General features: G+C 71.3%; 48 protein-coding genes, 1 tRNA gene and 3 pseudogenes (2 of these 52 running past the window's edge). 23 read left to right on the top strand and 29 right to left on the bottom strand.

The features are described from left to right. Positions 1-1,095 carry the final stretch of a tetratricopeptide repeat protein gene (locus KME66_RS02795; RefSeq protein ID WP_216318539.1) on the top strand. It extends 3,129 nt beyond the left edge of the window, so only the last 1,095 of its 4,224 coding nucleotides appear in the window; the start codon falls outside the window, past its left edge; its stop codon occupies positions 1,093-1,095. Here KME66_RS02795 and KME66_RS02790 read toward each other — a convergent pair. Then, complete coding sequence (locus KME66_RS02790) at positions 1,071-1,493, bottom strand: hypothetical protein (protein ID WP_216318537.1); 423 nt, start codon at positions 1,491-1,493, stop codon at positions 1,071-1,073. The genes KME66_RS02795 and KME66_RS02790 overlap by 25 nt on opposite strands. A 119-nt stretch (positions 1,494-1,612) precedes the next feature. After that, positions 1,613-2,764, bottom strand: coding sequence for a hypothetical protein (locus KME66_RS02785; protein ID WP_216318535.1), 1,152 nt, complete (start codon positions 2,762-2,764; stop codon positions 1,613-1,615). A gap of 265 nt (positions 2,765-3,029) precedes the next feature. Between KME66_RS02785 and KME66_RS02780 the strand changes: the two genes are divergently transcribed. From KME66_RS02780 to KME66_RS02770, 3 genes are all read left to right on the top strand, one after another. Further along, positions 3,030-3,704: an alpha/beta hydrolase gene (locus tag KME66_RS02780; protein WP_216318533.1), complete on the top strand. Its 675-nt coding sequence runs from the start codon at positions 3,030-3,032 to the stop codon at positions 3,702-3,704. A gap of 31 nt (positions 3,705-3,735) precedes the next feature. Then, on the top strand, positions 3,736-4,242 hold the full coding sequence (locus KME66_RS02775) for a GNAT family N-acetyltransferase (RefSeq protein WP_216318531.1): 507 nt from the start codon (positions 3,736-3,738) through the stop codon (positions 4,240-4,242). A 147-nt stretch (positions 4,243-4,389) separates the two neighbouring features. After that, the gene (locus KME66_RS02770) at positions 4,390-6,456 is read left to right on the top strand and encodes a phosphocholine-specific phospholipase C (RefSeq protein WP_216318528.1); all 2,067 of its coding nucleotides are present in this window, start codon (positions 4,390-4,392) and stop codon (positions 6,454-6,456) included. Positions 6,457-6,537: 81 nt separating this feature from the next. On the opposite strand, the gene KME66_RS02765 is transcribed toward KME66_RS02770, so the two are convergent. The 4 genes from KME66_RS02765 to KME66_RS02750 all read right to left on the bottom strand — a co-directional run bounded on the left by KME66_RS02765 (position 6,538) and on the right by KME66_RS02750 (position 10,952). Next, entirely contained in the window at positions 6,538-7,425 is an 888-nt protein-coding gene (locus tag KME66_RS02765) for a DUF2510 domain-containing protein (RefSeq protein ID WP_216329045.1), read from the bottom strand. Between the two features lie 257 nt (positions 7,426-7,682). Further along, positions 7,683-9,749 (bottom strand): DUF2264 domain-containing protein, encoded by a 2,067-nt coding sequence (locus KME66_RS02760; protein WP_216318524.1) that lies wholly within the window; start codon positions 9,747-9,749, stop codon positions 7,683-7,685. Positions 9,750-9,832: 83 nt separating this feature from the next. Further along, the gene (locus KME66_RS02755) at positions 9,833-10,366 is read right to left on the bottom strand and encodes a hypothetical protein (RefSeq protein WP_216318521.1); all 534 of its coding nucleotides are present in this window, start codon (positions 10,364-10,366) and stop codon (positions 9,833-9,835) included. 106 nt (positions 10,367-10,472) lie between these two features. Beyond that, positions 10,473-10,952, bottom strand: coding sequence for a DUF309 domain-containing protein (locus KME66_RS02750; RefSeq protein ID WP_216318518.1), 480 nt, complete (start codon positions 10,950-10,952; stop codon positions 10,473-10,475). Positions 10,953-11,063: 111 nt separating this feature from the next. Between KME66_RS02750 and KME66_RS02745 the strand changes: the two genes are divergently transcribed. The 8 genes and pseudogenes from KME66_RS02745 (at position 11,064) to KME66_RS02710 (ending at position 19,547) form a co-directional block, all read left to right on the top strand. Beyond that, positions 11,064-13,715 (top strand): AAA family ATPase, encoded by a 2,652-nt coding sequence (locus KME66_RS02745; RefSeq protein ID WP_073223812.1) that lies wholly within the window; start codon positions 11,064-11,066, stop codon positions 13,713-13,715. Positions 13,716-13,765: 50 nt separating this feature from the next. Next, positions 13,766-13,839: transfer RNA gene (locus KME66_RS02740), tRNA-Pro, on the top strand. Between the two features lie 177 nt (positions 13,840-14,016). Continuing rightward, positions 14,017-14,130, top strand: a pseudogene (locus KME66_RS02735) (IS5/IS1182 family transposase); the annotation flags it as partial. A gap of 254 nt (positions 14,131-14,384) precedes the next feature. Then, positions 14,385-15,455 (top strand): hypothetical protein, encoded by a 1,071-nt coding sequence (locus KME66_RS02730; protein ID WP_253208217.1) that lies wholly within the window; start codon positions 14,385-14,387, stop codon positions 15,453-15,455. A gap of 266 nt (positions 15,456-15,721) precedes the next feature. Continuing rightward, on the top strand, positions 15,722-16,810 hold the full coding sequence (locus KME66_RS02725; protein ID WP_216318512.1) for a hypothetical protein: 1,089 nt from the start codon (positions 15,722-15,724) through the stop codon (positions 16,808-16,810). Between the two features lie 18 nt (positions 16,811-16,828). Then, positions 16,829-17,557 carry a hypothetical protein gene (locus KME66_RS02720; RefSeq protein ID WP_216318509.1) on the top strand — a complete coding sequence of 243 codons (729 nt, stop codon included), beginning with the start codon at positions 16,829-16,831 and terminating at the stop codon, positions 17,555-17,557. Positions 17,558-17,616: 59 nt separating this feature from the next. Beyond that, a complete protein-coding gene (locus KME66_RS02715; protein WP_216318506.1) occupies positions 17,617-18,333 on the top strand; it encodes a hypothetical protein in 717 nt (238 codons plus the stop codon). Positions 18,334-18,443: 110 nt separating this feature from the next. Beyond that, on the top strand, positions 18,444-19,547 hold the full coding sequence (locus tag KME66_RS02710; protein WP_216318504.1) for a M14 family metallopeptidase: 1,104 nt from the start codon (positions 18,444-18,446) through the stop codon (positions 19,545-19,547). 128 nt (positions 19,548-19,675) lie between these two features. Here KME66_RS02710 and KME66_RS02705 read toward each other — a convergent pair whose 3' ends face one another. Together KME66_RS02705 and KME66_RS02700 are read right to left on the bottom strand one after the other, a co-directional pair. Continuing rightward, complete coding sequence (locus KME66_RS02705; RefSeq protein WP_216318501.1) at positions 19,676-20,920, bottom strand: ATP-grasp domain-containing protein; 1,245 nt, start codon at positions 20,918-20,920, stop codon at positions 19,676-19,678. Between the two features lie 73 nt (positions 20,921-20,993). Beyond that, positions 20,994-22,337: an MFS transporter gene (locus KME66_RS02700; protein WP_216318498.1), complete on the bottom strand. Its 1,344-nt coding sequence runs from the start codon at positions 22,335-22,337 to the stop codon at positions 20,994-20,996. A 528-nt stretch (positions 22,338-22,865) separates the two neighbouring features. Here KME66_RS02700 and KME66_RS02695 point away from each other — a divergent pair. The 6 genes from KME66_RS02695 (at position 22,866) to KME66_RS02670 (ending at position 29,752) form a co-directional block, all read left to right on the top strand. Beyond that, positions 22,866-24,158: a hydroxyacid-oxoacid transhydrogenase gene (locus KME66_RS02695; protein ID WP_253208216.1), complete on the top strand. Its 1,293-nt coding sequence runs from the start codon at positions 22,866-22,868 to the stop codon at positions 24,156-24,158. Between the two features lie 68 nt (positions 24,159-24,226). After that, entirely contained in the window at positions 24,227-25,684 is a 1,458-nt protein-coding gene (locus tag KME66_RS02690; RefSeq protein ID WP_253208215.1) for an aldehyde dehydrogenase family protein, read from the top strand. Positions 25,685-25,854: 170 nt separating this feature from the next. Next, the gene (locus KME66_RS02685; RefSeq protein ID WP_216318492.1) at positions 25,855-26,268 is read left to right on the top strand and encodes a helix-turn-helix transcriptional regulator; all 414 of its coding nucleotides are present in this window, start codon (positions 25,855-25,857) and stop codon (positions 26,266-26,268) included. Between the two features lie 104 nt (positions 26,269-26,372). Beyond that, a complete protein-coding gene (locus KME66_RS02680) occupies positions 26,373-27,347 on the top strand; it encodes a GlxA family transcriptional regulator (protein WP_216318489.1) in 975 nt (324 codons plus the stop codon). 27 nt (positions 27,348-27,374) lie between these two features. Beyond that, the gene (locus KME66_RS02675; protein ID WP_216318486.1) at positions 27,375-28,424 is read left to right on the top strand and encodes an aspartate-semialdehyde dehydrogenase; all 1,050 of its coding nucleotides are present in this window, start codon (positions 27,375-27,377) and stop codon (positions 28,422-28,424) included. 53 nt (positions 28,425-28,477) lie between these two features. Next, a complete protein-coding gene (locus KME66_RS02670) occupies positions 28,478-29,752 on the top strand; it encodes a hypothetical protein (protein ID WP_216318483.1) in 1,275 nt (424 codons plus the stop codon). A gap of 147 nt (positions 29,753-29,899) precedes the next feature. On the opposite strand, the gene KME66_RS02665 is transcribed toward KME66_RS02670, so the two are convergent. The 15 genes from KME66_RS02665 to KME66_RS02590 all read right to left on the bottom strand — a co-directional run bounded on the left by KME66_RS02665 (position 29,900) and on the right by KME66_RS02590 (position 45,577). Then, positions 29,900-30,436: a hypothetical protein gene (locus tag KME66_RS02665; protein ID WP_216318480.1), complete on the bottom strand. Its 537-nt coding sequence runs from the start codon at positions 30,434-30,436 to the stop codon at positions 29,900-29,902. A 644-nt stretch (positions 30,437-31,080) separates the two neighbouring features. Continuing rightward, positions 31,081-33,366, bottom strand: a complete 2,286-nt coding sequence (locus KME66_RS33785; RefSeq protein ID WP_253208214.1) for a M15 family metallopeptidase — start codon at positions 33,364-33,366, stop codon at positions 31,081-31,083. Beyond that, complete coding sequence (locus KME66_RS02650; RefSeq protein ID WP_216318477.1) at positions 33,363-34,835, bottom strand: NUDIX domain-containing protein; 1,473 nt, start codon at positions 34,833-34,835, stop codon at positions 33,363-33,365. Before KME66_RS02650 ends, KME66_RS33785 begins: the two co-directional genes overlap by 4 nt. 64 nt (positions 34,836-34,899) lie before the next feature. Beyond that, complete coding sequence (locus KME66_RS02645) at positions 34,900-36,036, bottom strand: NUDIX hydrolase (RefSeq protein ID WP_216318475.1); 1,137 nt, start codon at positions 36,034-36,036, stop codon at positions 34,900-34,902. A 74-nt stretch (positions 36,037-36,110) separates the two neighbouring features. Next, entirely contained in the window at positions 36,111-37,406 is a 1,296-nt protein-coding gene (gene fxlM / locus KME66_RS02640; protein ID WP_216318472.1) for a methyltransferase, FxLD system, read from the bottom strand. 103 nt (positions 37,407-37,509) lie between these two features. Beyond that, a complete protein-coding gene (locus tag KME66_RS02635) occupies positions 37,510-39,450 on the bottom strand; it encodes an ABC transporter ATP-binding protein (RefSeq protein WP_216318469.1) in 1,941 nt (646 codons plus the stop codon). 235 nt (positions 39,451-39,685) lie between these two features. Beyond that, on the bottom strand, positions 39,686-39,943 hold the full coding sequence (locus tag KME66_RS02630) for a hypothetical protein (protein WP_253208213.1): 258 nt from the start codon (positions 39,941-39,943) through the stop codon (positions 39,686-39,688). Positions 39,944-40,098: 155 nt separating this feature from the next. Continuing rightward, complete coding sequence (locus KME66_RS02625; protein ID WP_216318466.1) at positions 40,099-40,395, bottom strand: SHOCT domain-containing protein; 297 nt, start codon at positions 40,393-40,395, stop codon at positions 40,099-40,101. 27 nt (positions 40,396-40,422) lie between these two features. Further along, positions 40,423-40,827 carry a DUF6325 family protein gene (locus tag KME66_RS02620; protein WP_253208212.1) on the bottom strand — a complete coding sequence of 135 codons (405 nt, stop codon included), beginning with the start codon at positions 40,825-40,827 and terminating at the stop codon, positions 40,423-40,425. Between the two features lie 79 nt (positions 40,828-40,906). Beyond that, positions 40,907-41,311: an SHOCT domain-containing protein gene (locus tag KME66_RS02615; RefSeq protein WP_073223809.1), complete on the bottom strand. Its 405-nt coding sequence runs from the start codon at positions 41,309-41,311 to the stop codon at positions 40,907-40,909. Between the two features lie 51 nt (positions 41,312-41,362). Further along, positions 41,363-41,854, bottom strand: coding sequence for an NUDIX hydrolase (locus tag KME66_RS02610; RefSeq protein ID WP_073223808.1), 492 nt, complete (start codon positions 41,852-41,854; stop codon positions 41,363-41,365). 117 nt (positions 41,855-41,971) lie between these two features. Continuing rightward, positions 41,972-42,871 carry a hypothetical protein gene (locus KME66_RS02605; RefSeq protein WP_216318463.1) on the bottom strand — a complete coding sequence of 300 codons (900 nt, stop codon included), beginning with the start codon at positions 42,869-42,871 and terminating at the stop codon, positions 41,972-41,974. Beyond that, on the bottom strand, positions 42,868-43,881 hold the full coding sequence (locus KME66_RS02600) for an SPFH domain-containing protein (RefSeq protein WP_216329036.1): 1,014 nt from the start codon (positions 43,879-43,881) through the stop codon (positions 42,868-42,870). The genes KME66_RS02605 and KME66_RS02600 overlap by 4 nt, the downstream gene beginning before the upstream one ends. Positions 43,882-43,950: 69 nt before the next feature. After that, the gene (locus tag KME66_RS02595; RefSeq protein WP_216318459.1) at positions 43,951-44,748 is read right to left on the bottom strand and encodes an SDR family oxidoreductase; all 798 of its coding nucleotides are present in this window, start codon (positions 44,746-44,748) and stop codon (positions 43,951-43,953) included. A gap of 199 nt (positions 44,749-44,947) precedes the next feature. Further along, a complete protein-coding gene (locus KME66_RS02590; protein WP_216318456.1) occupies positions 44,948-45,577 on the bottom strand; it encodes a TetR/AcrR family transcriptional regulator in 630 nt (209 codons plus the stop codon). Positions 45,578-45,739: 162 nt separating this feature from the next. Here KME66_RS02590 and KME66_RS02585 point away from each other — a divergent pair. Together KME66_RS02585 and KME66_RS02580 are read left to right on the top strand one after the other, a co-directional pair. Then, positions 45,740-46,459: pseudogene (locus KME66_RS02585) on the top strand (phosphatase PAP2 family protein); the annotation flags it as partial. A 473-nt stretch (positions 46,460-46,932) separates the two neighbouring features. Further along, positions 46,933-47,895: a DMT family transporter gene (locus KME66_RS02580; RefSeq protein WP_216318453.1), complete on the top strand. Its 963-nt coding sequence runs from the start codon at positions 46,933-46,935 to the stop codon at positions 47,893-47,895. Between the two features lie 409 nt (positions 47,896-48,304). Here KME66_RS02580 and KME66_RS02575 read toward each other — a convergent pair whose 3' ends face one another. Together KME66_RS02575 and KME66_RS02570 are read right to left on the bottom strand one after the other, a co-directional pair. Beyond that, positions 48,305-48,838 carry a PadR family transcriptional regulator gene (locus KME66_RS02575; RefSeq protein ID WP_216318450.1) on the bottom strand — a complete coding sequence of 178 codons (534 nt, stop codon included), beginning with the start codon at positions 48,836-48,838 and terminating at the stop codon, positions 48,305-48,307. 54 nt (positions 48,839-48,892) lie between these two features. Next, positions 48,893-50,908, bottom strand: coding sequence for an NADPH-dependent 2,4-dienoyl-CoA reductase (locus tag KME66_RS02570; protein WP_216318447.1), 2,016 nt, complete (start codon positions 50,906-50,908; stop codon positions 48,893-48,895). 216 nt (positions 50,909-51,124) lie between these two features. Between KME66_RS02570 and KME66_RS02565 the strand changes: the two are divergent. Continuing rightward, positions 51,125-51,651: pseudogene (locus KME66_RS02565) on the top strand (DoxX family membrane protein). A gap of 500 nt (positions 51,652-52,151) precedes the next feature. Here KME66_RS02565 and KME66_RS02560 read toward each other — a convergent pair. The 3 genes from KME66_RS02560 to KME66_RS02550 all read right to left on the bottom strand — a co-directional run bounded on the left by KME66_RS02560 (position 52,152) and on the right by KME66_RS02550 (position 55,477). Further along, positions 52,152-54,239, bottom strand: coding sequence for an MMPL family transporter (locus tag KME66_RS02560; RefSeq protein WP_216318444.1), 2,088 nt, complete (start codon positions 54,237-54,239; stop codon positions 52,152-52,154). A gap of 114 nt (positions 54,240-54,353) precedes the next feature. Beyond that, positions 54,354-54,854 (bottom strand): MarR family winged helix-turn-helix transcriptional regulator, encoded by a 501-nt coding sequence (locus tag KME66_RS02555; RefSeq protein ID WP_216318441.1) that lies wholly within the window; start codon positions 54,852-54,854, stop codon positions 54,354-54,356. Positions 54,855-54,898: 44 nt separating this feature from the next. Next, positions 54,899-55,477 carry a fasciclin domain-containing protein gene (locus KME66_RS02550; protein WP_073223797.1) on the bottom strand — a complete coding sequence of 193 codons (579 nt, stop codon included), beginning with the start codon at positions 55,475-55,477 and terminating at the stop codon, positions 54,899-54,901. A gap of 175 nt (positions 55,478-55,652) precedes the next feature. On the opposite strand from KME66_RS02550, the gene KME66_RS02545 reads away from it, so the two are divergent. Then, positions 55,653-56,495, top strand: coding sequence for a DUF1206 domain-containing protein (locus KME66_RS02545; protein WP_216318438.1), 843 nt, complete (start codon positions 55,653-55,655; stop codon positions 56,493-56,495). On the opposite strand, the gene KME66_RS02540 is transcribed toward KME66_RS02545, so the two are convergent. Further along, positions 56,480-57,022, bottom strand: a complete 543-nt coding sequence (locus KME66_RS02540; RefSeq protein ID WP_073223882.1) for a DUF4383 domain-containing protein — start codon at positions 57,020-57,022, stop codon at positions 56,480-56,482. The two genes, KME66_RS02545 and KME66_RS02540, sit on opposite strands and share 16 nt — an antisense overlap. A 102-nt stretch (positions 57,023-57,124) precedes the next feature. Between KME66_RS02540 and KME66_RS02535 the strand changes: the two genes are divergently transcribed. After that, position 57,125, top strand: partial view of a MerR family transcriptional regulator gene (locus KME66_RS02535; RefSeq protein WP_216318436.1) — a 1-nt sliver only. It continues 1,043 nt past the right edge of the window; a 1-nt sliver of its 1,044-nt coding sequence is all that appears in the window; its start codon straddles the right edge of the window (only 1 of its three bases is visible, at position 57,125); its stop codon lies beyond the right edge, outside the window.

Genomic DNA, 57,125 nt, shown 5'->3' with positions numbered 1-57,125 from the left:
TATCGCGACGCCGTGCGCGTGCTCACGGGCGCGGCCGAGCGTTTCACGGAGATCGGAGACCACGCCGGTCTGATCCAGGTGCTCAGCAACCTCGGAAGCGCCCTGCTGGAGCAGGGAGAAGTGCGGGACGCACTGGCCTGCCTGGAACGCGCTCGGCTGGAGTCCTGGCGGGCTCGGCTTTCGACGCACGACCAGGCCGTTCTGCTCTCCACGCTCGGCGCCGCCCAGTTACGCGACGGCCGTACGGAAGAGGGACTGGCCACGCTGGACATGGCGGCCTTCCACGCCGGGCGGATGGGGGAAGTGGGCGGTCAGGGAACCGTGCTGGAACGCCTGGGGCGGGCGATGCTGGAGAACCACCGCTTCGACGAGGCCGGCGCCCTGTTCTCCCGAGCACGCGACCTCTACCGCAAACTGGGTGACCCGCGCAGCGAGGCGCGTGCGGGCAACAACCTCGGGCTGGCGCTGCTCGAAAGCCGGCAGGACGTGGAGGGACTTCACGAACTGGAGCGGGCCCGGGACATCCACCTGTCCGTCGGAGACGCGCTTTCGGCGGCCCAGTGCCTGAACAACATCGGTAACGCGCTGCGCCGCCAGGGCCGCCACGAGGAAGCCATCCGCACCCTGAACAAAGCCGTCGGTGAACTGCGCGAGGTCGGCGACGAGAGAGCCCTGGCCGAGGCACTGCTCAATCTGGGCTTGTCCAGCGTGGACGCGGGCGAGACGGAGAACGCCCATGCCGTGCTGCTCGACAGCGCCGCGGTCCATCAGTCGCTCGGCGACATCACCTCCCGCGCCCAGGCGCTGCACGCGCTGGGACGCATGGCCTACAACCGGAAGGACCCGCTGGCACTGGAATACCTGCGGGCCGCCACCGAAGCCTTCAGGCACGGCAGGGACGGTCCGGGGCTGGTCGACTCCCTGCTGCTGCTCAGCGATCTGCTGAACGCCACGGGCCGGCAGGAACAGGCACAGGCGGCTCTGACCGAAGCCCTGAGGGCCGAATCAGCCCTGGAGCGGGATGTTTCGGCCAGAACAGGTGAGCGTGGCTCCGCAGCGGCGGCCGCGGATCAGGAGGCGGCCGAAGGCGCCTGAGGGCCGTAGACGGCGAAGGTGACGGAGGCGTCGGAGCCCGACTGGACCACCGAACCGTGCAAGGAGGCGCTCCGCAGACCAGGACTGCGGTCGCGCACGGAGGAGTGCCGTCTGACGTCCTGCGCCCACGTGTTGAGATCTCTGTCGAACCGCGGGTCGCGCTGCGCGCGTCGCTCCAGAGCGCGGATCAGCGCCTCGGCGCGCGCCGGGCTGGTCGGGGAGGCCCCGAAGTCCGTGAGCTCCTGTTCGGCCGGGAGAGTGGGCCCCGTCGGCTCGCGGTCCGCCCCGGACACGAGTTCCCTCAGCCGCTCCCAGGCTTCCCGCTCCCGTTCGTCCGCCATGTCGTGCGCGACTCCCAGAGCGACTCTGACCAGCAGAGCAGCCGACAAACCCTCCATACGCGACACCCCCCTTGTAGCGGATCATGACGTCAGGACAATTATGGACGATATGGGCCAAGCGGGCCGTCTTTTCCGCTGCTGACTGGATACCCCGTCGTCCGCGAGGATAGGCGTACCTAAGTGGTCTGCCGGGCCGGAACGGGGTCGGTCGGCGGTGGATTCCCCCCGTCCGTCGCCGAGGTGGCCGCTGCTCCGGCCAGAGGGTCGACGGCCGCGGGGGCGGCCGGGCCCGCTCCTGAACGCAGGCGCTCGAAAACAAGGTCGAAGGTGAACCCCGCACTGAAGCCGAGCGGAACCGTGAAGAACAGCAGGCGACGCACATCCAGGTCGTCGAGCAGCGCCGGAACCGTCAGCAACTGCGAGGCGCAGTACAGCAGGACCGACACCAGACCGGCGCCCAGCCCGCGCACCGAGGCCCGGAGCGAGCCGGAGTCGGTCTCGAACGAGTGCCGGATCAGCGCCCCGCCGACCGCCGCGATCAGCGGGGCGAGCAGCAGCGATGACAGGCTCCGGGCGTCCGCCGGTCCGGAGGGAGGGGCGAACACGATCGCGGCGACGGACGCCGCGATGCACAGGACGGATATCACCAGGCCGGCGTTGGCTCGCCAGGCGGCCTGACGGCGCGTACTGCGCGCCGCATCCTCCGCGGCCCGCTTGTGCTCGCGCTGTTCGAGGAGGGAGGCGATCAGCCGCGGCGCCGCGTCCGGCCGCCAGTCGTCGCCCATGAGGGCTATGGCGGAGTCTTCGACGCCGTTGCGGATCTTGTCGAGATTGACCCACACCTGCCCCGCTCCGCCGCCGAACGCCGCGACCGGCAGTACCGGCACCTGCTGGGACATGGCGATGATTCCGGCGATCCGGGTCGACTGCCCGCCGCCCATCAGCAGGACGCCGTCGGCGCTGAGCAGGGTCCGGTAGTACGACAGCTCCCACTCGCCACTGGTGTCCCGCACCGTCCGTACCGTGACGCAGCTCTCCGGTGGCAGTGCGAAGTCGACGGACCTGTGACGCGGCGGGTAGGCGAAGACGGTGCCCGGCGCTCCCGCGGTGCCGGCCTCCGCGTACCCCCGCACCACGTCCGCCTCGACGTAGGTCGGCTTGCTGGAGAAGACGGCGATGTCGCAGCCCGCCCGGTACAACTCCGCACCCAGGAGCCGGGCGGCCTCAGGCGCCGACGCGGCATCGCGCAGGGGAGGGGTGAAGGTCCTGGCCGTGTCGACGCTGCCGACGACGGCGATCAGAGGGCGTGAGCGAGCTTCGGCAGGCATGGCACATGTCTAGCGTTCTTGCCCGCCGGATGGAGGCAAGTTCAGCATTCAGGCACGGCTTGTCGAGGGGCGAACGGCTCGATGCGGGGCGCGGACCGCGTGCCCCGCGCCGCCCTGACGCCCGCTCGTCGCCGGTGGCGTTCACCGTCGGGCGGCCGCGCACGCGTCGGCGAGCCGGGCGCGCGATCGTGATGCCCGTGGCGAGGGATACTGACGGTGGCCGGCCGAGAAGAGCGACCAGTCGACAACCGACCGGAGGACGCGGATGAAAGGGCCGACCGTCGTGCTCGTGCACGGCCTGTACCACCGCCCCGAGCATTTCGACGCGGTCGCGCACCGCCTCCGGGCCTCGGGGCTCGGAGCCGTCGCCCCCGAGCTCCACCGCGGTTCGCTGGCTGCCGACACCGAGGCGGTCCAGGCCGCCGTCGACTCGCTGGAGGAACCTCCCCTGCTGCTCGGACACTCCTACGGCGGGTCCGTGATCACCGGAGTACGCGGAGCGCGGCATCTGGTCCATCTGGCGTCCTTCGTCCCGGACGCCGGGGAGAGCGCGGCCGCTCTCGGCGGGGCGTCCGCGGAACTCCGGGACGCGATCAGGCCCGAGCCCGACGGATCGACCAGCCTGCGTCCCGATCGTGCCGCCGACGTCCTGCACCACGACTGCCCCGGCCCGCTCGCGGGCCGGGCGGTCGGCCTTTTGCGTCCCCAGGCCTCCGGCTGCGGGCGGGGAGTTCCGGCGCACCACAGCTGGAAGGACACCCCCTCCACCTACGTCGTCTGCGCACAGGACCGGGCCGTCGACCCCGCCCTGCAGCGGACGATGGGCTCGCGCTGCACCGAGGTGCGCGAGTGGGCGACGGGCCACTCCCCGTTCGTGGGGCGGCCCGCTCTCCTCGTCTCACTCCTGCGGGAGTTGCTCGTACCGGGGCACCGGTCGTAGGCGTGACGAGCCCATCGGTCAGAGTGGACCCATGCCCGCCACGTACGCGACCATGCCGTTCCACCTCACGACCGAGCGCCTGATACTCCGGCCGTGGGCCCCGTCCGACGCCGCCGCGTTCTGCGACCTCCTCGCCGAACGCGGCAACGGAAGACCTCCGGAGGATCGCATCCGGACATCCATCGCGGAGTTCCTCACGGCGACGGAGACCACCGGGATCGCTCTGCTGCCCGTCCAGCGGCGCGCGGAAGGCGACTTCATCGGCTACTGCGGGCTGATCATCGGCCGCACCACCCTGGAGGAGCCCGAGATCGCGTACGAGCTGTTCCGACATGCGCACGGGCGCGGATACGCCACCGAGGCGGCCGGCGCCGTACTCGAAGCCGCCGCGGCCACCGGGCGCACGCGGCTCTGGTCGACCGTCGGCACAGGGAACGCGCCCTCGCTCCGGGTGCTGGAGAAGCTCGGATTCGCGAGGGATCGCGTCTCCGTGGAGGAGAACGGCGAAGTGGCCTGGCTCACACGCTCGTTGCCGTGACCCGGTCTCACGCGTGCCGGGCGTACCGCCGTCGTTCACCGATGTGTCACGAGCCCTTCCGTTCTGTTTGATTCTCCTGGAGCATCCTGTTCGCTTCTGTTCCCCACGATTCCATCCGTTCCCCACATTCCCAGAGGCCCCTCACTCATGGCAGATCTGAATCGGCGCCGCTTCTTCCAGATAGCCGGTGCGACGGCGGGATTCACCGCGCTGTCCGGCAGCATCGACCGCGCCGCGGCCATCCCCGCCCACCGAGGCTCCGGGACGATCGAGGATGTCGAGCACATCGTCGTCCTGATGCAGGAGAACCGTTCCTTCGACCACTACTTCGGCGCGCTGAACGGCGTGCGGGGGTTCGGCGACCCGCGGCCCGTGACGCTGCCCAGCGGAAAGTCCGTGTGGCATCAGGCCGACGCGGCGGGCAAGGAGACCCTGCCGTTCCACCCGACCGCCGACGACCTGGGCATGCAGTTCCTCCAGGGGCTCAACCACGACTGGGCGGGCGGCCACCAGGCGTACAACGACGGGCGCTACGACCGCTGGATCCCGGCCAAGACGCCGACGACCATGGCCTATCTGACCCGGGAGGACATCCCCTTCCACTACGCGCTGGCCGACCGCTTCACCGTCTGCGACGCCTACCACTGCTCGTTCATCGGGGCCACCGACCCCAACCGCTACTACCTCTGGTCCGGGCACACCGGCAACGACGGCACCGGCGGCGGGCCCGTCCTCGGCAACGAGGAGCGGGGATACCGCTGGACCACGTACCCCGAGCGGCTGGAGAAGGCCGGGATCTCCTGGAAGATCTACCAGGACATCGGCGACGGTCTGGACGGCCCCGGCGGCTGGGGCTGGATCGACGACGCCTACCGGGGCAACTACGGCGACAACTCGCTGCTGTACTTCGACAAGTACCGCAAGGCCAAGCCCGGTAACCCGCTCTACGACAAGGCGCGTACCGGTACGAACGTGTCCGCCGGCGACGACTACTTCGACGGGATCGCCGCCGACGTGCGCAACGGCACGCTGCCCCGGATCTCCTGGGTCGCCGCCCCGGAAGCCTTCACCGAGCACTCCAACTTCCCCTCGAACTACGGTGCCTGGTACATCGCCCGGCTCCTGGACGCGCTGACGTCCGACCCCGAGGTGTGGAGCCGCACCGCCCTGTTCATCACCTACGACGAGAACGACGGATTCTTCGACCACGTCGTGCCGCCCTACCCGCCGGTCTCCGCGAGCGAGGGCCTGTCCACGGCCGACACCTCCACCGAGGTGTATGCGGGCGGCTCCTCGTACGGCCCTGGCGTCTACGGCCTCGGGCCGCGCGTTCCGATGCTGGTCGTCTCACCCTGGAGCACCGGAGGTTACGTCTGCTCCGAGACGTTCGACCACACCTCGGTGCTCCGGTTCATGGAGGAGCGCTTCGGCGTGCGCGAGCCGAACATCTCACCGTGGCGGCGTGCCGTCTGCGGCGATCTGACCTCCGCCTTCGACTTCGCCCGGACCGAGCCGGCCCCCGGCGACCTGCCGGACACCGCCGCCTACGAGCCGCCGGACCGCGAACGGCACCCGGACTACCGGCCCACCCCGCCCGCCGTCGGCTCGATGCCGAAGCAGGAAGCGGGCAGCCGGCCCACCCGGCCGCTTCCGTACGCCCCGTACGTGGACGGAGCCGTCGACCCGGGCACCGGAAAGATCACGCTCACCTTCAGCCCCGGTACGGCGGCCGGTGCGCAGTTCTACGTCACCTCCGGCAACCGGACCGACGTCCCGTGGACGTACACCGTCGAGGCGGGCAGGACGCTCGCCGACTCCTGGAACTCGGCGTACTCCGGGGGCGCCCACGACCTCACCGTCCACGGTCCGGCCGGTTTCCTCCGTACGTATCGGAGCCCGGGTTCGACCGCCGGCCCGGAGGTCACCGTCCGGCACAACGACGGGAGCGGCAACCTCGACCTGACCCTCACCAACCCCGGCGACACCGAGGTCCGGCTCACGCTCGCCAACGCGGCCGCCTACGGGGGAGCGGAGCAGACGGTGACGCTCCGGCCCGGCGCCACGGTGTCGCGCACGATCGACCTGCGGGAGGGCAAGCGCTGGTACGACGTGTCCGTCACCTCCGAGGGTGATTCCGGATTCCTGCGCCGGTTCGCCGGCCACGTCGAAACGGGGGCCGCCGGGGTGAGCGACCCCGCCACGATCACCGGCTGAGGCCAAGGCCGGCGGGCAGCGCGCACAGGGGCGGGGCCCGGACCACTGGCCCGGGCCCCGCCCCTGTGCGCAGCGCGCGGGTCAGACCTCGCCGCCGTTGCCTCCTTCGCCGACGGACGCGGCCTTGATCCCGCCCGTGATCTCGTCCAGAACGGACAGTTTCGGCGCGTCCTCATTGATGTCGAACCCGGACCGGACCACGACGAGCATGTTCTTGGAGACGGGGGAGGGGAACACCAGGGACTCCACGTAGCCGTCGTCGCCCTTCTGCGTCACCACCTTCCAGCGCACGACGTACCCTTTGCCGCCCGCCACCGTGACGGCCTCGGACCTCAGCTCCTCGTGCGAGGTGATCTTCCCGTAGCTCTTGCCGCCGTAGGACTCCTTCGCGTTGGCGCTGATGTCCTTCTTCGCCGCCTCCTCGGGGGTCCCCGCGGTCAGCTTCACGGCGGCCGCCGGGGCCGAGAACACGCCGCCGCGCACACAGGTCTCGGAGGTGTCGCCGGGGCACGCGTGCTCACCCGTCGTCAGGCCGGCGCCGACCGCTCCGGACGTTCCCTTCCACCCCTCGGGCACCGGCATGCTGATCCCGGCGGCCAGGTCCGTGGCGAAACCCGGCTCGGTCGGCGGGAGCTTCTGCCCCGGCCCCTGGCCCTCGCCGTTCTCCCCGTCGCTCCCCTTACCGCCGTCGGGTGCGCCCGGCAGGTCGGGGGCGGCCGACGGCGAGGAGGCCGCGGTGTCCGGCCGGGCGCTGCCACGGTCCTCGCCCAGCAGGTACATGCCGCCCCCGATGGCGGCGAGCACCACCGCGCCGACCGTCACGCCGACGCCGATGCGGATGCCGCGACGGCGTACCGCTTCGGGCGACGCGCGGACATGGCCGGTCCACTGCGCTCCGTCCCACCAGCGTTCCTGAGCGGGGCCTTTGCCTGAGTGCCCGGGGTCTGGATGCCAGCCGGGCGGGGTCATCTGGGTCACGGGGGCACCTTATGCGGGTCGGGTGAGAATCTGATGAACCGACCGGGTGCGCCGGCTCGGGGCGCATCGGGGGCGAGGGTGTCGACGGTACGGGACCGGGTGCTCGCGTGGGTGTCGTCGGTCCGGCACCAAGTGGTGGCCGAGGAGGACGTCCACGGCCCGCGACTGCTGGTCGCGCGGGCGTCCGCGGCCCGGAACCCCGTGGCGGCGGTGCACCGCGCGGAGGCACGAGGAGGGCGGGAAGGGGCCTAGCCGTGCTCGACCGTCACCGTGTCCCCGCCGAAGGCGATACGCGTCCACGCCCCGTCCTGCGACCACCGCACGCTGACCGTGTCACCGTCCACCGCCACCCGGTCCACCGCGCTGCCGGACGCGCTGTCCCTGTCCACCGAGCCGCTGGACGCGCTGTCCCTGTCCACCGAGCCGCTGGACGCGCTGCCCCTGTCCACCGAGCCGCCGGACGTCCCGGCACCGTCCACCGCGCCGCTGGACGCGCCACCCGGGTCCGCCGAGCCGCCCACGGCCTCGTCCGGCGGGGCGGCCTCCGGGCCGGCGGTCAGCGAGGCGAGGGCAACCAGAACCGCCGTTCCGGTCACCTCGGCGCCGAGCCGGGGCACGGTCGCCCAGCGCGCGAACGCCGTGCCCTGCGGGGCCCGTACCTCCTCGGGTGCCTCCCATCCGTGCAGTTCCCGCAGCACTGAACGCACCGGGCCGTCCGGGGCGGTCGCCCAGCCCGTCAGTTCGGCCCGCGCCCCGTCCGGCGCACCCAGCACCCGGTGCGCCCGCAGTTCGTGGCGGCCCCGCACCACGGTCACACTCTCCACCCGCAGCCCCGGGACGGTGGACGGGCCCGCCGGGAACACCGGCAGATGCCAGGAGGCCGCCCAGCCCCAGCCGTCGCCGTGTCCGCACCCCAGCGGACGGATACGCCGCCGGGCACTGCGCGCCCCGCCCACCGTCACCGACAGATGGTTGTCCGCCGTGTTCCCCGCCGAGGTCGGCCCGGTCACGGTGGAGTACGCGAGGCGCGCGTAGTGCGGGTCCTCGTCGGCAGCCGACTCGCCCTCGTCCGGGCGGACATGGTCGCTGCCGTGGTTGTGCAGCCGCACCACGCCGTCCGCCCCCGTCGACTGCACCAGAAGGCCCGTCGCCGGAACGGACAGCACCCGGTCGGGACCCTCACTGGGAGCCGCCTCCTCCGGCGACGTCCACAACGGGTGCCCGGCGGGGGCCAGGAGCGTCACGAAGGCCTTCGACGCCCAATAGGGGGACGCGGGGCCGGAGTAGGTCTGCAGCGTCGCCGCGTGCGGACCGTGCCAGCCGAGGCTCAGCAGCCCGTCGTGCCCGATCGCGCCCCGCTCCAGGAAGTACCGCAGCGACCCGCTGACCAGGCGCCGGGAGACCCCCGGGGCGAGCGGCGTGTGCCCCGTCACCGCGCCCAGACCCACCGCCGCACCCGCCGCGAACCGGTAGGTCAGCGAGCGCCCGAAGTACAGCGGGGCCCCGTCGCCCCCGAACATCAGCGAGAAGCTGTCCAGATGCTCGCGCAGCCGCGCCCCGTGGCGCCCCGACTCCTCCTCGTCTCCCGAGAGATGGGCGTCCAGCAGCGGATACAGGTGCAACGCCCAGCCGTTGTAGTGGTCGAAGGCGCGCCCGTCCCCGTCGGCGTACCAGCCGTCGCCCCGGTACCAGTGGTCCAGCAGCTCCGACGCACGCTCCCGGGCCCGCGCTGTCTCCGCGTCGCCCCGGCCCACCGACTCCAGGAACCCGGCGACGGTGTACGGGAAGAGGTACCAGTTGTTGCCCGACGGAACATGCCGCAGGGCGCCCCGCAGCCACCGCTCCGCACGGTCCTGTACGCCGGATGCCAGCCGGTCCCACAGCCAGGGCCGGGTGAGGCGCAGGCCGAGTGCCACGGACGCGGACTCCACCATCGGCTGTCCCTGCACATGGTGGTCGAGGATCAGCGGCCAGGACTCCGCGTCGTCCCGGCCCGGCGTCCGCGTACCGGCGTCGAGCCCGGCCGCGTACCGCTCCAGCAGACCGTTCGGATCCTTTCCGCCCGCCCCCGCGACCCGGAACCCGGCCGCCAGGAACGTGCGCGCGTACCCCTCCAGGCCGTCGGACCGGACCCCCGCGTGCGACGGGGGCCCGGGGAGGTCGAGCCGTGCGCCGTGCGGCGTGGCCCACTTCCAGGCGGCGTCCAGCATGCCGTCGGCGGCCGCCTCCCAGTGCGCGCGGGTGTATCCGGTGTACGGGCTCGACGCGCGGTCCTCCGGAGGCAGTCCGAAGAGGTCACCAGCTGAGGCGTTCATGCGTGCATCCTGATCGACCGGTCAAGGAGGGTCAATGAACCGATCATGAGCGTGCACGAGCGATCACATGATCAGGGTCGAGATCAGGGAAGCAGGAGCCAGTCCGCTCCCACCGCGGCCAGCAGTCCCGCTCCCAGCAGCCAGCTGGCCAGCCGGGTGCGGCCCATCCTGCTCAGCTCGATCATCACGCCGCACAGGATGAGCGCGAGCCCGTAGACACCCACGACGAGCACCGACGACCGGCTCGCGATGCGCAGCGCGAGGACGACCGCCATCGCGGCCATGCCCAGCGCGGAGAGCACGATCCGCAGACGCCGGGCCTGGCGCGGCGTGAGTCTCTTTCCGTCCTGGCCGTCCGGTGCTTCGGGTCCGTCGTCGTCCTTCCCACCCTGGCCGTCCGGTGCGTCGAGTGCGTCGCCCTCCCCGTCCTGGCCGTCCGGTGCGTCGAGACCGACGCCCTCCCCGTCCGGTGCGTCGAGTCTGTCGCCCTCCCCGTCCGCATCCACGGTCCCCGCCTCACCCTGGGCTCCGGACTCCACGGCGGTGTCGGTGCCGGCTATGGGAACGGGGGCGTCCCGGCGCTGGTCCTGGTCCTGACCCTGATCGGAAGTGCTCATGGAGCCGGATCGTAGTTGCTGTCCGGACCCCCGGTTCGCGGACCCGGATCTTCCGGCCGCCCGGCCGGCGCCGGAGCTGCTCCCGGCCCCCGCGCCGGCCGTCGGACTACCCCCGCAGGCGGGGCGCCTCGGCCGCCGCGTCCACCGTCGTGCCCGACTCCACCCGGACCGCCAACTCCCGCGCCCAGCCGGACAGCGCCGCCACCGTGATCCCGTACGGGCCGGCCCCGGCGAACGGGGCGAGCGCCCCCGCGCCCCGGCGCAGCAGCCGCGCCCCGCCCGCGGTGTTGCCCCGCGCGGAATGGGTCAGCCCCACCGCGAGCTGGGCCAGTCCCCGCCACAGCTCGCGTTCGTCCTCCGGCCCCGACTTCCAGGCGTCCTCGAAGACCTCGTGCGCGTGGAACGGCATCCCCGCGTCCAGCAGCCGCTGCGCCTCCCTCAGCGTCTCCGCTGGCGTGCGGACGACCCCCTCCGGCTGCCGCTCGACGCCGGGCGCCCCGTACGGCAGGGGGCGGCCCAGTCCGTCGCGGGGGCGCGCGTTGCGCGCCCGTCCCTCGGCATCACGGTCCCTGCGCATCTCGTTCACTACTCGATTGTGCCCCGCACCTGCGGGGAATCGCGTGAACTCTGTCGACGAGCACCCGCGCACGACTAGGCTCGACCATCGAGAAGACTGCCTCTGTGGGGAAGGGTGGGCATGAAGCCGTCCCGGCCGTTGTACGAGCGTGAACCGGAACTCGCCGCCGCTGCCGAGGCGGTGGACGCCCTGTGCGGGGCGCAGGCCGTCGGCGGGCTCCTGGTGTTCAGCGGAGAGGCGGGACTCGGCAAGACCGCGCTGCTCGCCGAGATCCAGGCGATGGCCGCCGACCGCTGCACCGTGTGGTCCGCCCGGGGAGGCGAGACCGTCACCTCCGTACCGTTCCATGTCGTACGGCAGTTGCTGCAGCCCGCCCTCGACCGGTTCCCGCCCGACGAGACCCGGGCCCTGTTCGGCGACTGGTTCGAGATCACCGCCCCGGCCCTGGGTCTCGCCGAGCCGAGCGGCCCGCAGCCCGATCCGCAGGGTGTGCGCGACGGCCTGGACTTCGTCGTCGGCCGTCTCGCCTCCCGGCTCAGCCACCGCCCCTTGCTCCTCATCGTGGACGACGCCCACTGGGCGGACGGCGAATCCCTCGCCTGGCTGGCCTCGTTCACCGCCCGCCTCGGTGAACTGCCCGTCCTGGTGGTGCAGGCCCACCGCCCGCAGGAGCTGGCCGAACGCGACGCCAACTACATCGCCGACCGCGAGGCCGAACGCGGCGGCAGCCAGGGCACGGTGACCCGGGTCGCCCTGCGGGCCCTGACCCCGGACGCCACCGCCGTACTGGTCCGCGCGGGCCTCGGCGAGCACGCCGACGACCCGTTCTGCCGCGAGGTGTGGGCCGTCACCGGAGGCAATCCGTACGAGGCGGTCGAGCTGGTCGCCAAGGTCCAGGACCGCGAACTGCCGCCCGTGGAGGAATCCGCCGGCGAACTGCGCGAACTCGGCGCGTCCGCGCGGGGCAGCGGGCTCGTCGCCCGGCTGGAGCGGCTCGGCACGAACGCGAACCGGTTCGCCTGGGCCGCAGCCGTCCTCGGCACCGACATCTCCCAGGAACTGGCCGCCACCCTCGCCGGAATGAGCTCGGCGGAGGCCGCCGACTGCACGGCCCGGCTGCGCGACGCCCGTATCGTCAGCGGCTTCGACCCGCTGGAGTTCGTCCACCCGCTGATCGCGAGCGCCGTCTACCGCTCGATCCCGCCGGCCACCCGCACCGCCATGCACGGGCGCGCCGCCTGGGCGATCACCCGTGCCGGCCTCGGCGCCGCCGCGGCCTCCCGGCACCTGCTGGAAGTCCACCCGGACGACGACCAGGAACTGGTCGCGCAGCTACGGGAAGCCGCCGGCCAGCATCTCGCCGTCGGTGCGCCCGAAGCGGCCCGACGCTGCCTGGAACGGGCCCTGGAGGAGCCGCCCCGCCCCAAGGACCGGGCTGTCCTCCTCTACGAGCTGGGGTGCGCCACGCTGCTGAGCTCCCCGCCCACCACGGTCCAGCACCTGCGGGCCGCCCTCGACATGCCGGGGCTCGACGACGGGCTGCGCGTCGACGCCACCTTCCGGCTGGCCGCCGCGCTCGCCCACAACAACCAGCTCAAGGACGCGGCGCTGTCGTTGGCCGCCGAAGCCGCGCGTACCGCGCCCGGCCCCGGACTGATGCGTCTGCAGGCGGCGCACTTCATGTGGGAGGGCATGCAGGCCGCCGAGGACGACGGACCGGCCCGCTCCCGGCGGCTCACCCGCAACGCCGACCACCTCAAGGGCCGCGACAACGCGGAGCGGGCGCTGCTCACCCTCCGGGCCTTCGACGCCATGCTGCGCGGTGAGAACGCCCAGCTCATCGTCGACCTCTGCGAGCGCGCCCTGATCGACGGCAGCCCCGCCCGGGGCCTCGGCTGGACCGATTCCGAGTGGGGCTTCGAACTGCCCACCATGGTCGGCATCACCTACACCTTCGTCGATCAGCTGGACCGCGCCGAGAGCCTCTTCGGCGAGGCGGTCCGGGCCTTCGAGATCTCCGGCTGGAGCGGCGCGCACCTGGCGTTCGCCCACACCCTGCTCGGCATGGTCCACCGGCGTCGCGGCCGCCTCGCCGAGGCCGAGGGCTTCCTGCGCGAAGGACTCCGCCTCGCCGACCGTGTCGGCTCCGGACTGCCCGTCCACTGGGACGCTGCCTGCCTGCTCATCGACACCCTGCTGGCCCGCGGCCGCACCGACGAGGCCCGCAGGATCGCCGACCGCTACCACTTCGGCCCGCCCTACCCCAGCGCCATGGTGCTGCCCGACGGGCCGTGCGTGCGGGGCCGCCTGCTGCTGGCCGAGGGCCGCAAGAAGGAGGCGATCGCCGAGCTCGAAGCGGCGGGCGCCGCACTGGAGCCGCGCGAACGCTTCAACGGCATCTGGGCTCCCTGGGCCGGCGACCTGGCACGCGCCCTGGCCGAGGACGACCCGGCCCGCGCGGCACACCTCGCCGCCCGGAACCGGGTCCACGCCGAACGCTTCGGCACACCCACCGCTCTCGGCGAAGCCCTGCGCTGCGTCGCCCTCTTCGCACCTCCGGAGCGCTCCGCTCAGCTGCTCGCCGAGGCCGTGGGACACCTGGAGAAGTCCTCCTCCGCCTACGAGCACGCCCTCGCCCGGGTCGAGTACGGCATCGCCATCGGATCGCACCGGGAGCTGGCCCGAGCCCAGAAGCAGGCCATGGCCTGTGGGGCCGAAGGGCTGGCCGCCCGCGCCCAGCAGGCACGCGCGTCGATACGGTCCTCGGAGTGAGGTAATGTTTGTCCTGCGCGGCCACCCGGAGCGACCGGGAGGAAACGCAGCGGGACGTGGCGCAGCTTGGTAGCGCACTTGACTGGGGGTCAAGGGGTCGCAGGTTCAAATCCTGTCGTCCCGACTGGAGACAGTCGCAGATCAGGGGCCGGTGTCGGAGAAATCCGAGACCGGCCCCTCATCCTTTGGGGGACCGGTCGGGGACCAACCGGAGATCCGACGTCCTTGCCTGTGTCAACGGGTCGCGACGACGGTGCCCGGCCGCGCGCGTGGTGTGCGCAGCGCGCCGAAGCGGGCCGGGAGCGCCGCCCGCACCCACCGGATCATCCGGATCTGCGAGCGCCAGGGCGTTCCCCTCATGGCCGATCCCGCCCGCCAGGGCGCCGGCCCGTGGCTGACCACCGGATTGAGGCCGGCATCGCCTCGCCGTCCGTGCGCGGCGCCCACGGCCCCTACCCCGGCCTCCGCAAGAGGGCCTCGAAATCTGGATGGTCCATCGCGCCGACGGCAATGCCGAAGCCGTCCATGCGGTGCCCGCCCGTCTCAGTTTCCCGCAAGAGGGCTGCGACCATCGGCCCAGGGACCATCGTCCTATAGCGCTGCCTGGCCCGTTCGGACAGAGTACTTCCCACGGAGAGGGAAATCGTAGAGGCCATGGCAGGAGTGATCATGTCCGAACTCATATCCGTTGATCCCGGCAGATTCAGCCAGTTCGGCGAAGCCACGGGAAGTAGCTTCTGCCTGATCACGAATTCCGAGCTGGTCGACAGGATCGAAGTCGTGGAGACGGCCTCCTACCGCGAGTTCATCACCATGACGATGGACAGCGGGGACGATTTCACAGAAATCCTGGAGAAGCGAATTCCGGAACCGGCCCATGTGCTGGTCGTCTCACCCCACAGGTTTTTCGAATCACCGGATCCCGACATCGTCGGCCAGCGGAAGATCATGGGGATGGCGTGCAACTCGACGCCCACCACCCTCGCTGACATCCGGCACTTCCTCAAGGTGATGGAGCGCACCTCCGCCGCCGAGCAAGCGGCTTTCTGCGACACGTTCTTCGAGCTTGCCGAGGACTCCGAGCACCTCATCTACGCGGACCCGAAGCACGGCACCCGCGCCACCCTCGACCACCTGCGGGACGGGCTCGTCTGGAACCAGCAGGCAGGCCCCCTGGACTGGGGAGACCAGCAGATCGTGCCTTCCGGCGAGATCAGCGTGCTGCCGGTCGAGATCAGGGAGTTCGACGAGGCGCTGAAGCTGCCACTGGAAGGGACGATCACGCTCCGCGGCTACCCGATCCTGCACAGCGGTACCCCGTCGTTCTCCCGTACCGACCAGGCCCGCATCCACTCCCAGCTCTGGGCGATGCGCGACAACGCGATCAAGGCCTTCGTCGAGGAGGGCAGGATCACGCGGCTGGAGGCGCTGGATCCTGGAGCAGCCCCGGCGGTGGCGATGCTGGAGCAGATGTTCGCTGTGGACTCCCGCTACCGCATCGTGTGGGAGATCGGTCACGCCCTCAATACCTCGCACGACATACTGCCCGGCAACCACGCCATGAACGAGGTGTACGGAGGAACGGAGGGCTGTTTGCACTACGGCCTCGGCCTCACTCCGTACACCCAGTACCACCTCGACATCATCGTGCCGGACACCCGTGTGCTGATCACGAGCGGCGTATCCGTGATCGGCCATCCTGACCGCCCCACTGTCGAGCGGGTCGTCTCTGCTTCCTAGCGGAGAACGGCGGCGCACGCGGGGTGAACGAAAACCCATACGGACAGGAGGTGACTCGTCATGAAGAAGATCAAGGTGCAGAAGAACCGCAACTACCTGGGCACGCTCCTGGGCTGAGTACCGACCCGCGGCGGGGCATTCATCATGCCCCGCCGCGGGGTTCTCAGCGTCCCCGGAAACTTCTGCGGACGACCTTCCCGGAATCCCCTCGGGAAAGCGCAGAGGTTCGGCAGAGACCCGACAGATATGCATGAGGGAGATTCCCCGTGGAACCGCTGGAATTCGTGACTAGCGACTTCGGTCAGTTCGGTGATCCGGCCGAGAAGTTCTATCTGATCACGAGCGATCAGTACGGTGAGTCCTTCTCCCTGTCGCCGGGCGACGGATGCTCCCGCGTTCTGCGGCTGACACTCCCGCCCGCGACCAGCATCGGCGAGCTCATCGCCGCCGGCACACCCGAGGACGCGCATGTCCTCGCCGTCTGTCCCGGCCGGTTCCTCACATCGCCGACCGAGGGAGAGCTGGGTGCGCGCAAGCTCGCCGTCCTGCCCGCCGGTTCGACACCGCTGACCGACGAGCACGTCGGGTACTTCCTTCGCACCGCCGCTCGCACCGACGCCGCCCTTCAGACCCGCACAGCCGAGGACTTCTTCGACCTGGTCGGCGACAGCGACCGGGTGACCGTTGTCGACGACGCCTCCGGCACCGAAGCCGAGTTCGACCACACCGCGGGCGACGTCGTCTGGAACCAGCAGGCCGGCGTCATGGAACCGGGCGACCAGCAGATCTTCCCGGCAGGCAAGCTCAGCGTCACCGCCGCTGACATCACCGCGTTCGAGGCGGACGCCCGGCTCGTCGGCCTGAACGGCGACCTCACCCTGCGCGGCTGGCCCATCGTCCACCGTGGCGAGGACCCGGCCGACTGCGGCGACCAGCAGCGGCTGTTCGACGCGCTTTCGCCTCTCGTCGCCAACGCCGTGACGCTGCATGTCAGCGGGGGACTCATCGACGGTGTCACCCCGCAGACGGCAGCTGCGGCCCCGGCGGCAGAGGAGCTGGAGAAGCTGCTCACCGACGACCCGCGCTACCGCGTCATCTGGGAGCTCGGCTTCGGGATCAACACCGGCACGGAGATCATCCCGGCGAACTGCGGCCCCAACGAGGTGTACGGCGCGACCGGCGGCGTCATCAACCTCGGGCTGGGAGTCACCCCGACGACGCGCTTCGCCCTGGCCTTCCTGTGCCCCCGCAGCTCGCTGGTGACATCGGACGGAACAGCTGTGCTCGGCGCGCGCAAGGCGGTACGCCGGGGACGGATGCAGCGCATCTCCAGCGCGGGCTGCGGCTGTCACTAACCCCAAGGAGGAAGCACCATGACGATCCACTCCGAACTGCGCACCAAGGTCGACGCGGTCCTGGACACGTTCATCAAGGACTTCTACGAGACGGTGCCCTACGCGCAGCACCAGAAGAACGCCTCCGAGCTCAACCTCGACTACTACAAGCGCCACAACATCGAGACGATCCTGCGGCTGCGCCGCAAGCGGACAGTGGACGCGCTCGCCATCAAGTACTTCACCAAGGTCGACCCCGTGCAGGCCAAGGCGTGGGCCCACTACACCGACGACGAGATGCTGCACGACCGGCTCTTCGCCGCGGACCTCGCCAAGGTCGGGGTCACGAAGGACCAGATCTATTCCACCGAACCGCTGCTCTCCACCAAACTGCTCACCGGGTACCTCCAGTACGGCATGGAGTTCGAGGACAGTCCCCTCGCGCTGATCACCAGCGTGTACTTCGTCGAGTACGTCACCACCCGCACTCAACCGGACTGGCTGGAGAACCTCGGCAGCGTCCTGGGCGAAGAGAACGTCAAGGGGGCACGTGCGCACGTCAACACCGACCTGGACGACGACCACGACGACTTCGTGTGGCGGGTGCTGTCCACCCTGGTCACCTCGGACGCGGACGAGCAGAAGGTGATGGAGCACCTCAACCACGTCTACTGGCTGTGGAAGCTGTACTTCGTCGAGCTGCACCAGCTCACCGTGGTCGGCAAGAGCGATGCGCAGATCCCGCTCCCCACGGCGACCGACGTCTGAGCCGGCCGGTGGTGTGCGAAGACGGCGCCGGAGGGCCGGACGGGCGGCGGGGGGTTGAGGTGACCGCCCTGCCGCCCGGCCGGGAGCTGGCGACCGGGACCGAGAAGTGGATCGTGGACGGACTCGTCCTGGCCATGCCAGGACTGCGCGCTCGGCAGCTCTTCACGCTCCGCCGGGACATGCTGACCCAGGCTGACTACATCATCGCCGGGGTGGACCGTGACCACGACCGCGTGGTCTCGCTGCTCACGTCGCGGTGGGCCGAACTCCCTTCGGGACGGCCCTGCCTCCACATCATGATCCAGTTCGTGGGGGATGCGTACCGCAGTGGCATCCTCTTCAAGGAGAGCTGGGCCCTGCATTTCCGCCGGCTCCTCGCGGGGGGCCGTCCCTTTCCCGAGGTCATCGCGCTCAAGACGTACAACCCCGTGGTGCACTGCGCGATGTCCGCCTTCAGCGGCCATCCGGACATCACCATGTATCCGGACCTCGCAGGGAAGGACACCGGCAGGGCGGAGCTGGCAGCCGAAGTCGCGGGCGCGCTCGCGCCCGGCGCCCGGTTCGATGCGGAGCGCGGCGTCGTCCCTGGTCTGGGCCGACCACGCGATCTCTACCGGGAGCGTCCGCTGAGCCGCCTGGCGGCGGCCAACCAGTACTTCGCCCAGCACACCCGGCCGGGTGACCGGGTGCTGTGCCTGCTCGACGTGCCCACCCGGGCCGGTGCGCACGCGATCCTCACGGCTCTCGGTGTGCCGCTGCCTTCCGTGCCGCACTGAGGCACCCCGTACCGGGATGTGCCGCTCCGGCCTGCCGGGGCCGGCGTCCTTCTGGGAGCTGGACCCATCGGCCATCCTCCGACCACCGGAACCCACGACCACGAGGCAGCATGTCCGACGAGTCTCTCCACGGCTTTCCCCCTGACTACGCCCGTGCGCGCGCGGACTTCCTGGCGGCGGCACGGAATGCCGACGCGCGCCTGAGATCCTTCGTCCTGCCGGGCCACCGCGGCCCGGACGGCGAGGAACTCGCCGTGGACACCGCCTACCTGGGCCCCGACGCGCCGGAGAAGCTTCTCGTGGCGGTCTCCGGGACACACGGCATCGAGGGCTTCTGCGGCTCTGCCTGCCAGACCCGCGTCCTGCTCGGCGAAGGCATCGCGCGGTCGGCCGCGGGTCCGGCCACCGGGGTGCTGCTCATCCACGGCCTCAATCCGTACGGCTTCGCCTATGCGCGGCGCGTCAACGAGGACAACATCGACCTCAACCGCAACTTCGTCGACCACGCGGCTCCTCCGCACAGCGAGGCGTACGAGGCGGTGCACGCAGCGCTTGTCCCGGCCGACGACGGCACCTTCGTTCCCGCCGAGTTGGTCGCCCGGCTCACCGCGCTGCGCGGCGAGCTGGGGCCACAGCGTCTCCAGGAGGCCGTTACCCGCGGCCAGTACCGCCATCGCGACGGTCTCTTCTACGGCGGCGCGTCACCCGCGTGGGGCCGCCGGGTGTTCGAGACGATCGTGGCCGAGCAGATCGCGGGCGCCGCTCACGTCGGCTACATCGATCTGCACACGGGCCTCGGTGCCCGTGGCGTCGGCGAGCCCATCTTCCGGGGTGGTGAGGACGCCGACGCCCGAAGGCGGGCGCACCGGTGGTACGGGGACGCGCTCACGGCTTCGGAGGAGGGCACCTCGTCCTCCACCCCGATCGTCGGCAACACGGCGACGGCAGTCGCCGCCGGGGTGGGCGCGGCGACCAGGCTGACCGCGATCACCCTGGAGTTCGGCACCCAGCCCGGTCCGGAGGTGCTGGTGGGGCTGTGCGCAGACGCTTGGCTGCACCGGCACCACCCGCCGGCAGACGCCGTGCGCTCCGATCTCAAGCGGCTGATCCGCGAGGCTTTCTGTCCCGATGACGCCGAGTGGCGGCGCCTGGTCCTCGACCGGGCACGGGAGGTCTTCGGTCAGGCGGTCGACGGGCTGGCCGAAGGCCAGTAGCCGTTCGGTCCACTGAACGGGCAGGGTGCGTCGGACCCGCCCACGACATGGTCACCCCCGCGGCCCGTCTCCGGCCGCGGGGGTGACTCCTGCCGGGCCGACGGGCCCGGTTCTCGCGACTTCCCCTCCTACCGGTCCAGCGGATCCACCACGACCATGGCCTCGATCTTCCGGACCTGCTGGGTGTCCTGCTCCAGAAGGTGCTGGTCGGAAGTGGACAGCAGCACCCAGCCGAGCGTGGTGAAGAGGTCCTCGGTCTTGGGCACCCGGGAACCGTTGGGATAACGGCAGCCCAGCTTCTGGAAGGAGGCCAGCTCGCGCACAGCGTCGAGCACCTCTGCGTTGTGCATGGTTCCGCCGTTGGGAGCGGAAAGCCAGACCACCCGGGTCGGATTGGCGATGGAGTACCCGGGGGTGAAGGTGTCGTCCAGGTGGTGCCGTACAGCACGGTCGATCTGGGAGTCGCCGGTGGCCAGCCGCGCCGCCTGCTGTCCACAGCCGCCGTCGAGGCGGGCCGCGATCTCGATGAGTCGCGGACCGCGATCCGTCTGCATGATCTCGGTGTGGGTGCAGCCGGTGCGCACACCGACCGCTTCGGCCACTTGGCGCGTGTAGCGTGCCAGGACGGCGACCAGCGGGTCGTCGGGGTGGAGGTAGTCCTCCGCGTCGTAGACGCCGATGCGGTCGCCGCGAACCGACTTGCTGTACCGGACGACGGCCACCAGGCCCAGTTCGCCGTTGACGGAGTAGGTGTCCACGACGTACTCGGTACCCTCGGCGAACTCCTGGATCAGAATGCTGTCGTTGGTGAGGTCGAACATGTTGACGGAGCCCAGCAGTTCCCGGAAAGGGGGGCGCCAGTCCTCTCCGGCCTCCACCTTGTGCACGCCGTCCGTGCCGCCACTGCACCGGGGTTTGAGAACCAGGGCTTCTCCCTCAAGGCCGCTTTCCCGCAGCCACTCCCGCGCAGCCTCCTCGGTCGTGGCGGCGTAGGTGCGCAGATGCGGGATGCCGGCCCGCGCCACGGCCTGGAGCATCGGCCACTTGTCGCGGCGGGCGGCAGAGAGCGCGGGGTCGTTTCCCGTTCCGGGGGTGAGTTCCTCGACGAGCCGGTCGACGAGCATCACCGCGTGCTCGTTACCGGGAATGACGGCGACGGGGTCGTAGGAGCGCACGGTTTCGACGAGTTTCGCGAAGTCGCCGTCGTAGAAGTGCGTCGCGGCGAAGGCTTCCGGCTTCCACCCGTGCAGATAGGACTTCAGCGGCGCAGGCGTGCTCAGCACGGCCACCGATTCGACCCCGCGCGCCCGGAATGCGTTCGCGTACTCGGCCGCCTCGGAATACGGGTCTACCAGGACTACATGGCGTGGCATCTTCTTGTTTTCCCTTCTGCGAAGGCTTCCGCTGGTGGAGCGGTCGTCCGAGGTGCCGGGTTCGGTGCCGCCGTCATGTAGCGGTGCGGATTTCCGTGCCGGCCGTTCCGGTGTCGCCGATCCCTTTGTTCTGTCCTTCCGTCCCGGTCGCGGGTCCTCCACCGCCCCTCTTGTCCCCGTCCGTCTCGACCCGCGGACGCACACCGGCCCATGCGGCGGCCGCCGCCACCAGTCCCACCACTCCGCACAGGACCCACAGCCCCTGCTGGTAGCGGTTCCAGATCATCACTCCGATGAACGGCCCGACGGCGCTGCCGAGGCCGTACAGGGCGTTGGAGGCGCCCAGGTAGCGGCCCCGCAGCCCGGGAGGTCCCGCCTGGGCGGGGTAGGCGAAGAACAGGGACGGGTAGCCGATGATCTCGCCGAGCGACCAGACGAGCGTGGCGATCACCAGGGCCGCCAGCCCCCACGGCAGGGCGTACATGGCCATGCCGACGCCGGTGAGCAGGACACCGATGATCACGGCGGTCCTGAGCTGCCAGTGCTGGACGACCTTGGCGACGAGGAGTTCGCAGGCGATGACCAGGAGGCCGTTGAGCGCGATCATCGCGGCGTACACCTCGACGTCCATGCCCAGGTGCTTCACGGCCAGGGGGAGGGCGGAGATGTGCTGGATGTAGATCACGGAGCTGACGAACATCGCCAGCAGGAACATGAGGTACCTGCGGTCTGAGAGAACGGCCAGGTACGAGGCGTTCGGCCCGTCCTCGCTGTCCGCCTTGGGGCCCGCCGTCGCAGGTTCGCGGCGTGGCAGGGTGGTGGCGGTGACGGCGGAGAAGACGACGACGGCCAGTGCCTCGCCCCAGAACAGGAAGTCCCAGGAGACCTTCACCAGCGCCGCGCCCAGCAGCGGTGCTGCCGTGGTGCCGAGATTGATCGCCAGTCGGCTCATCGAGAAGATCATGACGTGCCGCTCGGGCGGTGTGAGCAGGCTGATCATGCTGGTGGACGCGGGTTGGTACGCCAGGCTCGCGGCGCCGCTGACGGTGATGACCGCCAGGATGGCCCAGTAGTTGTCGAGGTAGAGGACGCACGGCAGCAGGACGGCCGACCCCAGGAGCGTCGACACAATGGTCAGCCGCGGTCCGAGCCGGTCAGACATCCACCCGCCGACCAGCGTCCCGAGCACGGCGCCCGCCCCGTACACGCCGAGGGCGGCTCCCGCCTGCGTGTCGGAGAAGCCACGGTGGGTCAGGTACAGAACCATGAAGACCTGTACGAAGCCGCCCAGTCGGTTGATCATGGTGCCGAACAGCAGGGACTTGACCGCCAGCGGTGACTCGCGCCAGACCTGACGCACTCCCGCGTGCCGCTTCCCGGGCTCGTCGGACGCCTTCGTCTCGTTGATCTGTGCCATGGTCCTCACTGTGCGGAATCGGCTGCTGCGGCACCAGTGTCAGCGCTGACGATGAACTACGAATTACTGCCATCGTCGGAGAGCGCGCCTGGTCCGGGCGGGATGACCGGTGACCGGTGACCGGATGAGATGGTTCCGGTGGGTCGCGAGATGGCTGGGAGTGGACTTGCGTGAACGTGGCGGTTCGGTGAGGATTTCGTAATCCTGGATTCCTGGACTCCTGGACCGCTGCGGGAGAAGGAAAGTCCAGGCAGAGGGGCGCGGTTCGCGGAACGATCTTTTCCGTTTTCGAATCATTATCCTCGGATGTGCCGTCAGGTGATTCGGGCATAGGACTCTGGTCCTATGGCGTGACCAAATCCGGCTGTCTAGTATGGCGGCCAGTCGGCCGAATTCTGCATGATCGGTGAAACGTATGTGCCGCCTCGGCTGATTCGTTCCACCAGGTGCCGTTCGCCGTTCTGTGTCTCGACTGGATATCTACACCAAGTGAACGAAGGCGGGGGTCGGACTGTGGAGCCATTCTGGTTGAGCGGAAATGCGCCGGAGCAGGAACGCATCATCAACTGGCAGGCTCCCCCTCTCAAGTTCGGCGTCGGTGCCACCCGCGAGATCGGCTACGAACTGCGCAGGGTGGGAGTCACGACAGTGCTGCTGGTCACCGACCCCGTGCTGGCTGCCCTCGGACTGCCCGCGCGGGTCGCCAAGAGCATCGAGCAGGAAGGCATATCGGTCGTCACGTTCGACCGTGTCCATGTCGAACCCACCGACGAGAGCTGCGCCGAGGCGGCCCGTGCACTGGCGGGGCTTCAGGTCGACGGCTACGTCGGCCTCGGCGGCGGAAGCTCCATCGACACGGCCAAGATGCTGAACCTGCTGCTCAGCTATCCCGGCCGCCCCGTACGCGACTACCTCAACGCGCCGATCGGCGCCGGAGCCGCCGTTCCCGGCCCCCTCAAGCCGCTGATAGCAGTGCCCACGACGGCGGGCAGCGGCAGCGAGTGCACCGCCATGGTCGCTCTCGGCGTCACGGACCTGCGGGTGAAGACCGGGATCAGCGACCTGCGGCTGCTGCCCACCCTGGCCCTGGTCGACCCGGCGAACACACTCACCCTGCCGGCCGCGGTCACCGCATCGTCCGGCTACGACGTCCTCACCCACGCCTGCGAGTCCTACACCGCACGCCTCTACGACCGTCGCCCGCCGTACGCAGCGCCCGGCGACCGGCCGCTGTACATCGGCGCCAACCCGATCAGCGATATCTGGGCCGAGCAGGCGCTGGACTTGGTGGGCCGCTACCTCAGGCGCGCGGTGCTCAACCCCGACGACCTGGAGGCCCGTACGGGAATGAGCCGGGCAGCCGGCTTCGCCGGCATGGGGTTCGGCAACGCCGGGACGCACATCCCGCACGCCTGCGCCTACCCCGTCGCCGGGCTCGTCCGGGACTATCACCCCCCGGGGTATCGAGTCGACCACGCGATGATCCCGCATGGCGCCGCGGTCGTCTCCACGGCGGCCGCCGCCTTCGAGTTCACCTACGCCACGTCCCCCGAGCGCCATCTGCGTGCCGCCGAACTGCTCGGCGCGAACCTGGCCGGAGTCACCACGGCCAACGGTGCGGACGTGCTCCCCGCAGCATTGGCGAGCATCGTCGCCGACACCGGAGGGCCGGCCGGGCTGAAGGACTTCGGCTACGGCAGCAAGGACGTGCCGCACCTCGTCGAGGGCGCACTCAAGCAGCAGCGGCTGCTGGTGTGCTGTCCGCGCGACGTTGCCGCACGTGACCTGGAGCGGGTCATCGCCGCCTCCATGGCCGGCTGACGACACGCCGCCACCCTCCGGTCCCTTCACACCTCCGTCCCTCCGCCCCCGACGATCTGGATGCACCCGTGAGTGAAGCAGAGTTGCCGAGACACGCGGCCGTCATCGCGGGGAAGAGCGTGGCCACCGGTGACTGGATCGACGTCATCGATCCGTCGAACGCCCGTCCCGTCGCCAGGGTCGCCCGCTGCGGTTCCACCGAGGTCCATGCCGCCGTGGAGGCGGCCCGCCACACCCATGAGACGGTCTGGCGCTTCACCGAACCTCCGGAGCGCTCCCGGCTCTGCCGCCGCATCGCGGACGCTCTGCGCGAGGAGCGCGAGCAGCTGGCACGCCTGGAGACCCTGGACACCGGAAAGCCGATCAGCCAAGCGCGCACGGACGCCGACGTCGCCGCCCGCTACTTCGAGTTCTACGCCAACGCCCTCGAAGCACTCGGTGGCGAAACGATCCAGCAGCGCCCGGACCGACTGGCCTTCACCCTGCGCGAACCGTACGGCGTCTGCGCCCACATCATCCCCTGGAACTATCCCCTCCAGATCGCCGCCAGGACTCTGGCCCCCGCCATCGCCGCGGGAAACTGCTGCGTCCTGAAGCCTGCGGAGGACGCGCCCCTCACCTCCCTCTTGCTGGCCGCCCTCGCGGAGCGCGCCTCACTCCCCGCCGGAGTCCTGAACGTCGTGCCCGGCTACGGGGAGGAGGCTGGGGCGGCGCTCGCCGCCCACCCCGGTATCGACCGGATCTCCTTCACCGGGTCGCGAAAGGTCGGCGAACTCGTCATGGGCGCCGCCGCCCGTACGATTGTGCCTGTCACCCTGGAGCTCGGCGGGAAGTCGGCCCAGCTGGTGCTTCCGGACTTCGACGCGGGGCGCGCGGTGCCGCAGCTCGTGGATGCCATCACCGAGCACGCTGGTCAGAACTGCTCCGCAGGTAGCCGGCTGCTCGTCCACCGGTCCGTTCACGACCACCTGGTGGCCGCCCTCGCCGAACGATTCGCCGCGCTGCGCATCGGCCCGGGGGCCGACGACCCCGACATGGGACCGCTGATCTCCGCGAGACAGCGCGCGCGTGTCCTGGGCTACCTGGCGGAGGGGGCCAGGGACGCCGAGGTTGTCGTCGGCGGCGGAGTGCCAGAAGGGGCGGGGTGGGCCGAGGGCTTCTACGTGGAACCCACCATCCTCGACGGGGTCACCCCGCAGCACCGCGCCTTCAACGAAGAGATCTTCGGACCGGTCCTGTGCGTTACGCCCTTCGACACGCTGGATGAGGCCGTCGTCCTCGCCGAGCACACCACGTACGGACTCGCCGCCGGGATCTGGACGTCCGACGTGACCGCCGCCCACTGGCTCGCCCAACGGCTCAGGGTGGGACAGGTGTTCGTGAACGACTACAGCGCGGCCGGAGGGGTCGAATTGCCGTTCGGCGGCTACCGGCGCTCGGGGATAGGAGTGGAGAAGGGGCTGGAGGGACTGCGCGAGTACACGCGCTGCAAGACGGTGGCCATGCGCTCCGGCCCTCCCGCCTGACCTGGTACCGGATCGCCCCGCTCAGGCTCTGCGGCCCTGCGGGCGCGCCGTACCTGCTGAGAACGCGTTCAGGCCGATGGAGACCAGTGGAGGGGGATCATTCCATGTCACGTGTTGCGCGAGTGCCCGCGGCGGAGTCGAGGGCTGGAGGGTGCTGCGGCCTATGCGGGGTGCCGAAAGAACCCATAGCTGCCCTGGCCCAGGTCGTCGCCAGCGTGCACAAAGCTCTGGCCGAGGCACAGGACGCGCTCGAGGCCCAAGAACACCTCATTCAAAACCTGCGGGCGGCTGCGGCATCGACCCCTTCCGCAGAGAACCTCGCCGCACGCTCCGCGCTCGACCTCCTGACGGACCGCGAGCGTCAGATTCTCGTGCTCATATCGCAGGGCAATTCGAATCGGAGTGTTGCCAAAGCGCTGGGAATCTCCGAGAAGACCGTGAAGAACCACCTGTCCGCCCTCTTTATGAAGGCCGGCGTGTCCGATCGTACACAGGCCGTGGTCCTGGGCATCCGCTGCGGAATCGTCTCCCTCGATTCTCCTGCCTCCGATGATGCGTCACGGCCGCCGAGTGACACCGAATGACGCTCCACCGACTCAAGTCCGTGCTTCGAGTATGAACACCGATCCGGCCAAGGAAAAGTCCGAGGGCTGTCAGAACACCACGCATTACTGCCACAGTGGGTGCCATGTTGAAGAACGTAGTCGCGGTCCTGCTGGAGGACGTCCATCCATTCGAACTCGGTGTCATATGCGAGGTCTTCGGAATCGACCGTCAGGAGGAGGGCCTGCCCGCCTACGACTTCGCGCTGGTTGCCGCAGAGTCTTCGTCGGTGCGCGCGGTGCCCGGATTCACGATCAGCACACCCCATGGCCTCGACCGGATGGCAGAAGCCGATCTGATCGCCATCCCGGTCGGGGACGACTTCCACACCAGGGACTTCCCCCCAGCCCTCCTGGAGGGCCTGCGCCAGGCGGTCGACCACGGAGCCCGGGTCGTCAGCGTCTGCGTCGGCGCCTTCGTCCTCGGCGCCGCCGGACTGCTGGACGGACGCCGCTGCACCACCCACTGGCGATATGCCGACGCGCTCGCCGAACGCTATCCGCGAGCCAAGGTCGAAGCGAGCGTGCTCTACGTCGACGAGGACCCCATCCTCACCTCGGCCGGCACATCCGCCGGTATCGATGCCTGTCTCCACCTGGTGCGCAAGCTCCAGGGCAGCGACGTCGCCAACGCCATCGCCCGGCGCATGGTGGTTCCCCCGCACCGGGAGGGCGGTCAGGCCCAGTACATCGAGCGGCCCGTCGCCCAGTACGGGGAAGACGGCGTGCGTGAGGTGCTCGTCTGGGCCGAAGAACACCTGGACCAGGAGATCAGCGTCGAGCATCTGTCGATGCGTGCCTGCATGTCACCGCGGACCTTCGCCCGGCGCTTTCGCGCGGAGACGGGGACCACTCCCTACCGATGGCTGCTGGCCCAGCGGGTGCTCAGCGCCCAGCGGCTGCTGGAGAACACCGACGAGACCATGGAGACCATCGCTGCCCGCACGGGTTTCGCCAACGCGGCGGCCCTGCGGTACCAGTTCCTACGCTCCCTCAACACCACCCCCAACGCCTATCGCCGCGCCTTTCGCGGCCGATTGACCGACACGCCCACGCGTTGAGCCCCATCGGGCAACAGGAGGACATACATGCTGCGTATCGCGATAGTCGGCGCCACCGGAGCGGTGGGCCGGGAGTGCCTGGCCCTGCTCGACGGGGGCATCGTGCCGGTGGAGAAAGTGGTGCCCGTCGGATCGGCACGCAGCAGGGGCCGCGACCTGCGCGCCGAACTGGGCCTGTCACTCCCCGTCGCTGAAGTGGTGACTCTGGACGAACTGGACCCCGACGGGCTGGACGTCGCGATCTTTTCAGCCGGCGCCGAGATCAGTGCCCGCGAGGCGGAACGCCTCGCGGCGGCCGGGGTTCTCGTGGTGGACAACAGCTCCGCCTTTCGGATGCGTCCCGACGTCCCTCTCGTCGTCCCGCAGGTCAACCCCGGCCTTCTCGACACCAGGCCGGGGCCCAACATCGTCGCCAACCCCAACTGCTCCACCATCCAGCTCGTCCGCGTCCTGAGCCCGCTGCACAGACTGGCAGGGCTGGAGGACGTCGTGGTGGCCACCTACCAGGCGGCCTCGGGAGGAGGTGTGCACGGGCTGCGGGAGCTGACACGGCAGTCCGAGGCCATCCTGGAGGACCCGAAGGCCCAGGGCGCCCCCGGAGGCAGGTTCGGGCAACCGTTGGCATTCAACCTCGTCCCCGAGATCGGCCTCCAGGACGACACCGGACTCACCCACGAGGAGCGCAAGCTCGTCCGCGAGCCGCGCAAGATCCTTGGCCTGCCCGGCCTGCGGCTGAGAGCAACTGCCGTGCGCGTGCCGGTCTTCGACTGCCACTCCGAGGCGGTGCACGTACGGCTGCGCGAGCCGGTCACGCCCGCAGCCCTGGAGAAGGCCCTGGCCGCGACGGACGGGCTGCGCGTCTACCCCAGGTCACAGAGCCCCTCCTACCCCATGCCACGCACCGTCTTCGCCACCGCGGAGGACCGTGCACTGGTCCATGTCGGGCGCATACGTGTCGAACCCGAGGACGACCGTGCGGCCGCGCTCTGGGTGGTCGCCGACAACCTCTGGGTGGGAGCCGCGCTCAACGCCCTCCAGATCGTCGAGCTCGCCACCGGGAACGGCTGGCTCGGATGACGACTCGCCGGGCGGCTCACGACACACCGGAGGACGCCACGCCGGGGAAACGCGTGGAACACCGCCGATCCTCCGGGCCCGGGGCGCGGCACGGCCATCCGGTCGACGGCCCGCCGATCGTCCTGAAATTCGGCGGCTCTGCCTTCTCCGAACTGGAGGGCTTTCACCGCGTCGCCCAGTACGCGGCGCGCCGCCTGGCCGAGGAACGGCGCCCCCTCGTCCTCGTCGTGAGCGCCATGTCCGGTACGACAGGCCGCCTTCAGCAGACCCTGGACGCCCTCGTCGACGACCCGCCCGCGGACACCGCCGCGATGCTCCTGACCACCGGAGAAACGGTCAGTGTCGCGCTGCTCGCCGCCGCTCTGAACGCTGAGGGGGTACCTGCCCAGCCGCTCCAGGCGGCCGGTACCGGTTTCGTCGCGGAGGGCCCGTCCGACCGCGCGTGCCTGGTCGCGGCGAGTGCCGAACCCTTGACCGCAGCCCTCGCCGACTGCCCGGTGGTGGTGGTTCCCGGCGGCCAAGCCGTCGATGCGGCCGGCCGCACAGTCATGCTGGGCCGCAACAGCTCCGACCTCTCGGCGGTGGCGGCCGCCGCCGCGCTCGGCGCGGAGACCTGCGAACTGTTCTCCGACGTCCCCGGTGTGTGCACCGCCGACCCGTATCTGGTCCCGGCGGCCCGCGTGCTGGACCGGATCGACTACGAGAGCCTGCGCCGGATGTCGCGATACGGTGCCAAGGTTGTCCATGAGTCGGCCGTCGACTGGGCGGAGCGAGGGGGCGTTCGGTTGCTCTGCCGTCCCTTTCCGTGGAGCGAGTCCGCCGGCGAGGGGACCGAGGTGTGCACGGGTCCCGGAGCGGCGGCGGTCGTCGTCCTCCAGAACAGCGACGTCTGGTGCTTTCCCTCCGCGCACCAGCGCGGGGCGGCGGCGGAGCAACTGCGCGCCGAGGGACTGGTGGTCACGGAGTTCGACACGGCGGGCACGGCCTGCTTGACGGTACCGGCCGGAGCACGTGGATCGACCGATCACCTGCGGACCGCGCACCGCATGGACGGCATCTGCCTGATCACCGCTCTGGGCTGGGACTCCGGCGCCGAACACAGCGTGGTGCCGCGGGCGGAGGCAGCGGAGGAGGCCCGGCGGTGCCACGCGGAGTTGTATCCGCGGACTGGGGGAGACGCTCCTCGGGAAGCCGCGACACCGGTGTTCAAGGCCCGCTCGGCGCACAGCGATGTCCTGGTCGGAATACGGCGCCGGGAACCCCAACACCCCGATGCGAGAGGAGAGCAGGAAACAGGGGCAGACGGGGAGAACGTCTGCCCGCAGTGAGCTCGTGCTGCACCGACCCATCAGTGGGCCGGCGGACGGGGACGCCCCCGTCGACGTTCGCCACGTACATGGGCGCAACCGCAGGCTGCCACGCATGGTGTGAAGCGACCGTCAGCACCTGGCTCGCGGGTGAGGATGCCGGCGTGGTCATCCCTGGGCGGCGGCGCGTAGTTGTGCGACGGTCATGGTCTTCGCAGGAGCGGGCATGGTGAAGGCGAACCCCTTGCCGTACGAGTCGTACCTGGTGGTGCTCGCCCGTCCGGCGCGTGTGGACTCCACCAGGATCAGCCGGAGCCGGCCGTCCTCCAGGAAGTAGACGTCCTGGGTGCTGCCGGTGGGCGTCTCGAAGGCCGACGCCTGTCGGCCGTTGACGCGGCGGTCCTTGTCCGGAGCGGCCTGAACCATGTCGGGGATCCGGTAGTACATGTCACAGTCCCCGGCCTCACTGGTGACGAAGGCGTCCTTGAGGCGGTCGGGAACCTCGATGAGCTGCCCGCGCTGGGCCAGCGCGGCGGCGAAGAGCGGCGTGCTCGTGTAGGAGGTTCCGTCCTTGCAGTACACGTCTCCGGACATGCTGCCGGTGACCCGCATGTGGAGGCCGTGGTCCGGATCCCACCAGGTCTCCTGGGTGGCGCCCGGGAAGGCCGTGGTCGTACCCGACGCATGGAAGGACTGCTGTCGCATCTTTCTGTTCGTAGCACCGATCCGCACGTCCGGCGTCGGCTCCGGCTGCCCGTACTCGCCGCCCGCCCCACCGTCGAATGCCCCGCCTCCCGTGGGTTCCAGGTCCGTCGGCCGATGGTTTTCCTGCCCGGCGCACCCCGTGAGTACCGTGACCGCAGCCGCGATGAGTATCAGAGGAATGCGGTGTGTACTGCGCATGAAGGGAATCTCCAGGTCTTCATCAGGCCGCGGCGGAACAGCGGGCTCCCAGGGCCGGCAACGGCCGTGTCGGAGTGCCATCGCGGAGCCCCAGCATGTCATCCCCCGTTCGGCTGAGCGGTGATGGCCCTCGGCGCTCTCGGTACTTCGGCATCCCAGCACCAGACACCCGTCGAACACGTAGCCGTGGTGGGCAGCGAGCCAGGAGGGCGGGGCGGAAGGACATGCACTCACCCCGGGCAGGGGCAGCAACCTGACACGGCGGCCGGTGACGTCGCCGAGGACTTCTGCTCCCGGCCCGATGCCGTCCCAGGGCGTTCCGCCGAGCGGGTCGGGGAGGGGCGGGGAGCATGCGCGGTCGAGCTGTCCGCGGCCGTAGATCTGCCAGGCCCGGGTGTTGGTGTCCTCGGCGCGCACGGTTGCCTCCTGGACGGGGGTGCTGGGGGTCAGGAGTGTGCGATCAGGTAGGCGGGACCCTCGCCGCGCCGGGCTCGTTCGACGGCGTCGAGTCGGGCGAAGGCAAGCGGAGGCATCAGTTCCTTCCAGGTGGCGAGATCGTGGACGGCCCACATGTCGTGCTCGGCCGGGTCGAGGCGGATCTGGTCGAGCTGGTCGGCGGTCAGCTGCCCTCCGTCGAAGATGAACCCCACCTTGTTCAGCGGCAGGCTGGGCCCCGCGTGCAGGAAGTGCGTCAGGAGGAGCGCCGGCGAGCCCGGGCCGAGTCCGAGGCAAGTTTCCTCGACCGCCTCGCGGCGGGCGGTCTCCAGGGGATCCTCACCCGGGGCGTCGAGGTTGCCGCCGGGGAGCTGCCACGGTCTCGGCCCGTAGACCGAGCGGAGCTGGACCGGCCGGTCGTGCTCGTCGCGGATGTAGAGGCATCCGTACACCGTGTGGTGGGGGACGGTCCGCGCGTACGCCTCGGCCGTCATCGGCATGGGGCGGCCGGGCCGTGCGGCGCGGTGGTCGTAGGCGAACGCGAGTACGCCGAGGGCCTCCTTGTCCGGCGGGTAGATGCCGCGGAGGCAGGCGAGCAGCTCGCCGGGCCGCGCGTCCGGGTCGATGCGCGTGGTGTCCTCCGAACGGAGCAGGTCTTCGAAGGAGGGGTACGAGGTGATCCGCTGCACGGCGACGTCGAGTTCCCGCCCGGTCTCCCGGTCGTGGAAGACGACCGTGTCGCCGATGCTGATGGCGCGCCTGCTCGACGTGGCCACCCTGACTTCGATCGTCTTGCGACCGGCTTCCACCTGCCGGTAGGACCGCGCGATCAGGTGCATGTGGTGCTCGGGCGGAACGTCTCCGGCCGATGGGCTCGGGACGGCTGGGATCGCCTGCTGGGTGTGGTCTGGCATGCATGCCTCCGTTCGGGGCTGTGCGTCCGTCGTGGTCGGGGTGTCCGCGGAGCGGTGGCCGGTCTTCCGCGCCTCGGGGCGGAACAGGGCCCGATGAAGTGGACGGGTTCCGGCCGCAGGCCAGGGCAGTTCGATCGGTCCGTAGCGCGCGTACGGCGCCTGTCGCATCAGAGCGTCGTACCGGTCCGCTGCCGAGAAGTGCCAGAACTCGGTCCCGCAGTTCGTAAAACCCGCGCTGTCCATGGCGTCGAGCAGCAGGGTGCGGTGGTGGCGCGCCTGGTCGCCGAGGTCAGGGGCGTGGGTGAAGCAGGCCCCGTCGCTCTCCTCGGGGGAGGCGTTGACGCGGGAGCCGAGGTCGAGTTCGTGGCCGTCCTGGGCGACGAGGGTCACGTCCACGGCCGCGCCCGCGGAGTGCGGCGCGATCTCCGGCGGCGAGACGTACCGGCTGGCGGCCTCGTGCAACTGCTCCGGAGTCCAGTCAGGCTGGGCGGCGGCCAACTCGTCGCGGTAAGCGGTGAAGTAGCGCCGCTGCAGGGCCGGCGGCCGGTAGCCCTCGATGAACAGCAGATCGGTGCCGGCGGGAAGGAGTGAACGGGCGTGCACCAGCCGGGCGAGGACGCCTTCCCGGACGTGGGCGAACGCGCCCTGCGGGTCTTGTTTGCGGGGGTCGACGCGGACGTCGTGCTCGCGTACGTCGACGAGGGGTTCTCCGCACTCGCGCACCGGGATCGCCGCGACGCGCGGATCGGACATCAACACCAGGTTCATCGCGTCTCCCTGTGATGGATCGGCCTGAGGCGGTGGGGCTGCGGCAGCGGTCGGATCGGTTTCGCGCACGATCCGGGCGACGGTGTCCCGCAGTGAGCTGTCGGCCGGGATCACGGTCTCCAGCCCGCCGGGCAGAAGGTCCAACGTGCGGTACCAGGAGGTGAGGTGGGTGTCGGTGACCTGCTCCAGGTACGCGGAGTCGGCCTTCGAGGCGTGCCGGGCCAGCGTCACCTCCAGTGGCACGTCCAGGTAGTAGCAGGCCGAGACGCCGCGGTGGTCGCGTACCAGGGACGTGATCATGTGGCTGTAGCGGTCGGCGTACAGGATTCCTTCGAGTACGACGTGGAAGCCGGCGTCCAGTGCATGACGGGCGATCCTGCCGAGCAGGGCGATGTTGGCGCCGCCTGTGGTGTCGTGTTCGCGCAGCACGTTCCGGCGGATCACGTCCTGGCCGACGATGGCGACGCCGCGGCCGTAGTGGTCCCGTAGGCCCCGGGCCACGCTGGTCTTGCCCGACGCCGAGTTCCCGCGGATCACTACGAGGCGGGTGTCGGGTCGTCCGGCGGCCGTGGCAGCGGGCACGTGGCTGGGCGTGCCGGTCGGTGTGGCGGTCATGCGGGCCAGCCCATTTCGCTGTACAGCTCGCCGTTCTGGATCTTTGCGATGGCCATTCGGGTGTAGGGGACGAGATTGTGGGGAAGGGCGGTGGGGTCCCAGAATCGCCACTCAGTGCACTTGTCCGGCTCGCGCAGTTCCGGCTCGCCGCGCCAGGCGTGGGCGCGGAAGAACAGGCCCATACGGGGCGGGTTCCGCGGCCTGCCGATGTGGTGGACGACGTGGACGAGCTCGACATCCTGGCGCTCGATGTGCAGCCCGGCCTCTTCCCGGGCCTCCCTGATCAGGCAGGCGATGGCGTTCTCCTGTTCGCAGTGGCCGGCCAGCACGTGCCATGCAGAGGGCGCGAACGGAGCGCTGGGGTGGCGTAGCCCGAGCAGCACTGTCCCGTCGGGCTTCTCCAGGTAGAGGTGGACGCCGATGATGTTGGGGACCGTGCCGCACGGGGCAGCGGGACCTTCTTCCTCGGACTCGGGCTTGCTCCGCGGCGCCGGAAGGCAGGCGGCATGGCGCTGCACGAGGTCGCTGGTGGTGTCCGCGATGCGCAGGCGGTGGAGGTCCGAGGGAGGAAACCAGGCGAGCATCACTCCTTCGGTCAGGTGGAGTTCGCGTGGGTCGCCGTTCCAGCAACCGGCGTGGACGGCGATGGGTACGGTCGCGCCGGTGTCGTCGGTGGCGCGCTCGGTGCCGAACGGTGTGAGGTCGGCGAGGTCGAGGCCGGCCTCCTCGGCGAGTTCGCGCCGCACGGTGTGTTCCAGGGTGGAGTCCTGGGGCTCTCGGCCGCCGCCCAGCAGGGACCACACGCCCGGCTCCCGGATCTGGCCGGGGAAGTAGTCGCGCAGGTGGAGCAGGTACTCGCCGCGGTCGTTGTAGATCAGGGCGGAGGCGTTGGCTGCCTCCGGTTCGACCTGGAGCGGGAGTTTCAGCAGCTTCTCACGCAGGGCCGGTGAGGGCACCCGGTCCACGGTTCGCCACTCGATGCCGCTGATCTCCTTCTGCGGCACCACGGGTTCCTCTTCCGCCGCGTGCAGCCGGAAGAGGAACCGGAGCCCGATTTGCTGGTGCCCGGGTTCGCCCTCGCCGGTGTGGGGGTCGATGTCGTGGATGTCGATGTCCAGCGGCACCGTCTCGTAGCCCGGCCACGGCGTGAGGGCCTGGGGCGGGATCCCGGTCTCCTCGTGCAGCTGCCGCAGCGCGGCCACTGTCAGGGAGTCGTCGGTGGTTTCGGCGTGGCCTCCTGGGACGAGGACCTTCCCGCCGGACAGGTGCCGCACGTGCAGGACGCGGCCGAGCTGGTCGACGACGATCGCGCCGCAGGTGACGTGTCCGGTGACGATCGAGCGGCTGGCGATGTCCTCGCCAGTCCGGTCGAGGGCGTTCAGGAAGACACCGAGCTGCTCGCGCTCGTGCGGGTGGCGTGCGAGGTAGGCATCGACGGTTGTGCGGATGTGGTGGTGCGACAACGGCATGGCGGCTACCTCAGGGTCGTGGAGCGGTAGGAGGAGAGGAGACGGGGTCGGGTTCGGGTTCGGGTCAGCTCAGTCGCATTCCCTCCACGGGGATCTCCTCGATAGCGGCTGGGGATGGCGTGGGCAGGCCCCAGCGTTCCTGTGCCGTGCTCGCTGCGAGCCGGGCCTGCCGGGCGCCGGGCGGGCCCCAGCCCAGCAGGGCGGCTGCCTGGGCGGGCGCGGCGAGCAGGCGGACGAAGCAGTGTCCGGCGGCAGGGGCGACGGCCGCCGGCCCGATGGCGGTAACGCGCGCGGCCAGACTGAGCCGGGCATTGCGCCCCACCCCGCCGCAGACCTCGCCGGTCTCATCCAGCACCCAGCCCAGCCGCACCGGATCGGTCAGGGCGAGCTGGGCTTCCTCGGCGGCTTCGCGGCGCAGGGCCTGCTCGGGCCTCGCATCGCTGCTTTCCACCGTTCCGCCGGGCAGCATCGGCAGCGCTCCCCGCGGGCCGGGGTCGGCGACCAGGACGACGCGGCCGTCGGGCATGAAGCACCACGACCAGGCTTGCCGCACGGGCAGCCGGTCGGGGACGGGGTCGCGGTTCAGAGGGCTGTCCCACAGAGGTCGGTAGCGGACGTGGACGTTGTGCCGGTCCAAGGCCGGGACGTCGAGGATGTGCCGGCCGTCGGCGAGGTGGGCGGTGGCGGTGTGGCCGAGCCGGGCGCGGTAGGCGGCGAGCATGATCTGCGCATCCACCGGGCGCAGCCGCTGCACGGCGTCGCGAGTCTCCAGGAAGGCGTACTCGGACAGCTCCTCCCTCGGCAGGCGGATCGCCCGCACCTGGTCGGGGTTGAGAGTGCCCGCGTCGAAGACGAACCGGACCTCACCGGGGCAGGTCGTGCTGGTCTGAAGGCCGGAGTGGCGCGGGGAGAGGGAGTGGACGGCGAGCACGGCCGACAGGGACAGGGCGAGGCCGAGTTCCTCGGAGACCTCGCGCAGGCAGGTGACGTGCGGGTGCTCGCCGGGTTCGACGACACCTCCAGGCAGCAGCCACGTGCCGTCCGTGCGATAGGTGGGGTGGACGAGCAGGATTCGGCCGACCTCGTCGGTGATGACCGCAGCTGCGCCGAGCCACGCAGCGTGCCGGGCGGCGGCGTACTGCGCTGCGGGCGGAGCAGCAGCCGTTGCGATGTGGTCCGAAGGGGGGAGGGGAGATGGCACAGGTCCCTGCCTTTCACGACGGGTACGAGTGACGGTGCAGCCTGTGAGGGCGAGTTGATGGGAGCAGGGAGCGTTCATTCGGCGTTGCGGCTACCGTCGCAGCTGCGACGGACAGGAGCGCCGGGCGTGACGGGCCAGTCCACGGTGATGCGGGTGTGCTTCTTGGCGAACACGTGCGGTGAGTGTTCGGCGCCCGCCGGAGCACGATGGGGAGCAGGGCGGGCGGTGATCAGGGGGCAGCGGGCGCCGCGATGATTGCGCTGCCAGATCTCTACCTGCTCGGCCATCTCCGCGGCGGCGGCGTGGCCTTGGTCGCCGTATCCGTGGACGACGAACTCGTGCCGCCCCTTGCCGTCCTCTCCGTCGCCGATGCGCTCATGGGCCAGCCGGGCGAGCGAGGCGCCGCGGACGACCGCGGCGGCCGGCCAGTGCGGGGGCGGAGGGTCGAGGACCTGGTGGCCGCCGCCGGGGTCGGCCTCCAGGCGGCAGAAGCCGGGCAGGGCACCGGCGAGGTAGAGCATGAGGAGGTCGAAGGGTTCCTGGCCCCCGACCGTGATGCCGGTACGGGTGACGGCGGGGCGGCGGGTGAGGGACGGGGCGAGTTGGTCCACGGACTGCGGCGTGCCGTCTTCCCAGAAGAGGCTGACTCCGGTGTCGTGGATGCTGCGGCGGTTGGGGTTCCAGGCGCCGGCGCCCTGCATGGCGACGAAGCCGCAGACGACGAGCGGCTCGTCGCTGTGCAGCGCCCCCTTCTCCTTGGTGAAGCCGATGGCCCAGTGGTAGCCGTGCAGGCGCAACGGCGCGACGAGTCGGCCGCCGTCGGCCAGCGCGTCGATCCAGGGCAGGTCCCAGGTGTCGACGGTGACCACGATGGCGTCGAATCCGCCCGCCGGCACCACCCCGGGCGGCAGTTGCTCGGCGTCCGCGGTGACCACACTGACGTTGTCGTATCCGGCCTCGGGCAGAAAACGGATGGCCCTCCCGGTCACGGCCGGATCGATGTCGAGGGTGGTGACGTGACCGGCCGGACCGGCGAGTTCGGCGATCAAGGCGGCGTTGTATCCGCCGGAGCCGATCTCCAGGACCCTGTGGCCGGGCTGGATACGGGCGGCTTCGAGCATGCCGGCCTGCAGCCAGGGAGCGGAGAGGGAGCTGGTGATGGTGCCGTCGCCGAGGTGCCGGGTGGCGACGATGTCGTCGGCGTACGCGGCGGCGAGGGGTACCTCGGGGGCGAAGAGGTGCCGCGACACGGTGCGGAAGGCGCGCTCCACCGCGGCGGAGCGGATGTGGTTGTGGGCGCGGAGTTGCTCGACGAGCTGGTGGCGCAGGTCGCCCGCGTCGCGGATCCCGCTGGTCGGTGAAGTCGTCACGGTATTCCTTCTGGGGGTCGTCCCGGACGGTTGGTGCGGAGGGAGGGTCGGCAGCGGGGCGGTCTGCCTGCCCGGCAGAACGACGGCCCGGGCCGGGCGGGGGTCAGGGAGTGTCGCCGCTCATCCGGCGCTGTAGCTCCCACAGGGTTCGGAACAGTCCCGGCTGCTGGGTGAGCTGTGCGTAAGTGCCTTCCTGGACGATCCGTCCCTGGTCCAGGACCACGATCCGGTCGGCGACGGCCACGTTGGTGAGCCGGTGGGTGATCAGCAGGATCGCGCGGTCCTTGGCCAGTTCGCGCAGCCCGGCGAAGATCCGGTGCTCGGCGCGGGCGTCGAGGGCGGCCGTCGGCTCGTCCATCACCAGCAGCGCCGCCCGCCGGTGGAACGCTCGGGTGAGGACCAGGCGCTGCCACTGCCCTCCGGAGAGCTGCTGCCCGCCGAACCATTCGCTGGTCAGAAGAGTGTTGAGGCCCGAGCGGAGTCCGGGAAGCATCTCTGCGGCGCCGGACGCCTCGCAGGCGGCGAGCAGGGCGGCGTCACTGGTGTCGCCCTGGCCGAAGGTGACGTTGTCGCGCATCGTCAGCGGCAGGTAGGTGAACTTCTGCGGCACCAGGGCGACGTGCTCCCACGACCCCCACGGGGCCAGGTCCGCTGTGGAGGCGTGGTCCCAGGCCACATGGCCCTCGGTGGGCAGCAGCAGTCCGCACAGCAGACGCGAGAGGGTCGTCTTGCCGGAGCCGTTCTCCCCGACCAGCGCCACGATCTCGCCGCGCCGCACGTGCAGGGACACGCCGCTCAGGCTGTCCGTGGGGGCACCGCCGTAGCGGTAGGTGACATCGCGGACCTCGAAGCGCTCCGGGGCTGCGGCGACCGGCTCGGTGCCGCGAGAGTCGGTCATGGCCTGGCCATGGGCGTTGTCGAGGAAATTCTGCCAGTCCTGCACGTACCAGCCGGTGCGCACCAGGCGGGCCCCGCCGTTGATGATGCCGCGCACCGAGCCGGTGGCGGTCTGCAGGGCGAAGACGGCCCCGCCGCCCGCGGCCAGGCTCATCCGCCCCGAGGCCAGGAGCCACAGCAGCGCCGCCCACACCGCGACCGAGGCGATCCCGCCGGCCAGGGCTCCGGCCAGCCCCATCCAGGCACCGGTGTTCGCGGCCTTGCGCTCGGCCGCGTTGACCGAGGCGGCCAGCTGCCGGTACCGGCCGATCAGGAAGGGACCGGCCAAGCAGGCGCGCATCTCCTCGCCGGCTTCCTGATAGGCCATGTGCCAGCGCAGTTTGCCCAGCATCCGGCGCCGCCCGGAGGTCTCCAGGCCGGCGAGGTAGATCACGCGGGCGGAGCGCACGTAGGCGTCGGCCTGCGGCAGGCAGGCGAGGAAGAGAAGGGGGAGGAGCAGGGGGTCGAGGACGGTCAGGACCGTGGCGCCGGCCGCGAGCGTGGCGGTGGCGCCCAGGACGTCCTGTGCTTCTTCGACGAGGTCGGGGGTGACCTGCGCGCCGCGGTCGGCGATGTCGTAGGCGTCGTTGTAGCCGGGCTTGTTGTTGGCGGCCAGTTCCGCGCCGAGCGCGGCCTCGACCATCGTCAGCTCCGCGGCCCGTCCGAGCACCGGGCGCAGACGGTTGGTGAGCCAGACGACGGCGATACCCAGCAACGCCCGCAGGCCGGCGGCGCTGGCGACGACGGCCAACTGCGGGGCGGCGTCCCACAACCGCTCGGTGATGTCGCCCGAGGAGATCAGTGCCGTGATCGTGCCCGTGACGGCGAGGAGGCCGAGGGCCGCGAGGACTCCGGTTCCGGTCTGGCAGACGATCAGGCCGATCGTCGCCAGGCGGTCCACGCGCCAGGCCATCTGCAGTGAGCGCCGCACGAGTGTGGGCAGCCGCCGTGCCATGGTGCGGGAGGTCAGCTGGGAGCCGGCCTGGAGCCTCGACTCGTCGCGGTAGAGGTACTCCTCTGCTCGAACACCGGATTCCTGCGCTTCGTTGTCCGGCGTGGTTCGTTCGGGTGGTCGCGGCGGCTGGTCCTGGGTAATGGCCGAGGTCATCGTTCCCCCTGGGGTGGTCGCTGCGGCTGCGTCGTGAGGTCCAACGACGCGGCTGCGATATCGAACACACGTCATTCGGTCGTGCTGGGAAGGGCGCAGTTCCCTGTGTCTGCGGACCTGGCAGGTGTCCGATCCCTGGTCCGGCTTGGAGCGGCTGCGGGCGGGAAGTGGCCGAAACGCCGACACCGCCAAACCGTGGGGGCGGTACGCCGGGTGACCACGGGGCGACCTCTGCTCACCGGGACCCGGATCGGCCTGCGGCAGCCTGTTCGCCGTTCCGGAGAAATCCGGAACGGCCCTTGACCTTGAGGCTCATGAGGACGGAGGCCCCACCGCCCCCGTCCACGGCGTCCAGCAGAGCGGCGTCCACACGGACCGGTGGGCCCGTGCCGGCGACGGCGGGCGGCGCACCGATCAGCAGGCCCGCGGCGGTGAGCGCTGAGGCCGCCGTCCCTGCGGCGGCTCCGCGCCGGGGCGATCGAGACAGGCGCATGGGGATGCCCTCCAGAGACGTACGGGGGAGTCCGGATGCCAGGAGGGCATTGTTACTCGGGCATGACAAGCCCGGGGGAAGCAGAGGCGGGAGCGGGTCGGCCGTACCGGGGGAGTGCACGGGCCGCGGCGCCGGAACCGGCGCCGCGGCGGTGTTCAGGACCCCAGAATGCGGGCCTTCTCGGTGGCGAACTCCTCCTCGGTGAGGAGCCCTTGGTTCTTCAGGTCGGCGAGCTGGGTCAGCTGGGCGACCCGGTCCGGCCCCGCCGGTGCGGAGGAAGCCGGGGCCGGGCCTGGCGCCGGGGTCGGCGGCATCTGCGGGGTCCGGGCGGCTTCCCGGCGCCGCAGGCCACGCTCCTCCACACGGTTGGAGACCGCGGTGGCGGTGCCCGAGATGACAGCGGTACGGGCGATGGTGCCCAGCAGGCCGGGTCGTCCGAATCGTTGAGGCATGACTGGCCGTCTCCTTCGTCCTGTGGGTCAGTCGCCGTCGAGCGCCGCGACCGCTTCGACGACGGCGTCACGCGGGATCCGCTCCAGCATCACCAGCCGGCCCGCGGATCCCCGGACCGCCGCCGACAGCTGTGCGGCCCACGTGTTCTCCCAGGCCACGACGAGTGCGGACGACTCCTCCGTGAGGGAGTCGGAGACCGTCCGCAGGTCCTCGTCGCTGAGCAGGTCGAACTGGACGTCCGTGACCTGCCCCAGCGACGCGGAAACCTCCGCGTCGGTGAGTTCCAGCACGGCGACCGAGCCGTCACCGGCCTTCGAGACGAAGGCCAGGTCGAGAATCCGCACCGTGCCGTTCTGCTGCAGTTCCCGGAGCGCGGGAACGATTCGGCCGTCGAACCGGTTGCCGTCGAAGGCCATGACGGCGACGTCCACGGGGCCGACGGTGTCGGCTTGGAGGCCACGGGGCACGAGCAGTCCGCCTTTCCTGGAACGAGATGGCGCAAGCCCGGACTCAGGCGAGCAGTTTCGCCTTCGCCTGTTCGTACTCCTCGGCGTTGATCGCGCCCTTGTCCTTCAGCTCGGCGAGTTTCGCCAGGTCGTTCACGTGGCCGCTGCTGCCCGAGCCGCCCTCCGTTCCGGCGGCCCGGCGTACGTAGTCGCGGAACGCGGCCTCGGAGTCCTTCGCGAGCTTCTCGTCGCGCTCGTGCATGCTGCGTCCGCGGACGATGAGGTAGATCAGCACGCCCACATAGGGCAGCAGGATGACGAGGACCAGCCAGCCCGCCTTGGCCCAGCCGTTCAGCGAGTGGTCCCGGAAGAGGTCGGTGATCACCTTGAACAACAGGAAGAACCACATGACCCACAGGAACAGGTACAGCATGGTCAGGAAGAGGTTCAGCAGCGGGTAATCGTCCATGGGCCTACTCCGATCGCGCGGATGGTCCCTTATTCATACAGCTGGTCCGATTCATCCGCATCCGGCGATCCGCAGAACGTGTGCCGGCGGGTGGCTGATGCCCAGCTCCGGCCGCCAGGCCGCCAGGATCTGTGCCGACGGGTCGAACAGCGGTGCCGGAAGTTCCTCGGGGGCGGTCCACCGCCAGGTGCTGATCAGGTGCGGCTCGGTCACCTCGGGCTCCCCCGAGGCGAGCCGTACGACGGCCGCCATGCTGATGCGGTTGATTCCGCCGATCACGTCGTGCACCATCGCGACGATGTCCACGGACGCTTCGTCGACGACCAGGCCCGTCTCCTCGCGCAGCTCCCTCACCGCCGCCGCGGCGATCGACTCGTGTGTCGCGTCGACCTTTCCGCCCGGCAGCTCCCATGTACCGCTGTGATGCCGCCCCAGCAGAACGCGCCCTCGGCCGTCCTCGACGATCACCCCGACTCCCAGGGCTGCCTGGGCGACGGGCGGGCGGGTGTTGCGGGCGGGCTCGGTGACGGGGTCGGCCGACATGGTGCTGGTTCTCCGCTCTCCGGTGCGTTGGTGTGCGGTACGTGTACGAGGGTGCGTGCGGTACGCGTACGGGGGGGCGTGCGGACCACCGTAGCGACACCGCCGGGCCGGGCGCGCTCAGATCACCAGGCGCAGCGACCTCTCCGCGACGCCGAGCCGTACGCTCTGACCCCAGGTCAGCTCCAGGGCGTCGGACTCCATCCCGTCACCGAAGGCCACGAGCCGGTCCGACTCCACGGTCAGCCGCAGTCCCTGCCCCCGTGCCAGTTCGCCCGCCACCCGCGAGGTTCCGGTCGCCGGGGACGGCCAGGCCTCGCGCACGAACCACAGGAGGCGCGCGTCGCACGGCCCGGGCAGCGGCAGCGAGCTGCCGCGCTCCAGCCACAGCGAGCGGAGCCAGCCGGTGGCGCCCGTGCCGGTGCCGACCAGGACACCGGAGGAGGCCTGGGCCTCGCCGGGGCCGCTCCCGCCGTCCTCGTCCAGGCGGTAGCGGGCCGTCTGGTGGCCGGACGGCCCGAGATAGATCTCGTTGAGAGCGAGGAGACGCTGCGTGTCGTCGGCGACGGCCTCGACCATGGTCAGCTCCTCGGCCCGGCCGCCCGCCGTGGCCGCGGCGCGCAGCAGGGCCGCCGCGTCGGTGTGGCGGTGGCGGACCAGTACGCCGGGATTGCGCCCCGGGGCGGTGTCGATGCCCACCACCGGCTGTCCGGACAGGTACTTCGCGGTGTTGGCGACCAGGCCGTCCTGGCCGACCACGACCACCACGTCCTCAGGGGCGAACAGGAAGCGGTCCAGGTCGGCCCGTTCCACCCGGGTGGAACGCCAGGTGAGCGGCACCGCGGCCGCCACCTCCCGCAGCGCCCGCCGGGTGTCCTCGTGACGGCGGGCCACCTCGTCGATCGAGCGGCCCCGGCCGGCCAGGAAGAACGCGGCCTGCCCGTGCGTCCCGTGCCGGGCGAGCAGCTCCTCGTACTCCGTCCGCCGGTGGACGAGCACGGCCCGGGGCGCCAGGCTCATGCTCCTGCACCGCCTTCCGGGCGGCCGAGCCTGGCCAGCAGCCCGGTGAGGACGTCGGGGGAGAGGGTGAGGTTCTCGATGCGCGGCAGGTTCTCCGCGAGCCGGGTCGCCGCCAGGGCGTGCAGCGTGGCCGGATCGGTCTCGCCGTGCACCCGCAGCCAGGCGGCCTGTGCCTCGGACCGGGCTCCGCCCGTCTCGCGCGCCGCCTCGGCCTCGGCCCGGGCCAGGCGCACCGTGCGGGCCGCCTCCGCCTCGGTCCGTACGCCGTCGGCCGCGGCCTTCTCCTCGGCCTCGCGGCGGGCGTTCGTGCCGCGCTGGTCGACCAGCTGCTCCTCGCGCCGGGCCAGTTCGATCCGGCTCGCCAGCTCGTTCTCGGCGATGGCGCGCTCACGCTCGACGGCCACGGCGCGCCGTTCGTAGGTGGCCCGGTCCGCCTCCTGCTGGATCTGCTCGCGGGCAGGGGTGCGCAGGGCGCGCTCGACCTCGGCCTCGGGCCGGATCGCGACGACGCGTACGGCCACCACGTCGATTCCGGTGGCCGGGAGGCGGGGCTCGGCGGCGAGACCGGTGGCGACCCGTTCGCGTACGGCGGCGACACCGTCGACCAGTGCCGCGGCCAGCGGGGTGCGGGTCAGGACATCGAGGGTGTGCTGCTGCGCGGTCTCGGTCAGGAGGGTGGCGATCTGCTCCAGCGGTGCGCCCCGCCAGCTGCCGCTGTCCGGGTCGACCGAGAAGTCCAGCCGGTTCGCCGCCTCGGCCGGATCGCTGATCCGGTAGGTGACGGTGGCCTGCACGGTGACGTCCTGGAAATCGGCCGTACGGGCGTGGAACGCCATGGCCAGCTCCCGGTCGTCGACCGGCACCTCGGAGAGTGCCGCCGACAGCGACCGGTACCAGAAGCTGAGGCCCTGGCCGTCGTGGGCGAGCTTGCCGCGCTTGTGGTGGCGGACATGGGCGGTGGGCGCGGAGCGCAGATGGCGCCAGCCGAAGCGCCGGGTGATGTCGGCCATGATGGGGACCCCCTTGGATTTCGTCATAGCGACGATAAGGGGTGTCCGTCATAAGAGTCAAGGTGACTATTAATGAGGTGTGGGGTGGTGGAAGGTCGCGTATCTGGCCGGGATCTCGCCGCCTCCGTGCACGGCGAGGTCGGCGCCGTTGACGTACGAGGAGAGGTCGCAGGCCAGCCAGAGGCATGCTCGCGCCACGTCGTCCGGCGCCGCGAGCCGCCCCATCGGGACGATGCCCGCCATCGCCCTCCCGGCCTCCCCGTCGCCGTCCCCGTACGGCGTGGCGGCGTTTCCGGTGCGGATGGGGCCCGCCGTGATGTGGTTGACCCTGACCCGTGGCGCCCATTCGAGGGCCAGGGCCCGGGTCAGCCCGAGCAGGCCCGCCTTGGCGGCGGAGTAGGCGGCGGTCCCCGGCTGCGGATCGCGGGCGGAGACGCTGCCGATGTTGATGACGCTTCCGCCGTCCGGCTGCTCCCGCATCACCAGGTTCGCCGCCTGGGCCGTGTAGAAGGGGGCGAGGAGGTTGAGCGCGACCACTTTCTCCACGAAGCGCGGCGAGGCCGTCGCCGCGTCGGCGTCCGGGGAGCCTCCGGCGTTGTTCACCAGGGCGTCCAGTCGCCCGAACCGCTCCGCGGTGGCCGCGACGACATTCGCCGCCGCCGCCGGGTCGCGCAGATCCGCCGCCCGGAAGGCCGCCTCGCGCCCGTCCGCCCGGGGCAGGGCGGCCGGTGCCGAGCGCCCGCAGACCATGACGTCCGCGCCGCTCGCCAGGAAGGCTCTCGCGATCGCGGCCCCCAGGCCCCTGGTGCCCCCGGTGACGAGCACGGCCTGCCCGGTGAAGTCCATCGCGCGGTACTGGTCGCCCATGGTCGGCCCTCCTCCGGGGAACCTACCAAACGATTGTTTGGTGCGATAGGGAGGTCAGCGGCGCGAAAGGACGGGGAAGCGCGGCCGGCCGGTGACCTCCGCAGAGGTCACCGGCCGGCCGGGAGGTGCGCCGCCCCCGTCCCCACGGTGCGGCGCGGGTGGACCGTCCCCATCCGCTGGGACGGGCGGTCCACGTCTGTCAGGACTCCGGCGCTCCGGCCGTGAGTCCGAGGCCCGGGAGGACCGCCCGCTCGACGAACCGGGTCAGGTAGGCGGCGTCGGCGTAACGTCCCTCCAGCAGCGGCCGGGCGCGCAGCACGCCGAGCAACTGGGCCGCCACGAACTCGGCCGCCGGAAGGTCCGCCGCGATCTCGCCGCGCTCCTGGCCCCGCCGGACCATCGCGTCGATCGCCGCGACCTCCGGCAGGATCAGTGCCTCGCGCAGCGCGCACAGCAGCTCCGGGCTCTGCAGCGCGGCATGGCTGAGGGCGTGCATCAGCGGGGTGTCGCTCCCCGAGGCCTCGCCGATCGCCCGCGCGGCCTCCAGTAGGTCCCCGGCCAGCGTTCCCGTGTCGATCCTCGGCAGCCGCATCCGCCGGGTGCCGTGCAGCGCGGCCACCACGAGCTCCGGCTTGGAGCCCCACTGCCGGTAGAGCGTCGACTTCCCGCACCGGGTGCGGGAAGCGACGCCCTCCATCGTCAGCGACTCGTATCCGCTCTCCCGCAGCAGCTCCAGTACCGCCGCGTACAGCTCCTGCGCCCGCTCCGGTGTGATCTTCGACCGGGGGGACGAGAGAGCTGACTCCGGCGGGGAATCGGGCGACGGCATGGGCTGTACCTCCAGCGGCGGTGCGGCGAGGTTCTCGATACGCCAGTGTACCGATACGCACGTGTACCGATACGACGCCGTATCGGTACACTGGCGTATCGATACGGCGTGGATCGACAGGACCGGGCCGTCCGCTACCGCTTCGCATCCAAGGGGGCACGGGTGAGACTCGCCCGCACCGAGCCCACGGACCAGGAGCCGGACATACGTGCCCGACCGCCCCTCGTCCGCGAGTTCCTTCTCGTGGCCGGACTCTTCCTGGCCTACAAGTTCGGCCGCCAGGCCGCCAACGGCCATGTCGAGGAGGCGTTCCGCAACGCGGGGAGCGTCTGGAACCTCGAACGCGCTCTGCACCTCCCCGGCGAAGGCGCCGTCCAGGGGCTGCTGCTGCACAGCCCGCCCCTGATCCACGCGGCGAACACCTACTACGCCGCCGTGCACTTCCCGGCCACGGCCCTCTTCCTGGTCTGGCTCTACTGGCGCCGGCCCGTCCACTACGTCCGGTCGCGCCGCGTGCTCGCGGCCCTCACCGCCGCGGCCCTGGCGCTGCACCTGCTGTTCCCGCTGGCCCCGCCCCGGATGCTCCCGGCCGCCGGGCTCGTCGACACCGGACAGGTCTACGGCCCGACGGTGTACGGGCGGACTCCGGCGACCGACACGATGGCGAACCAGTTCGCCGCGATGCCCTCGCTGCACGTCGGCTGGGCCGTGATGGTCGCCCTCGGGCTGATCGCCGCCACCCGTTCCCGGTGGCGCCTGCTGTGGCTGCTGCACCCGGCGCTCACCCTGTTCGTCGTGGTGGGCACGGCGAACCACTACTGGCTCGACGCGATCGTCGTCGTGGCCCTGCTCGCCGTCGCCCTGGCCGCGTTCCGGCTTCCGCACGCCGCCCGAACCGCTCCGGCGCGGCTGCCGGGGCCGGGTGCGTGGGGGAGCGACGAAGGGGCTGCCGTACCGGCGTACGGGGGTGGCGCGCGCCGCGCGGCCTCCGGGGTGCGTGCGGGTGGTGGGCGGACTGCGGGCTCCGGGGCGTCAGCGGCCCCCGCAGCGCGTGCGGATGGCGGGTCGCCTGCGGGCTCCGAGGCGTCTGCGGCTCCCGGGGCGTACGAGAGTGAAGGGCGACCTGTGACCTCCGAGGTGTCGGTGGCTTCCGGGCCGCGCGCGGGTGGTGGGTGGCCTGCGGGTTCCGAGGCGTCTGCGGCTCCCGGGGCGTACGAGAGTGAAGGGCGATCTGCGACCTCCGAGGTGTCGGTGGCTTCCGGGCCGCGCGCGGGTGGTGGGCGGACTGTGGGGTCCGAGGCGTCGGTGGCCTCCGCGACGCCCGTGGGGCATGTGGGGCACGTGGGGGGTGCGCGATGAACGCCACCCTGCTCGCCGTCGCGCTCTCCCTCGTCTCCGCCGCCGCCTATGCGGCCGCCGCCGTCGCGCAGTCCCGGCTCGCCGCCCGTACCGACCCGGGCACCGGAGTCCTGCGGATGCTGGGCCGGGGCGCCTGGTGGTCGGCGGTCGGCCTCAACGCCGCGGGCGCGCTGCTGCACGTCGCCGCGCTCAACTACGGCCCGCTCACCCTGGTCCAGCCCCTGGGGGCGCTCAGCCTCGTCGTCGCCGTGCCGCTCGGAGCCCGCGCCGCCGGACGCCGGGTCGGCCGCATCGAGTGGCGGGGCACCGCCCTGACCCTGCTCGGCCTCGGCGCGCTGCTGCTCACCGCGGGCGGCTCCGCCCCGCACGAAACGCTCACCCTCCCCGAGGCCCTCGCGGTGGGCGCGGCCACGATGGCGGTCGTCGCCGGGCTGAGCCGGCCCGGGGCCCGTCCGGGGCTGCGGCACGCGGCGGCGTCCGGGATCACCTCCGGCGTCGCCTCGGCGCTCACCCAGACCCTCACCGTCGCCGTCACCGACCACTCCGGCGGCCCGCTGTTCAGCTGGCGGCTGCTGACGGTGGCGCTGCTCGTCTCCGCCTTCGCGATGGGCGGCCTGCTGCTGTCCCAGACCGCGTACCGGGGCGGGCTCGGCGCACCGCTCGCCGTGGTCACCCTCGCCAATCCGGTCGCCGCCGCCGCGATCGGTCTGGCCCTGCTCGGTGAGCGCCTCCAGGGCGGGCCGGTCAGCCTGCTGCTCGCCCTCCTCGGTACGGCGGCGGCCGCGCGCGGGGTGGTCCTCCTCAGCCGGGCCCAGGCGCGGAACGCTGAGCCGGGGCAGGCGCCCGAGGGCCCCGCGCCCCTGGAGCCGGTGCCCTCGCGGGTCGTCGTCGGCAGCCCTCGTCCCGCGGCCGTGCCGGAACCCGCGGCGCTCCGGACGGGCGGTGCGCCGCACCCGTAGCGCGGGCGGTACGCATTGGGTGCCGGGCGGCCCACGTGACGCGGGTGTGCCGCACCTGTGATGCCGGGCCGTGTGTGCGTGACGGGGTGCGCCGCACCGGTGAGGCGGGGCCGCACCTGTGACGTGGGGCCGCACCTGTGACGTGGGGCCGCACCTGTGACGTCGGGCCGCACCTGTGACGTCGGGCCGCAGGGGAGTGCCGGGTCGCACCCTCCTGACGCCGGGCCGTGCGCGCGTGACGGGGTGCGCCGCACCCGTGAGGCGGGGCCGCAGGTGGAGCGCCGGGCGCCATGTGGAGCGTCGGGCCGCGCCCGTGACGCGGGGGCGCACGTGGAGCGTCGGGCCGCACCCGTCCGACGTCGGGCCGCGCGTGTGGCGCGGTGCGCCGCGCCCATGACGTTCCGTCCGGTCAGGCGGTGTCCAGGTCCGCGATCGCCCGGGTCAGCCAGCGAATCCAGAACGTCTCCAGGTCGATGCCGCCCCGCAGCACCAGATGCCGCAGCCGCCCCTCGTCGGTCGTCGGCGGTGGAGTGAAGTCCCGCTGCTCGATCTCCTGGTACTCGGCCAACTGCCCCTCGTGCAGCGCGAGGTGGCGGCGCAGCTCCTCTCCCATGCCGTGCGTCCCGACGACCGCGGCCGCCCGCATCCGCAGCAGCAGCGGATCGCGGACCGGCCGGGGGTCCTCGGGGAGCGCCACCCAGGCCGCCAGTTCCTCGCGGCCCGCGGGCAGCACCTCGTACTCCTTCTTCTGCCCTCGGGCCGGCACCGCCGTGGGCAGCGCCCTGATCCGTCCGGCCTGCTCCAGCTTGCCCAGCTCGCGATAGATCTGCTGGTGGGTCGATGACCAGAAGTAGCCGATCGACCGGTCGAACCTGCGGGTCAGTTCCAGACCCGAGGACGGCTTCTCCAGCAGGGCGGTGAGAATCGCGTGCGGCAGTGACATGACCTGCATCCTAGGGACGGGGGCGCGCGGTGGTGCGGGCTCCCGCGGGCCGGTTCAGAGCGTGGCGGCCAGCTCCGTGCCCTGGCGGATGGCGCGCTTCGCGTCCAGCTCGGCCGCCACGTCCGCGCCGCCGATCAGATGGACCGGGATGGTCCCCGCGCTCAGCTCCTCGTACAGCTCGCGGCGCGGCTCCTGGCCCGCGCACAGCACGACCGTGTCGACCGCCAGCACCCGCCGCTCACCGTCGACGGTGAGGTGGAGCCCCTCGTCGTCGATGCGGTCGTACGAGGCTCCCGCGATCATCTCGACGCCCCGGTGGCGCAGTTCGGTGCGGTGGATCCAGCCGGTCGTCTTGCCGAGCCCGGCGCCGACCTTGGTCGTCCGGCGCTGGACCAGGTGGACCCTGCGCGGCGACGTGGGGCGCTCGGGGGCGCGCAGCCCGCCGCGCTCGGCGTACGCCGTGTCCACCCCCCACTGCCGGAAGAACGTGTCCGCGTCCAGACTCGCCGCGTCGCCACCGTCGGTCAGGAACTCCGCGACGTCGAAGCCGATGCCGCCCGCGCCGATGATCGCGACCCGGTCGCCGACCGGCGCTTCGTCGCGCAGCACGTCCAGGTAGCTCACGACGTTCGGGTGGTCCGTGCCGGGGATCGCCGGGGTACGCGGCTCGACGCCGGTGGCCAGCACGATCTCGTCGAAACCGGCCAGGGCCGCGGTGTCGGCCCGAGTGGACAGCCGCACCTCCACGTCCAGCTCCGCCAGCCGCGTTCGGAAGTAGCGCAGCGTCTCGTCGAACTCCTCCTTGCCCGGCACCCGGCGGGCCACGTTGAGCTGGCCGCCGATCTCGTCGGCCGTGTCGAACAGGGTCACCGCGTGCCCCCGCTCGGCCGCCGTCACCGAGCACGCGAGGCCCGCAGGACCCGCGCCGACCACGGCGACGCGTTTGCGGCTCCGGGTCGGGCCGATCACCAGCTCGGTCTCGTGGCAGGCCCGCGGGTTGACCAGGCAGGAGGTGATCTTCAGGCTGAAGATGTGGTCCAGGCAGGCCTGGTTGCAGCCGATGCACGTGTTGATCGCGTCCGGCCGGCCCGCCGCCGCCTTCGCGACGAACTCCGGGTCGGCGAGGAACGGCCGGGCCATCGAGACCATGTCCGCCCGGCCGGAGGCGAGGATCTCCTCGGCGACCTCGGGTGTGTTGATGCGGTTGCTCGTCACCAGCGGTACGGAGACCGCGCCGCGCACCTTCTCGGTCACCCAGCTGAACGCGCCGCGCGGCACGGAGGTGGCGATCGTGGGGATCCGCGCCTCGTGCCAGCCGATGCCGGTGTTGATGATCGTCGCGCCCGCCGCCTCGATCTCCCGCGCGAGCGTCACGACCTCGTCCAGTGTCGAGCCGCCCGGCACCAGGTCCAGCATGGAGAGCCGGTAGATCAGGATGAAGTCGTCGCCGACCCGCTCGCGCACCCGGCGCACGATCTCGACGGGGAAGCGGATGCGGTTCTCGTAACTGCCGCCCCAGCGGTCGGTGCGGTGGTTGGTCGCCGAGACGATGAACTCGTTGATCAGATAGCCCTCGGAGCCCATGATCTCGACGCCGTCGTACCCGGCGAACCGCGCCAGCTCCGCCGCCCGGACGAACTCCTCGACGGTCTCCTCGACCTGCTCGTCGGTGAGCGCGTTCGGGACGAACCCGCTGATCGGGGCCTGGATCGCGCTCGGGGCCACCAGATCCGGGTGGTGCGCGTAGCGGCCGAAGTGCAGGATCTGCATCGCGATCCGGCCGCCCGCGGCGTGCACCGCCGAGGTGATCTCCCGGTGCTGCTCCGCCTCCGCCTCGGTCGTCATCTTGGCGCCGCCGGGGAAGGAACAGGCCCGCTCGCTGGGGGCGATGCCGCCGGTGACCATCAGCCCGACGCCGCCCCGGGCGCGCTCGGCGTAGAAGGCGGCCATCCGCTCGAAGCCGCGCTCGGCCTCTTCCAGACCGATGTGCATCGATCCCATGAGCACCCGGTTGGGCAGGGTGGTGAACCCGAGGTCCAGCGGGCTCAGCAGGGTCGGGTAGGGGCTCATCCGGGATCTCCTCCGCACGGGGTCGTCGCGTCAGTTGTAGACCACCCCGAACCGCTTATGCAACAAGTTGCACAATGATCTGCGTCGCATGGCGGGAGCTGCGGCATCGGGCCCGTTCCCCGTACGGCGTAGTCGGCCGCGCCCGCCGACCGCGTGCCGACGAGAGTGGGAGCCGTATCCCCGACCCTTCGCCCATCCCTCGCCCCGGGAGTCCTCATGGTCAGCTTCAACCGGCGTGATCTCGGTCTGCTCGCCCTGCGCGTCGGCACCGGCGCGGTGCTCGCCGCCCACGGCAGTCAGAAACTCGCCGGGTGGTTCGGCGGCGGCGGCATCCAGGGCACCACGGCGGCCATGGAGGCCATGGGTTTCCACCCGCCCAAACACAGCGCGGTGGCCGCCGGGCTGGGTGAGGCGGGCGGCGGCGCGCTGCTGGCCCTGGGCCTCGCCACCCCGGCGGCGGGCGCGGCGGCGGCCGGGCGATGGCCGGTGCGGTGGCCGTCCACGCCCCGGCGGGCTTCTTCGCCCAGGGCGGCGGCTACGAGTACCCGGCCTTTCTCGGCTTCACCGCGGCGGCCATCGGCCTGACCGGTCCCGGGCGCTACTCGCTGGACCATGTCACCTGTCATGTGTTCGACCGGCCGTGGATGGTCGCGCTGGCCTTCGCGGGCAGCGCGGCCGCGGCCGCCGCGGTGGTCGGCCGGCGGGCGAAGGGGCGGGCGGAGCGCGAGGAGGAGACCTCCTGACGGGGGGATCCGTCCCGGGCAGCCGATCCGCCCCCGGCCGCCGATCCGCCCCGGGCCGCTGATCCGTCGGGTGCGGCCCAGCCCGCCTCTGCGGGCGATCCCGCCCGCGCTGCCGACCTCTCCCGCGCCGCCGATCCCGCCGGGCCACCGGCCTTTTCCGGGCCGCTGATCCGTCCCGGGGCGCCGGTCCCGCCGGGGCCGCCGATCCGTCGCACGCTGCCTACCCGGCCCGTGCCGCCGATCCGTCCAGGCCGCCGGCCTTGCCCCGCGCCGCCGGTCCCGCCAGGGCTGCCGATCCGTCCCGCGCCACTGATCCGGCAGGCTTCGGTCCGGGACCCGTGTCGGCGCACGGTCGCGGCGCTACGCCGAGGCAGCGCGGCGTCGGTCCGGCCGGGCGCGCTCCCGCGCCCGGCCGGGACAGCCTCCGAGAGGCTGGCGGCGCTCTTCGGACCCGGGCCGCCGGGCGCCCGGGGACGAGCCGCGCCGGCCGAGAGGCCCTCTCAGGACCGCTCGCGGCTCAGCGCCCCCGGCCACCACGCCTTCGGCCCGATGTCCCGCACCAACGCGGGGACGAGCAGCGACCGGACGACCAGCGTGTCCAGCAGGACGCCGAAGGCCACGATGAACGCGATCTGGACCAGGAACGCCAGCGGGATCACCCCCAGCGCCGCGAAGGTGGCCGCCAGGACGACGCCCGCCGAGGTGATGACCCCGCCGGTCGTGGTCAGCCCGCGCAGGATGCCCTCCCGGGTGCCGTGGCGCAGCGACTCCTCCCGGACCCGGGACATCAGGAAGATGTTGTAGTCGACGCCCAAGGCCACCAGGAACACGAATCCGTACAGCGGAACCGACGAATCCGTGCCGCTGAAGCCGAACACGTGCGTGAAGACCAGCGAGGAGATGCCCAGCGTGGCGAGGAAGTTCAGCGCCACGGTCGCCACGAGCAGCACCGGCATCAGCAGCGACCGCAACAGGAAGACCAGGATCACCAGGATGATCGCCAGCACCACCGGCACGATCAGCGTGCGGTCGTCCTCGGCCGTGCGCTGGGTGTCGTACTGCTGCGCGGTGTAGCCGCCGACCAGGGCGTCCGATCCCGGTACCGCGTGGACCGCGGTGCGCAGGGCGGCCACCGTCTCCTTGGCCCCGTCGCTGTCCGCCGCGTCCTGAAGGGTCGCGTCGATACGGACCTTGCCGTCGACGACGAGGGGTTCGCCGCCCGGCCGTCCGCCCGCGCTCACCGGAGCGGCCGAGGCCACCCCGTCGGTACGCTCGGCGGCCTCGGTCACCTCGGACAGGCGGTCCGCCGCGGCGATGATCACCGCCGGGTTGCCGGAGCCGCCGGGGAAGTGCTCGCCCAGCGTCTCCTGGGCGGCCACGGACGGCGCGTCGTTGACGAAGATCTCGTCCAGCGGCACACCCTTGGAGGTGAGCGTCGGGGCGAACGCGGCACAGGCGATCAGGGCCGCCAGCGTGATCGCCCAGACCTTGCGCGGGGCCCGATCGACCAGGGCCGCGACCTTGTGCCAGACGCCGTTGCCACCGGACACCTGCTCGTCCGCGGGCTTGGGCTTCGCCGGCCAGTAGGCGGCCCGGCCGAGCAGTACCAGTGCGGCGGGCAGGAAGGTGAGGGCGCTCAGGACCGAGCAGACGATGCCGATCGCGCCCACCGGACCGAGGGCCCGGTTGTTGGTGAGGTCGCTCAGCAACAGCGCGAGCAGGCCCGCCGCGACGGTCGCGGCGCTCGCGGTGATCGGGCCGAACGACTCGCGCAGCGCGACGCGCATCGCGGCGAAACGGTCGCCGTGGACGCCGAGTTCCTCCCGGAACCGGGCCGTGAGCAGCAGCGCGTAGTCCGTCGCCGCGCCGATCACCAGGATCGACAGGATGCCCTGCACCTGACCGTCCACGCGCACGATGTCGTGGTCCGCGAGGACGTAGACGATCGCGCAGGCCAGCCCGAGGGCGAAGACCGCGCCGAGGATGATGACGAAGGGCAGCAGCACACTGCGGTAGACCAGCAGCAGGATGATCAGCACCGTGATCAGGGCGACCCCGAGCAGCAGCCCGTCGATGCCCGCGAAGGCGTCGGACAGATCAGCCTGGCTGGCGGCCGGTCCCGCGAGCTGGACCGTCGTGCCGGACACCGACGCGCCGGCCCGGTCGACCTCCTCCAGCACGGCCGGCAGTTCGTCCCCGAGATCCGGACTCAGCTGCACGATGCCCTGGAGCGCGAGGCCGTCCTCGGAGGGCAGCGCGGGGGAGGGGGTGCCGACGACGCCCTCGTCCCCGGCGAGCGAGGCGAGGGCCCCGGTGGCGGCCTCGCGCTGCTCGTCGTTCACCGGGGCGTCCGTTCGCTCCGACGTCCACACGAGGATGACCGGCAGGGTCTCGTTCTGCTGGAACGCCTTCTGGGCCTCGATGACTTGTGTGGACTCGGCGTTCTGGGGCAGGAAGGCGGCCTGGTCGTTGGTGGCGACCTCGCCGAGCTTTCCGGCGTACGGTCCGAGCCCGCCGCCGATGCCGAGCCAGGCGATCAGCAGGACGACGGGGACCAGCCAGCGGACCGACCGTGCAGGGGTGGGCATGTCTCTCCCGAGGGGTGGAGATGTCTCATCGGTCAACAATCTCAATTGTTGAAATAGATTACGCGACGACTCTCCGGGGATCACCCATGGGGGTGGTGCACGGGGTGGAGATCCTCAGCGGCGCGTCGGGGGGAGCCCGGCCAGTTCCTCGTTCATCGCGGCGAGGAAGCGCAGCACGGTCGACAGTTCGCTGTCGCTGAAGCGCGCCCTGGCCCGCGCCGTGGCTTCGGCGAGCGGCATGAAGTAGTCCCGGGCGACGGTCCGGGCGCTCGGCTCGTAGTACACGTGCACCACTCGGCGGTCGGCGCTCTCCCGGGCCCGGCGGATGTGCCCGGCCCGCTCCAGGCGGTCCAGGCAGGCGGTCACCGCACCCGAGGTGAGCCCCAGATGGTCCCGCAGAGCCCCCGGCGTCAGGGGCGACGCGGCGTCGAGGATGGCCCCGAGCGCGCTCACGTCCGTGGGGTGCAGATGCTGGTTCGCCGCGAAGCCGTGGGCCATCCGGTTGATCTCGCCGTTCATCCGGCGCAGCTCGACGGCGAAGGCCTGGAGGTCTGCGAGCGGCGCCTCGGAATCCGAGGCGCCGCTCCGGGTCGTTCGGTCGTCGGCGTGGCTCACGCCTTCAGCGTATAGAACCCCCGCTCAGGGGTGCCGCGGTGTCCCTAGGACGGCGGCATCAGCACCGTGTCGACGAGATTCACCGTGGCGTTGGCCGTCGGCACGTTGCCACAGACGATCTTCGAGGAGTCGTTCACCGTGAACTCGGTACCGGAGCCCTTCGTGGTGAGGTCGCTCCCCTCCAGCGTCTTGAAGGTGCCGTCCTCCATCTGCTGCGTCGTGATCTTCTCGCCCACCACGTGGTAGGTCAGCACCTTGGTGAGCTGGTCCTTGTCGTTGAGGAGGGCTTCCAGATCGGCCTGCGGGATCTTCTCGAACGCGGCGTTGGTCGGCGCGAACACCGTGATGTCCTCCGCGTTGTTGAGGGTGTCGACCAGGTCGGCCTGCTTCACCGCCTCGACGAGGGTGGAGAGCTCGGGGTTGTTGGACGCGGCGGTGGCGACCGGGTCCTTCGCCATGCCCTCCAGGCTGCCCGCGCCCTCCTCCGGTACGGAAGCGCAGGCGGGACCGTAGGGTTCGGCCGGGGTCTGCGCCTGTGCCTGCGGAGCGAAGAACGCCAGGGAGGCGGGAAAGGCGAGGGCCGCGGCGGCCGCCGCTGTGCGCTGCAGACGGGTGATCGTCATGATGTCTCCTCCGGCGATCGAGGGGGGGGCTGACACCGTCGCCCCCGCGGGTCTTCTCCGTCCTCTCCACGCTGACGTGCTCCGGCCCGCCCCGCCCGCCGCGTCGATTCTGCGTCGAAACCGCGCCCGGGGCCGGTCCGGCATTGATCCGCGGGACGGGGGCATCCGGCATGACATGAAGAGCCGTTCGGTATCAGCGCAGGGACGTGGCCAGGCACGGCGTGCCGCCAACAGCAATGCCATGGAGGCGGCGGGCCGTGCCGGGTTCGCCGCCCGCGGGGTGATCTACGTACTCGTGGGGTTGCTCGCCCTGCGGATCGCGTTCCCCGGCGGAGACGCGAAGCAGGCCGACCGGGGCGGGGCGGTCGCGGAGATATCCGAGAAGCCCTTCGGCACGGTTCTCCTGTGGGTGCTGGGCGCGGCCGTCGCGGGCATGGCGCTCTGGCGACTGTCCGAAGCACTGTTCGGCGGGGCCGGACCCGACGAGCACAAGCCCGGCAAGCGGGCCATGGCGGGGGGCCGCGCGGTGTTCTACACCTTCGTCGCCTACTCCGTGCTGTCCTTCGCCGCCGGGGACTCCGGCAGCGGAGGCGGCTCGTCCGACCAGCAGTCGCAGGACATCACGGCCAAGGCGCTCGGCTGGCCGGGCGGTCAGTGGATCGTCGGGATCGGCGGCGCCGTGGTGGCCGGTGCGGGACTCTGGATCGCGGTCCGGGCCATCATGCGCAAGTACCACAAGCACCTGAAGCTGTCGGAGATGTCCCGTCGGGTCCGCCGGGCCGTGGACGTCACCGGGGTGTTCGGCGGGTCGGCGCGCGGCAGCGTCTTCGCCGCGGCGGGCGCGTTCGCCATCGCCGCCGCCGTCGAGCACGAGCCCGACAAGTCCAAGGGGATGGACGACACCCTGCGCTCCTTCGCCGATACCCCGGTCGGCCCGTGGCTGCTGGTGCTCATCGCCCTCGGACTGGTCGCCTTCGGCGTGTTCTCCTGGTTCAACGCCCGTTATCGCAAGGTCTGAGCCGATCCGCCCCGGAGCGGGCCGCCCGCCACCGCCCTGCTGCGGGCGGCGGCTTCGCGCGCGGCCTGCTCGGGGTGGCGGCGCTGCCAGTACGGGTTGTCGTGCGGCAGGCCGCCGGTCACCCGGCCGTACATCCCGAACGTGAGGATCAGCAGCCCCATCACGAAGCTGAAGATGACGTTCGGCATGCTGAAGTCCAGGATGTTCGCGGACCGGTCCAGGATGAACAGGTGGACGAAGCCGCTCAGCAGGAAGAGCGCTCCGACGATCATGTTCACCGTGGAGGCGACGTTGCCGCCCAGCGCCGCCCCGGTGATCAGCACCGCGCCGACGAGCAGGGAGATCAGACTGAGGAGCCCGTTGGACGAGAGTCCGGCGATCTGGCTGCCGTTCGTGTCGAAGAAGCTCAGCTGATCCGCGAAGCCGAGGGCCCCGAACACCATCAGGATGACCCCGCAGAGGCCCGCACCGATCCGGTACACCGTCGCCAGCCGGTGATCGACGGGGAGCTCGTCGCTCAGTTTCATGACCGTCTCCACTCTCGTGTCGTTCCTGCTCCGGTGTCTCAGGGAACCGCTCGGGGCACCGCCGGACAACGTGCGTCGCTTTTGCGTCGTATGGTGAATTTTA

The sequence above is a fragment of the Streptomyces sp. YPW6 genome (genome assembly GCF_018866325.1).
GTDB lineage: Bacteria > Actinomycetota > Actinomycetes > Streptomycetales > Streptomycetaceae > Streptomyces.
Note: the sequence above shows the minus strand (reverse complement) of the source record. Positions and strands in the feature narration are given on the sequence as shown.

What these genes read in the sequence shown, in the direction of transcription:
- KME66_RS02790 (WP_216318537.1), bottom strand. Translation starts at nt 1,493, where the DNA reads ATGGAGGGTTTGTCGGCTGCTCTGCTGGTCAGAGTCGCTCTGGGAGTC.
- KME66_RS02785 (WP_216318535.1), bottom strand. Translation starts at nt 2,764, where the DNA reads ATGCCTGCCGAAGCTCGCTCACGCCCTCTGATCGCCGTCGTCGGCAGC.
- KME66_RS02780 (WP_216318533.1), top strand. Translation starts at nt 3,030, where the DNA reads ATGAAAGGGCCGACCGTCGTGCTCGTGCACGGCCTGTACCACCGCCCC.
- KME66_RS02775 (WP_216318531.1), top strand. Translation starts at nt 3,736, where the DNA reads ATGCCCGCCACGTACGCGACCATGCCGTTCCACCTCACGACCGAGCGC.
- KME66_RS02770 (WP_216318528.1), top strand. Translation starts at nt 4,390, where the DNA reads ATGGCAGATCTGAATCGGCGCCGCTTCTTCCAGATAGCCGGTGCGACG.
- KME66_RS02765 (WP_216329045.1), bottom strand. Translation starts at nt 7,425, where the DNA reads ATGACCCCGCCCGGCTGGCATCCAGACCCCGGGCACTCAGGCAAAGGC.
- KME66_RS02760 (WP_216318524.1), bottom strand. Translation starts at nt 9,749, where the DNA reads ATGAACGCCTCAGCTGGTGACCTCTTCGGACTGCCTCCGGAGGACCGC.
- KME66_RS02755 (WP_216318521.1), bottom strand. Translation starts at nt 10,366, where the DNA reads ATGAGCACTTCCGATCAGGGTCAGGACCAGGACCAGCGCCGGGACGCC.
- KME66_RS02745 (WP_073223812.1), top strand. Translation starts at nt 11,064, where the DNA reads ATGAAGCCGTCCCGGCCGTTGTACGAGCGTGAACCGGAACTCGCCGCC.
- KME66_RS02730 (WP_253208217.1), top strand. Translation starts at nt 14,385, where the DNA reads ATGTCCGAACTCATATCCGTTGATCCCGGCAGATTCAGCCAGTTCGGC.
- KME66_RS02720 (WP_216318509.1), top strand. Translation starts at nt 16,829, where the DNA reads ATGACGATCCACTCCGAACTGCGCACCAAGGTCGACGCGGTCCTGGAC.
- KME66_RS02710 (WP_216318504.1), top strand. Translation starts at nt 18,444, where the DNA reads ATGTCCGACGAGTCTCTCCACGGCTTTCCCCCTGACTACGCCCGTGCG.
- KME66_RS02705 (WP_216318501.1), bottom strand. Translation starts at nt 20,920, where the DNA reads ATGCCACGCCATGTAGTCCTGGTAGACCCGTATTCCGAGGCGGCCGAG.
- KME66_RS02700 (WP_216318498.1), bottom strand. Translation starts at nt 22,337, where the DNA reads ATGGCACAGATCAACGAGACGAAGGCGTCCGACGAGCCCGGGAAGCGG.
- KME66_RS02680 (WP_216318489.1), top strand. Translation starts at nt 26,373, where the DNA reads ATGTTGAAGAACGTAGTCGCGGTCCTGCTGGAGGACGTCCATCCATTC.
- KME66_RS02675 (WP_216318486.1), top strand. Translation starts at nt 27,375, where the DNA reads ATGCTGCGTATCGCGATAGTCGGCGCCACCGGAGCGGTGGGCCGGGAG.
- KME66_RS02665 (WP_216318480.1), bottom strand. Translation starts at nt 30,436, where the DNA reads ATGCGACAGCAGTCCTTCCATGCGTCGGGTACGACCACGGCCTTCCCG.
- KME66_RS33785 (WP_253208214.1), bottom strand. Translation starts at nt 33,366, where the DNA reads ATGACCGCCACACCGACCGGCACGCCCAGCCACGTGCCCGCTGCCACG.
- KME66_RS02650 (WP_216318477.1), bottom strand. Translation starts at nt 34,835, where the DNA reads ATGCCGTTGTCGCACCACCACATCCGCACAACCGTCGATGCCTACCTC.
- KME66_RS02635 (WP_216318469.1), bottom strand. Translation starts at nt 39,450, where the DNA reads ATGACCTCGGCCATTACCCAGGACCAGCCGCCGCGACCACCCGAACGA.
- KME66_RS02630 (WP_253208213.1), bottom strand. Translation starts at nt 39,943, where the DNA reads ATGCGCCTGTCTCGATCGCCCCGGCGCGGAGCCGCCGCAGGGACGGCG.
- KME66_RS02625 (WP_216318466.1), bottom strand. Translation starts at nt 40,395, where the DNA reads ATGCCTCAACGATTCGGACGACCCGGCCTGCTGGGCACCATCGCCCGT.
- KME66_RS02615 (WP_073223809.1), bottom strand. Translation starts at nt 41,311, where the DNA reads ATGGACGATTACCCGCTGCTGAACCTCTTCCTGACCATGCTGTACCTG.
- KME66_RS02610 (WP_073223808.1), bottom strand. Translation starts at nt 41,854, where the DNA reads ATGTCGGCCGACCCCGTCACCGAGCCCGCCCGCAACACCCGCCCGCCC.
- KME66_RS02605 (WP_216318463.1), bottom strand. Translation starts at nt 42,871, where the DNA reads ATGAGCCTGGCGCCCCGGGCCGTGCTCGTCCACCGGCGGACGGAGTAC.
- KME66_RS02600 (WP_216329036.1), bottom strand. Translation starts at nt 43,881, where the DNA reads ATGGCCGACATCACCCGGCGCTTCGGCTGGCGCCATCTGCGCTCCGCG.
- KME66_RS02595 (WP_216318459.1), bottom strand. Translation starts at nt 44,748, where the DNA reads ATGGGCGACCAGTACCGCGCGATGGACTTCACCGGGCAGGCCGTGCTC.
- KME66_RS02590 (WP_216318456.1), bottom strand. Translation starts at nt 45,577, where the DNA reads ATGCCGTCGCCCGATTCCCCGCCGGAGTCAGCTCTCTCGTCCCCCCGG.
- KME66_RS02580 (WP_216318453.1), top strand. Translation starts at nt 46,933, where the DNA reads ATGAACGCCACCCTGCTCGCCGTCGCGCTCTCCCTCGTCTCCGCCGCC.
- KME66_RS02575 (WP_216318450.1), bottom strand. Translation starts at nt 48,838, where the DNA reads ATGTCACTGCCGCACGCGATTCTCACCGCCCTGCTGGAGAAGCCGTCC.
- KME66_RS02570 (WP_216318447.1), bottom strand. Translation starts at nt 50,908, where the DNA reads ATGAGCCCCTACCCGACCCTGCTGAGCCCGCTGGACCTCGGGTTCACC.
- KME66_RS02560 (WP_216318444.1), bottom strand. Translation starts at nt 54,239, where the DNA reads ATGCCCACCCCTGCACGGTCGGTCCGCTGGCTGGTCCCCGTCGTCCTG.
- KME66_RS02550 (WP_073223797.1), bottom strand. Translation starts at nt 55,477, where the DNA reads ATGACGATCACCCGTCTGCAGCGCACAGCGGCGGCCGCCGCGGCCCTC.
- KME66_RS02545 (WP_216318438.1), top strand. Translation starts at nt 55,653, where the DNA reads ATGAAGAGCCGTTCGGTATCAGCGCAGGGACGTGGCCAGGCACGGCGT.
- KME66_RS02540 (WP_073223882.1), bottom strand. Translation starts at nt 57,022, where the DNA reads ATGAAACTGAGCGACGAGCTCCCCGTCGATCACCGGCTGGCGACGGTG.